Below are 55,213 nucleotides of genomic sequence, written 5' to 3'. Positions count from 1 at the left end.
AGTAGCGGTTCGGCTCATAGGGGCCGTGGTTTTGCAGGCTGACGGCAAAGAAGAACACCGGCTCGTCGCTGGCGTCCGCCTCGCTGATGATCTCGTCGGTCATCGCTGCGTCCGATGCCAGCGGCCCGCGCTTTTGCATTGGCGGCAGCGTCTCTTCCGACTTGAAGTCGTTGAAACCGAAATCAGCATAGACCGCGCCACGGTTCCAGAACCAGTTCGTGCCGGGGTGGATGGCGCGCGCCCGGTAACCCTGGCTCTTGAGGAAAGTTGCCAGCGAAGGCGTCGGCGTGCGCACGTACTGCTGATAGGGGATGCTTCCGGCAGGCAGGAACGCATTCGAGAAGCCGGTCAACGCCTCGAACTCGATGTTGGCGGTCATGCCGCCGAATTCCGGCGAGAACATAGAGCCCGAGCGCAGTGCCCGTACGTTGGGGATCGGATCTGGCTTGATGCTGACTCCGGGCAGCTTGGTCGGATCCCAGAAGGATTCGCTCATGACGATGATGATGTCGGGCTTCTCGGCCGGTACCGAGGCGCTTACATCAGGCCTGCCGATCGCGGCAATTGCCTTGTCGGAATAACCCGGTGGCGCCGAGACATGCGCCATCGGCACGTTGAGGGCAAAGGCCAGCGCAAAACCGTTGGAGGCATAGTTCTCCTTCTGGTCCCACATGATCGGTATGATCTGCAGCCGATCCCTGGTCCAGGAGAAGGTGGCGTAATCCATGATCGAAACGAAGAAGGCGAGCAGCGGCACTGCCAGCGTCAGCCGGGCAAGGCGCCCCTTGCGGCTGAGCGCCGGTACCTTGCGGCGCCACAGCCGCCAGCCGTAGACGAGCAGCGACAGGCCGGCGACGATGCCGACGACCATGGCGAGCGCGGTCATCGGCCGGTCGCGCACCAGCAGCGGCAACAGCGCGAAGATCTGGCGGGCATAGAGGAAATCGGTCGGATAGAGCGGATCGCCGAGATAGTGAGACTTCTGGTGACCGACGAAAGCAAGGGAAAGCGTCAGCGGCGCGACAATCATCAGGCTCTGGTGGCTGCGCCCAAGCACCGCATCGAGGCCAACCAGGATCAGCGCAAACACGACAATGGTAGTCCAGCCCGGCTTGAGCGGCTGCAGGAAGAAGGAGACCGTGCCGGCAAAGTCGCCGCGCACGATCAGTTCGATGGAAAACACCAGGATGGCAGCGATGGCCAGGCTGACCAGACCATAGCGCACGACCGGCCATCTCCTGCCCGGCAGGTAGCCGGTGGAGGGGTCGTCTTCCAGGAACTGTGGCGCGGCCTTACCGGCGCGTTTTGAACTCTTTGCCACTTTTGATTTCCCCACCCAGCGACAACACGTCACTCGATTGTCATGGATTTGTCACGCAATGCTAGCGCCTGTAAGCAAAATAAGAAGAGCCAGCAAACGAATCGTGAGCGGTTTTCATCAGGTGTGATCGCCAAAAAGCTTTTCGGAACAGGCACTCGGCGGGTGACACTGCCGTCAGGAAGGGTTGAAGTGGCTTGACTTGGCAGCCTGCCTTGCGTCACAGGCGAGCAAAACTCGTCTACCAGGCAAGCAAAACCAACCCTTGGGAGCTCTCGCATGGCCGTTGCATTCACCTTTCCTGGACAAGGCAGCCAGGCTGTCGGCATGGGCAAGGATCTCGCCGACGCCTTTCCGGAGGCGCGCAGGATTTTCCAGGAGGTCGATGACGCGCTCGGCGAAAACCTGACGAAACTGATCTGGGAAGGACCGGAAGAGACGTTGACGCTGACCGCCAATGCGCAACCGGCGCTGATGGCGGTGTCGCTGGCCGCGATCCGGGCGCTGGAATCGCGTGGTTTGTCGCTGAAAGGCAAAGTCGCCTATGTCGCCGGCCATTCGCTGGGCGAATATTCGGCGCTCGCGGCGGCAGGCTTCGTTTCGGTTGCCGATGCCGCCCGGCTCTTGCGCATCCGTGGCAACGCCATGCAGGCGGCGGTGCCGGCCGGCGAGGGCGCTATGGCGGCGATCATCGGACTGGAGCAGGCCGATGTCGAAGCTGCCTGCGCCGAGGCCGCCCAAGCGTCCGGGAAGGGCTCTGTCTGCCAGGTGGCGAACGACAATGGCGGTGGCCAGTTGGTCATTTCCGGTGCAAGAGCCGCGGTGGAACTGGCGGCAAAACTGTGCACTGAAAAGGGAGCCAAGCGCGCGCTGATGCTGCAGGTGTCTGCGCCCTTCCACTCCGCGCTGATGACGCCCGCGGCCGAAATCATGCGCGAGGCACTGGCCAGCGTGACGATGGCCGCGCCGGTGGTGCCCATCGTCTCCAACGTCACCGTCACCCCGACCAATGACCCCGACGAGATCGCGCGGCGTCTGGTCGAGCAGGTGGTCGCCCGCGTGCGCTGGCGCGAGACGGTGGAATGGCTTGGGGCAAACGGTGTCACCACGCTTTATGAGATCGGCTCTGGCAAGGTGCTTTCAGGATTGGCGCGGCGCATCAACCGCGACATCGCCACCGCGTCGGTCGGCTCCGCGGCCGAGGTCGAGGCAGTGCTGGCCGCGTTGAGTTGACCAACGCACACCAGGCTTGAAATCCTGACGTCATGACGATACACGAATACATGTATTCACATGGAGAGTGGTATGCCGACCTCGATCCGACTTGCTCCCGAAATCGAAGAACGCTTGGATTTCCTCGCGACCAAGACCGGCCGGAGCAAAGCTTACTATCTACGTGAGCTTATCGAACGCGGTCTTGAGGACATAGAGGACTATTATCTCGCGGCGGAGGTCCTGGAACGGATCAGACGCGGTGACGAGGATGTCATGAAGCCAGAGGACTTCTGGCGTGGCCTGGACGCTTGAATATGCCCGCTCGGCGCGCAAATTCGTCGAAAAGCTGGATCCGCAGACACGAAACCGAATTCGCGACTTCATCGAGAACAGTATCGCCGCTCTCGACAATCCACGGAAGGCTGGCAAACCGCTGAAGGGTCCGCTTGCGACCTTTTGGAGGTATCGGGTTGGGGATTATCGAATTATCTGTGATGTGCAGGACAGCCGGCTCGTAATTCTGGTGGTGACGATAGGCCATCGCGGCGACGTTTACAGATAGCCAATTCGCGGGCTGTCCGATTGAGAAGAGGATTGAGACATGTTCGAATTGACTGATCGCAAGGCGCTCGTAACCGGTGCATCCGGGGGCATCGGCGAGGCCATCGCCAGGGTGCTGCATGCGCAAGGCGCGATCGTCGGCCTGCATGGCACCCGCGTCGAGAAACTCGAAGCGCTGGCTACCGAGCTTGGCGACCGGGTCAAGCTGTTCCCAGCCAATTTGTCGAACCGTGACGAGGTCAAGGCGCTCGGCCAGAAAGCCGAGGCCGATCTGGAAGGCGTCGACATCCTCGTCAACAACGCCGGCATCACCAAGGACGGGCTGTTCGTGCGCATGTCGGACGCCGACTGGGACACTGTGCTCGAGGTCAATCTGACCGCCGTGTTCAGGCTGACCCGCGAACTCACCCATCCAATGATGCGCCGCCGTCATGGGCGCATCATCAACATCACCTCGGTCGTCGGCGTCACCGGCAATCCCGGCCAGACCAACTACTGCGCCTCCAAGGCCGGCATGATCGGCTTTTCCAAATCACTGGCGCAGGAGATCGCCACCCGCAACATCACCGTCAACTGCGTCGCCCCGGGCTTCATCGAATCGGCGATGACCGGCAAGCTCAACGACAAGCAGAAAGAGGCGATCATGGCGGCGATCCCGACGCGCCGCATGGGCACCAGCGCTGAAGTCGCGTTCGCCGTCGCCTATCTCGCCTCCAACGAAGCCGCCTACGTCACGGGCCAGACCATCCATGTAAATGGTGGCATGGCGATGATCTGACCGGACTGTGGCTTCCCCGCGCATCCGCTTTGTTCGGGATGAGTCTTCGAACAATGACTAGGCGGAGAGGCTCAGCTTGAATTTTCCTGCGCTTCTCGTCCTGCCGCGCCGGGCAATCATATGATTTGTCAGCACGGTTTCTTCGATGGGCTTCGACATGAAGAACCCTTGAGCGCGGTGGCATTGTTCGGCGATCAGAAAATCTAGCTGCGCTTCGTTTTCCACCCCCTCGGCAACGACTGTCAGGCTGAGCGAATTGGCCAGCGCTATGATCCCTCGCACGACATTCTGCTTTTTCGGGGACGACGCCAAATCGCTCAAGAAGGACCGGTCGATCTTCAACTGATCCAGGTTGAAATCGGCGAGATAGCCGAAACTCGCATAGCCGGAGCCAAAATCGTCGAGTGCCAAACTGACTCCGATGTTTCGAATTTCGGTCAGGATATGCAAAGCGCTTCGGCTGTTCTGGACAAACACCCCTTCAGTGATTTCCAGCTGCAGACGTGACGCCGGCAGTCCCGTTTGTCGCAACACTTCAACCAGGTGGGTGAAGTAGACGTCGTTCTGAAGACTCTTGCCTGAAACATTTGCCGAGCAGACAAAGTCCTCCGGGCAAATAGGCAGCCACTGTGCTGCCTGCCGGCAAGCCTTGCTCAAGACCAATTTGTCGAGTTCCAGTATCAGGTCACTTCGTTCGGCTGTTGGAATAAACGATATCGGTGGCCGAATCGCCCCTGAGATCGGGTCGCGCCAGCGGACCAGGGCCTCGGCACCGGTCATGCGGCCGGTTGCCAACTCGAATTGCGGTTGCCAGACCAGGAAAAATTCGTCGCAATTAAGCGCTCGCTTGATTGCGGCTTCTTCGCCAAGTTGCACATCGATTTGGCTGAGGATTGCAGGAGAAAATGTCACGAGATCAGCTCGCCCCTGGGCTTTTGCGGCGTAGAGAGCGCTGTCCGCATTGCGCATCAAGGTTGAAATGTCCGCACCATGCTCCGGAAAACTGGCCATGCCGATGCTTGCGCCAACTCGAACTTGATGGCCTTCCAATTCGGCAAACCCATTCAATTGCTCCCGAAGACGATTGCCGAGAGCTTTTTCGGCCGAATGCGCCACTCCAACCTCGATGATGGCGAACTCATCTCCACCCAGTCGAACAGCAAATACATCGCCGGGGTGTTCGATCAACTGCAGGATTTCGGCGACGGCTTTCAGCAGGAGATCGCCAACGTGATGGCCGAACGTATCGTTCACATTCTTGAAATGATCGAGGTCGATCAGGTAAAGATGGAGTTGCTTGCCAGCTAGCTTTGCCTGATCCAGCAAATCGTCTCTATTGGCCGACATCCAGGCACGGTTCTTCAGGCCAGTAGTCGCATCACGCCAAGCCAGAAATTCCAGTTTCTTTATGGTCTCACGGCGGCCGATAAGCAACACGGCCGTTCCGATTGCAAGTAGTGACAAGATCGCCAATGCGAAGGCTATCTGATAATTAAATCTATTCAGGCTGATTTCCGAGCCGTAGAGATCGGCGTTTACCTGTTCGCCAAATTTATAATACTCATCATTCATTCGGGCTACGATCTGATCGAGTTCAAGCCCCATTTCCTTCAATCTGTCTGCATCGAGAGGTAGCCCGGCCGCGATCAGCGCATCAATCCGCGTTACCGAGTCGTTGACGCGCGGCACTATCGCCGCATAGGCAGGAATTTCGCGACTCGTTCCACTGCCGTCGACCCGTTCGAAGCGGACATAGACCAGATCGTTTGCCGCCAATAGCTGGTCGAGGCTTGCTGCGGACGTGGGCGCGGCTTGAGCGAGCGAAACCATATCCCGCAAGTGCGTCACGTCGCGTATGGCGATGTGGAATTCGCGGATGGCGAAAAACCCGAACCGGGGCAGCGAGGACTCTATCTTGCTGATGCTGAGAAACAACACCGTGATCAAGATGCCCGAACAGGCCACTGCCGCAGCGATGGCTGTCCCGTATGTAACCGGAACTCGCCAGCCCGTCTTTCCAAACCTTGCCATCAAGGTCACGCGGGCTCTAGTTGCCGGATTCGATCGCCTTGATCAGCCAGACCCATCGTGGTTTGCGAATCGGCGTATCGAAGCTAGGATAGTCATTGAGGGGGTATACGAGCCGGGTGGGACCCTGGGTGCGTCGGGTCAGTAACTTTCCGTCCTGTCGCGTGGCAAGCAGGAGAGGACCGTCGGTCCAGTCCTCTCTTGGAATTATCTGCACATAATCGTCGACGGCTCGCAGAACAACAGAATCCTTGCCCTCCAATCCAATCAACTTGAGTACATCGCTGAACAGGACGCCTTCAAACGTAAGCTGGCCGCTTTCGAAAGGGCTTGGGGTGGTGATCCTATAGAGGCCGAGCTTCTCCAGCTGCCTCAACGTGATCGGAGTCGATTCACCGTTCTTCTGGATATTGAAAGCAACTGTGTCCGGCGGTTCTGGGAGCTTTATGGATTCCAATGCCCGCGCAGGCAGAATGCCAAGAACGAAAACCGCCAGTATGACTAGGCAGCGCTTGATCGTCAGGCGTCTCTTGTTGAGCAAGGATGACATGCGTCCACTCCTTTTCTTATTATCGCAAGCCGGCGCCACCGTCGCCGAGGCGCCATTTCTTGACGGAATCATTAAGGCTACCATGGCCGAGTAACTTTTTAGTTAGCGGCCTATCTCCAATGTTGATTTTCGTCTGGGTGGTCGGCATGCCCAGGAAGCCCGTTTTGATATGCGACGGATGGGATGGAGCAGGGTCGCGTCGGAACCCGTTCAAAGTCATCGGAGAAGGCCCATTTCGGCTTGGACCTCAGCCGATTTTCGTGTAATGCGGCCCGCAACCCGGCGGTTCGGGCAAAAACCGGTCCGTAGCCGTTGCGTTTCCGGCAGGACCATCTTTCAGCTTGATTAGCGGCATTCTGCCCGCTAACGAAGACAGACAAACAAAAGACGAGGATGCCCAAATGAGTGACACCGCAGAGCGCGTCAAGAAGATCGTCATCGAGCACCTTGGCGTCGATGCCGACAAAGTGACGGATCAGGCGAGCTTCATCGATGATCTGGGCGCCGACAGCCTTGACACGGTCGAACTCGTCATGGCGTTCGAAGAAGAATTCGGCGTCGAGATTCCCGACGACGCAGCCGAGACCATCCTGACCGTCGGCGATGCGGTGAAATACATCGACAAGGCTTCGGCCTGACACTTTCCGCAGTCATCACCGGGGAGGACCTGCGATGAGGCGTGTCGTCGTCACGGGCCTTGGATTGCTGTCGCCGTTCGGCATGGGCTTCGAGCACGGCTGGAAGGAATTGCTGACCGGCCGCAGCGCTGCCAAGCGCATCACCGAGTTCGAGGTGGAAGATCTTGCCTGCAAGATCGCCCACGTCATTCCGCGTGGCGACGGCAGCAATGCCACCTTCAATCCCGAGGCCGTGCTCGAGCCGAAGGAATTGCGCAAGATCGGCGACTTCATCCTGTACGGGATTGCCGCCGCCGACGAAGCGCTGAAGGATTCTGGCTGGAAGCCGAAGACGCACGCCGAGCAATGCGCCACCGGCGTCCTGATCGGCTCCGGCATTGGCGGCATCGAGGGCATCGCAGAGAACGCGATGATCCTCAAGGAACGCGGCCCCCGCCGCATCAGCCCTTTCTTCATCCCGGGCCAGATCATCAATCTTGTCTCCGGGCAGGTTTCGATCCGTCACGGGCTGAAAGGCCCTAACCATGCCGTGGTCACGGCCTGCTCCACCGGCGCCCACGCCATTGGCGATGCCGCACGGTTGATCATGTGGGGCGATGCCGACGTGATGCTCGCAGGCGGCGCCGAAGCGCCGGTGACGCGGCTGTCGATCGCCGGCTTCGCCGCGTGCCGGGCGCTGTCGACGGAACGCAATGATTCGCCGGAAACGGCGTCGCGCCCCTATGATCGCGACCGTGACGGCTTCGTCATGGGCGAGGGGGCTGGCGTTGTCGTGCTCGAGGAGCTCGATCATGCCAAGGCGCGCGGCGCCAAGATCTATGCCGAGGTCACGGGCTATGGTCTCACGGGCGACGCGCATCACATCACCGCGCCCGCCGAGGATGGCGATGGTGCCTTCCGTTGCATGACGGCGGCGTTGAACCGGGCCAAGCTGGCCCCTGCCGATGTCGATTACATCAACGCGCACGGCACCTCGACCATGGCCGACACGATTGAGCTCGGCGCTGTCGAGCGGCTCGTCGGCAATGCTGCGTCGAAGATTTCGATGTCGTCGACCAAGTCTTCGATCGGCCATCTGCTTGGGGCGGCGGGTGCCGCCGAAGCGATCTTTTCGATCCTTGCCATCAGAGACAATGTCGCCCCGCCGACTATCAACCTCGACAATCCGGAACGCGAAACCGCGATCGACCTGGTGCCGAACAAGCCGCGGGCCCGCCAGATCGACGTGGCACTGTCCAATTCCTTCGGCTTTGGCGGAACCAACGCGTCGCTGGTCTTCCAGCGCTACAATGGCTGATCGTCCGGCTGGCGGGCGCCGCTTTGGCGTGCCGTCAATTTTGCCATATTCGCCCCTACTCTACCGCTGGGGATTCGTTGGGCGATCAAACGGTAGGGCGAAATGAACACAAATCCGGCAAGCAACGGAGAATTGGGGCAGCGGCCCGCGACATCCAGTCCGATCGTGCCGAAAACGGCCAGCGAGGCGTTGCGGCCGGAGGCCGGCACGCCGCCGCCGAAGCGCTCGCGAGCATCACGCAGCCAACTCGTCGTGTTCATGAACTTCGTCATTTCCTCGGTGATGCTGATGGTTCTGGCGGCCGGCGTCGCGGTCTATTTCGGCAAGCAGGAATTCACCGAACCCGGCCCCTCGGCCAATGGCGACACCTTCCTCGTCAAGCCGAACACCGGTGTCCAGGACATCGCCGACCAACTCGAACGCCGCGGACTGGTCAGCGACGCTCGAATCTTCCGCCTTGGCGTGCGCGCCTTCGGCAATGATTCCGCGCTGAAGGCCGGCGAGTACGAGATCAAGCCCAGGGCCTCCATGCGCGACATCATGGAGCTTTTGAAGAGCGGCAAGTCGGTGATGTATTCGCTAACCGTTCCAGAGGGGCTGACGGTCGAGCAGGCGCTGCAACGCATCGCGGACGAGACTGCCTTGAGTGGCGATATGCCGGCGACCATTCCTTCGGAGGGCAGCCTCGCCACCGACACGCTGCGATTCACGCGCGGCGCGACACGCCAGCAGATGATCGATAAGCTGCTGGCCGATCAAAAGAAGCTGGTTGATGATGTCTGGCAGCGGCGCGCGCCGGACCTGCCGCTGGCCAACGTCGAAGAGTTTGTCACGCTGGCGTCGATCGTCGAGAAGGAAACGGGCAAGAGTGACGAGCGTTCACGGGTTGCCGCCGTCTTCCTGAACCGGCTTGCCAAGGGCATGCGCCTGCAATCCGATCCAACCATCATCTACGGTCTGTTCGGCGGCAAGGGCAAGCCGGCGGACCGGCCGATCTACCAGTCGGACATCCAGAAGCAGACGCCCTACAACACCTATTTGATCAGCGGCTTGCCGCCGACGCCGATCGCCAATCCAGGTCGCGCGGCGCTGGAGGCGGTAGCCAATCCCTCGAAAACGGACGACCTCTATTTCGTCGCCGATGGTAACGGTGGGCACGTCTTTGCCGCGACGCTGGAAGAGCACAATGAGAATGTCGCCCGCTATCGCGCCTTGCAGAAGAAGCAGGCAGATGAGGCTGCCAAGACCATCAACACCAGTGGCGCCGGGGACGGCAATGTCGACAAGCCCGCTGACGCTGGGGCCGCTGGGCCGGCTGACGGTGGCGACGACAACGGCGGTGACGCGGGCGCTGCCCAGTAGAATAAAGAAGGGCCTTGCCCACCAGGCGATGCCCTGACATTTGCAAAAGCGCCGCGCGTCCTATTTCGACACGCCTGCGGCGCAGTCATTTTCAAGCCGCACTTGCTCCTCGCCGTAAAGCCGGTTTCGGGGTGTGCGCCAGGGACGTGTGGGCGATATGAATTTGCAGAGCATGACCGGTTTTGCACGTGCCGTCGCCGAGCATGAAGGCACCTCGATTGCCTGGGAGGTCAAGTCCGTCAACGGCAAGAGCGTCGAGATACGGCTGCGATTGCCGCCAGGCTTCGAGCGGCTGGAACCAGCCGTCAGGCAGACACTTCAGAAGCGTTTTGCACGCGGCAATTTCCAGGCGACGCTGACCATCGGTCGTGCCGCCGGCGCGCTGGCGCAACCGGTCGTCAATGAAGCCTTCCTGAAGGATCTGGCAGGGCTCGCCAAGCGGCTGCAGGAGCAATTCGGCCTTGCTCCCGCGACATCAGACGGATTGCTTTCGCTGCGCGGCGTCCTCGACATTCCCGAAACCGTCGAAACCGAAGAGGCGAAGGCTGTGCTCGATGCAGCAATCATGGCCGCGCTCGAGGTGGCCCTGAAAGGGCTCGAACAGGCACGACAAAGCGAGGGTGCCGCGCTGGCTTTTCTGTTGTCGGGCCATATCGACATAATCGAGGTGCTGACGCTGCGGGCCGAGGCGGATCCGTCGCGCGAGACGGCGGTGATCCGCGAACGCATTGCCGAGCAGGTCAGGCTGCTGATGGACGCTTCCGCCAATCTGGACGCGACCCGGCTGTACATGGAGGCGGCGTTCCTCGCCACCAAAGCCGATATTCGCGAAGAGATCGACCGGCTGAAGACGCATATCGCATCAGGTCGGGCACTGCTCGAAGGCGGCGGCGCAATCGGCCGCAAGCTCGATTTTCTGGCACAGGAATTTAACCGCGAATCGAATACGCTATGTTCGAAGTCGAATGCCGCTGCCGTTACCGCGATCGGGTTGGAGCTGAAGGCGGTGGTCGACCAGTTTCGTGAACAGATCCAGAATCTGGAGTAGCCGATGGTTGCCAAGGATTTGGGGTCCCGCATTCGCCGCCGGGGCCTGATGCTCGTCCTGTCGTCGCCGTCTGGCGCCGGCAAGTCGACGATCGCGCGCAATCTTCTGGAAAGCGATTCCAGTCTCGAACTGTCGGTCTCCGTCACCACCAGACCGCGCCGCGGCAGCGAGATCGAGGGCGTCCACTATCATTTCCGGACGATGCGCGAGTTCGAGCGGCTGCGCGATTCCGAGGCGCTGCTGGAATGGGCCGAGGTTCACGGCAATTGCTACGCGACCCCGCGTGAGCCAGCCGAACTGGCGCTGTCTGAAGGACGCGACATGCTGTTCGACATCGACTGGCAAGGTGCCCAGCAACTCAAGGAGAAGATGCGCGCCGACATTGTCTCGATCTTCATCCTGCCGCCATCGATGAAGGAATTGAAGGCGCGGCTGAAGCGCCGCGCCGAAGACCAGGAGGCGGTGATCGAGACGCGGTTGAAAAACGCCCGCAACGAGATCGAGCACTGGAAGGAATATGATTTCGTCATCGTCAATGACGACCTCGACCGCGCCTTCGCCGAAGTGCGCGGCATCGTCGTCGCCGAGCGGCTAAGGCGCGATCGCCGGCCAGGCCTGTTCGACTTCGTCTCGGGACTGTTGGACGAGAAGACGGGCTGACCGGCTTCAGGGCGCTATGCCATCGACCAGGATCAGGTTGCGGCTGAGCGCTGCATCGCGCACGTCCAGTGCCGACGCGTACTCGGCGGAGGCGTACCAACGCCTGGCCCGTTCCATGTCGGGAAATTCGACGACGATCAGCGGTCCGGGATGCCACATGCCTTCCAGTGTCTCTACCCGTCCGCCACGCACCAGATAGCGCCCGCCATGCTGGGCGATAGAGGTCGCCGCGCGGGATCGGTAGGTCTCGATGGCCTCTTCGTCGCGGATCGTGACATCGGAAATGACATAGGCGGGCATTTTGGTCCTCCGGCGTGTCCGCCAGATTATCTATGCCTCGAGCAAAACGCTTCCAGACCCGCCGGCACTACACCGCGTTGGTCAGCCGCACGAATTCCTCGACGCTGAGCGTCTCGGCACGGCGTGTCGGATCGATGCCGGCACGGGTGAGCAGCGCCTCGCCCCCCAAGCTTTTCACGCTCTGCCGCAGCATCTTGCGGCGTTGGCCGAAGGCGGCTTCGGTGACGCGGCCGAGTTTTTTCACCTCGGCGGCCAGCGGAGCCAGGCGCGGCACCAGATGCACCACCGAGGAGGTGACCTTCGGCGGCGGCGTGAATGCCTGTGGCGGCACGTCGAAGGCGATCCTCGCCTCCGTCCGCCAGCCGGCAAGAACCCCGAGCCGGCCATAGCTGTCGCTGCCGGCGGGCGCGACGATGCGTTCGGCGACCTCACGCTGGAACATCAACGTCATCGAGGTGTAGAAGGGCGGCCAATCGCTGACGGTCAACCAGCGCACCAGCAGCTCGGTGCCGATATTGTAGGGCAGGTTGGCCACAATCTTTACCGGGCCACCGCCCCCGGCCGCGCGACTGGCTAGTGCCGCGAAATCGGTCTTCAGCGCATCGCCGGACACAATCTCAAGCCGGTCGGGATAATGGTCGGCCACTTCGGCAAGCGCTGCCAGGCAGCGTTCGTCACGCTCGATGGCAATGACGTGGCGCGCTCCGTTGGAGAGCAAGGCGCGGGTCAACCCGCCAGGACCGGGACCGACCTCGATCACGGTTGCATCGGACAAGTCGCCGGCGGTGCGTGCGATCTTGCCCGTGAGGTTCAGGTCGAGCAGGAAATTCTGGCCGAGCGCCTTCCTTGCCTGCAGCCCATGACGCTCGATCACCTCGCGCAGCGGCGGCAGCCCGTCGACGCTCATGCCTTCGATCTCATGCGGCAACCGGTCCCGTGTTCGTGTCGGCCAATTGCCGGGCAAGCTTCAATGCCGCCATCAGGCTGTCGGGCCGCGCCACGCCCTTGCCGGCGATGTCGAAGGCGGTGCCGTGGTCGGGCGAGGTGCGGATGAAGGGCAGGCCGAGCGTGACATTGACCGCCTCGTCGAAGGCCAGCGCCTTGGCCGGGATCAGGGCCTGGTCGTGATACATGCAAAGGGCGACGTCGTAGCCGGCCCGTGCCCGGGCATGGAACAACGTATCGGCGGGCAGGGGACCGAAAGCATCGATGCCCTCGGCACGCAGGATTTCGATTGCCGGACGCACGATCTGCTCGTCCTCGAGGCCCATGGCGCCGCCTTCACCGGCATGCGGATTGAGCCCGGCAACGGCCAGCCGTGGCTTTGCGATGCCGAAGCGGCGAGCGAGGTCGGCAGCGGTGATGCGCGCGGTGGCGACGATCAGTTCGGTGGTCAGCGCCTTAGGTACTTCGGCCAGCGCAATGTGGATGGTAACGGGGACGGTGCGCAGGTCAGGGCCTGCCAGCATCATCACCGGCATCGCTTCGACGCCGCTGTGCCGGGCTGCCAGATGCGCCAGATATTCGGTGTGGCCGGGGAAGCGGAAGCCGGCATCGTAGAGCGGCTTCTTGGCGATGGGGCAGGTGACGACAGCCAAAGCTTCGCCGGCAAGGCAGTCGGCGACGGCACGGTCGATGGCCTCGATGGTTGCGGCGGCATTGGCCGGGTCCGGCCGGCCAGGGCTGTCGATACTGTGGGCAGTCAGCGGCACGATCGGCAGGGCGCGGGCAAAGACTTGCGCCGCTTGTGATGGTGTCGTTTCGTCGATCGGCAGCGAAATGCCGAGGAGGCGCGCCCGCGACGCGATCAGCGCCGGATCTGCCAGCAGATAGAAGGGAGGCAGGGCTGCAGCTTCGCGTGCCATGAAAGCAGCGATGGCGATCTCCGGCCCGATGCCGGACGGATCGCCGGCGCTCAACGCGAGCGCAATCATTGGGCTGCCCACGTCAGCGCTTGACGATGCGGGCTTTCGCCTTCAGCTCGTCGACATATTTCTTGCTGAGTTCGTCGGCGTTCTTGTCGCCAGAGCCTTCGTTCTCAAACACCATCTGGGCGACCTTGTCGTCTGACACTTCGCGCGACGAGCAGATACCGATGAATTCGACGCCGCGTTCGGTCGCGCGTGTGACGGTGGCGCCACCGACCTTGGTAGCCTTGATCTGCTCGGCCCAGTCCGGCGGCAGTTGCGGCGCCAGCACCCGGCCCAGATCGCGAACCGTAACGTCGATCAGACCCTTGGCGAATTCGCGCGTCGTGTTGCAGCCGCTGAAGCGGGCACGCATTGCGTCGGCCTCGCGCTTGCGCTTGGCCAGCGTTGCGCTGCGTTCGGCCGCCGGCACCACGAAGATGACCTGCTGCAGCATGTACTCGGTAGCGCTCGGCTTGGCGCCGCCTTTTTCGAGCATCTTCCTGACAAGGTCCTGTTCGCTGACGGCACCGGTACCATCGCCGGAACGGTAGCGCGCGCTCAAGGCCTGGTTCCAGGCCATTTGGGCGCGGATGAATTCCTTGAAGTGGCTCTTGCCGACGCCTGACTTCTCCATGACGCCGTCGAGCTGGCTGAGCTGCATCTTGTTGCTCGAAGCAAAGCGTTGATATGCCGCCTCGACCTGCGCGTCGCTGATGCGGATACCAAGCCGCTTTGCTTCGGCCATGCGCAGCGTCTGGTCGATCATTTCCTGGCCGGCGTCGCCCTTCTTGCGCTGCAGCTTCAGAAAAGCGGCGCGATGGGCGATGTCGCCGGTGGTGACCGGAATGTCGTTGACGACGTATTTGATCTCGCTGGCGAAAGCAGGTAGCGTCATCACGGTGAGCGACAGGGACGTCGCTGCCACCAGCAACGCGAAACCTGCTGAAAAGAGGTATTTCCTCATCGTTGGTATCCCAATTCTATCCCAGCCTCCGCCCAATTTCAGCTTTTCCAGATGCGCGAAATCCGTGCCAGCCCTATGCGGCGAAACGATGTCGCCGCGTGTTACTGGATCGTGTCGACGCCGTTGGTCGACGAGCCGAAATCGCCCAGGGTGCGGAATGACAGATTGAAGCCGATGCTCTGCGAGACTTCCCTGGTGTTCAGGTCTCGCGACTGCGAGTAGGTCATCAGATAGGTGAAGCAGGAATCGTTGTAGGCGAAGCCGACACCATCCCTGACCAACAGGTTTTCCTGCAGATCGTAGGTTCCGGTGCCGAAGACGCGCCAGTTCTCGGCAAGATGCGTCGATGCGCCAAGCGTGACCTCGTGACGATCGGTCGTGAAACCGTACAGGGGCTGGGCCTGGATGAAGGCGTATTTGGCGCTCAGTGACACGGGCAGGCCGGAATAGGCGGCTTTCACCTCGGTGCGGCGGTTCTCGAAGGTCTGTTCGTCGAAACGGCCGCTGATCGAGGCAGCGAATCCGTTGGGACTGCTGATGCCGAACAGACCGACATAGTCGGACTTGGTCGTGTCGAGGCCGGAATTGGCGCCGACATTGACCAGATCCGGCGCGGCGAAGGAGTTCTCGCCGCCGATCTGATAGGATTGGCCGAAAATGGCATTGGTGCCCCAGCCATTATTGTAGGAGCCGGAATAGCGGAAGCCGACATTGGCGCGCGAACCGCCTTCGACGCGGTCATAACCGGAGAACTTGTCGCGTTCGAACAAGGTTGTCGCGTCGAAGACCATGCTTTGGGCGTCTTCGTTGGGAACGGCGAGACCGCCTACATACTGTTCGTTCGGGCGCACGAAGACCTGCGCCATCGGCTCGATCACGTGACTGGACCCGCTGGCCATGGAAAACAGCACCGGCCAGCGCATCTCGAGGCCTGCGGTTGCCATGAAGCGGGCAAACGACGAGCGCATGTCGTCCTGCTGGCCCAAATTTGTTGCCATGTTGTTGATGGCGTCGAGCGATGCCGACGACGCTTTGAGGTAGTCCACGTCGCCCTGCAGCGCCAGCAACGGCGTCAGCACCAGTCCGTCATCGGTGACGAAGCTCCGCTTCCACTCGGCTTCGGCGGTGAGGCGTCCGGATTCGCCTTCAATACCGGGCACGCGCTGCGTGGGGACGAAGAAGGTCTTGTCGAGATCGTCGCGGCTGATGACCCGTGTGTTGGCATTGAGCGACAGCTGGCCGCCGGCCATCGACACGTCGGGAATGTAGGCGTAGTCGAGCGACGGCAGCACCCAGGGCTGCTGGCCGCTTCGCGCCGCGGCATTGCTGCTAAGCGTATCCTCCTGCACATCGAAATGCATGGCGCGCACGTCGAAATAGTTGCGGCCGTTGAGACCCGTCAAGTAGACCGACGACTGGTGGACGGAGGCATTGTACTTGTCGATGTTATAGGTATGCGAGAAGTTCTTGTCGGTCTGCAGCAGCACGTCCCAGCCGAAATTCCAGCGCTGATTGATAGCGAACTGGCCCTGCGTGCCCATCATGCCACGGAATTTGTTGGGATCGCCCGCCGCACCCGTATCGACATTGTGCCCGGCGGTGCTGGGGAAGGCAGCCGTGTCGAGGAAGGCGTTGGGATCCTGCTGATGGATTCCGGCGATCTTCAAGCTGTACTGGCCATTGTTGAAGCGCTGGCGCCACTCAGCCTCACCGAGGAAGCCTTGCTTGGTGTAGCCGGTGCCTGTGACGGTCAGGTCATAGGTCGGCGACAATGCAAAGTAATAGGGAATCTTTACGCCGACGCCGAGATCGTTTTTGTAGACGATGCCGGGTATCAGGAAGCCGCTCTTGCGCTTCACCGTCGGGTCGGCAATCTCGAATGCAGGCAGATAGGCGAGCGGAAAGCCGAAGAACTCGAAATTCGCGTTCTCGAAGCGAACCGTCTTCTTCTCGCCGTTCCAGATGATCTTCCGCGCCTTGACCCGCCAGGTCGGCGCTTTGTCGGGCTTGTCCTCGCACGGTTCGCAGGCGGTGTAGACGCCATTGTGGAACGTGGTCAGGACGCCGCCCATGCGCTCGGCACTTTCGGCGGCGAAATACGCCTTGTCGATGGTTTCGACGCGCAACGCGTTGACGAAGCCGTCGGCGAAGTCATCGGTGATGTCGATATGTTCCGAATTGATCTTGGTGCCGTCGCTGTTGACGACCTCGACATTGCCGCTCGCGACCATCCGCTTGGTGTTGCGGTTGTATTCGACCCGCTGGGCGACAAGGCGATTGCCACCGTAGTCGATCTGCACGCCACCGACGGCGGTCACCGTCTGATTGTCGTTGTTGTAGACCAGCGTATCGGCCGCCAGCAACATCTGCGAGCCGGACGGAACCGTTGTCGCCATGTCGCCAACATCCTGCGCGAAGGCCGGCATCGGGACGGCGCAGGTAAGCAGGCACGCCAAGGCGGTCGCCGCATAGAGGCGCGCCAACCGGGCCTGCCTGTTGCTGGGCAAAAACGCCTCTCTCACTAGCCGTCTTCCTTGTATAACAGGAAAGTCACCCCGAAGAACATAGCCACCACGACGGGCACCCAGGCGGCTACGACAGTCGGCACGAATCCCGCCACGCCGAATGCCTTTACCAGCACCGAAACGACATAAAGCAGAAAGCCAGCGATGATGCCACCCAGAATCATCGTCGCCGACTGCCCCATCCTAGCAAATCGCATTGAAACCGTTGCCGCAATCAGCGTCATGGCGACGAGAAGGAACGGCAACGCCACCAGAGAATCAAACTGCATGGCAAAGGCATTTGCCTTGAGCCCGAAGGAACGGGCAATTTCGATCTTTCCCGGCAGATCATAGAACGGGATGGTTTCGGGCCGCGCCAGCCGTTCCTGCACGAATTCGGGCTTCAGATTGGTCGGCACGCGATCGCTTGCCGATGCCTGGATCGTGCCGTTCTGCAATGTCTTGACGTCCTGCAATTCCCAATAGCCGTCGCGCAGGAAGGCGCGGGCGGCGTCCTTGCGCTCGACGATGTTGCCTTGCGGGTCGAGAACGAAAAAGACGACATCCGCCATCTCCAGGCCCTGGTTCAAGATGGCTCGCGCGCCGATGATAGTGTCCCCCGAACCGGTTTTCTGCCGGATCCAGGGTGCGGCATCGGCCGAAACCTTGTTCGATTTTCCGGAACGCAGCTGGGTTTCGATCTGCTCGGACCAGGAGAATGCATGCGCGGCGAGCGGATTGATGACGCCAACCGACAGGACGCCGAACAGCAAGGCTCCGATGCAGCATGGCAAGAGGAATTGCCAGGCGGAAACGCCTGCGGAACGCGCGATGACCAATTCGTAGCGCCGGTTGAGCGACACCAGCGTCGCCATCGCCGAGAAGAGACCGACGAACGGCACGGTCTGCAGCATGATCATCGGCATTCGGAGGCCTGAGATAGCCACTGCCGTCCCGTAGGTGAAGCCGGGCAGGCCGGTGGTGCGGCCGGAGAGCTCGGTGAAATCGATCAGGAACACCAGCGCCAGAAGCCCGATGAAGAACCAGATAGTGATCGTCACATAGCGGAAGAAGAAATAGCGGCCCAGCGTCCAGCCCATCAGCCGACCCCTTGCCCTGAAGTGCCGCGCCCGGACAGCCGCAGTTTGAGAGCGTTCCAGCTGTCACCCATGCGGGAAGCGAAGTTTGTCATCCAGTCCGCCCAGGCCACCGGCAGCTCCATGGTCCGGTTGGAGACGATGAACCAGATCGCCACCGCGGAAGCCACGACCGGTATGCCATAAACCATATAGGCATATTGCGGGATATCGTCGGCCTTGCTGGCGGCAAAAAAGCCCAGCCAGCGCACGAACAGCGATATCCCGATGGCTGTAATCAGCGGATTGACGCGCGCCTCGCGGTGCGAACGCGCATCTCCGGCGACCGCGAGCGCGATGAGCGCGAAGACCATGGAATACATCCATTCCGAAAATCGCTGGTTGACCTCAGCCAAGTATTCATAGGGGTTCTGCTGATAACTTTTGTCGTTGGCGCTTGGGTTGAGCAGATACTGGGTCGTCTGGTCCTTCGGCAAGAGCGTCACCGTCGAAGCTGACGCCATGAACGCCGACATGTCGAAGGCATAGGAGGTGAACCGGATGACTGAGAGATCGCCGGTCAGCGTTTTGCGATGGATGACACCGTCATTCATCATCAGCACCTTTTCGCCGCCGCGTTCGACGATGCTGCCGGTCTTGGCGTAGTAGACGAGGTTCACGCCTTCTTCGCGTGAATCGGCGACGAAGATGCCGCCCAGTCGATTGTCGGGAAGTCGCTCGCCGACCTGGAGGAACAGCCCGTCTTCGATCTTGCGGAAGGTGCCTTCCTGGATGATCAGCGACAACAGATCCGCGCGCGACGATGCCACCAGGGCCCGGTTTTTCTGCCGTGCATAGGGGTCGATGCCGTTGTCGACCGCAAAGGAAAAGACGGCTGCCGCGAGCGCCAAAAGCATGATTGGCCGCACGATCGTCCAGCGCGAGGCGCCTGCGGCGTTGACGACGGCGAGCTCGGAATCCGAATTCATGACGCTGAGCGTCTGTGCGACCGCCACCACCAGCGCGAAAGGCACCACGACCGGGATGATGGACGGAAGAATGAGGGCGGCGACCTCGAAGAAGGTCAGGGCCGACTGGCCGCTGTCGGTGACCAGGTCGATCTTTGCCAGCACTTGCGTCGTCCACACGATGGCCAGCGTCCAGACAAGCGCGGCCATGAAGACCACGAAAGTGCGGCGCATGATGTAGCGTTCAACGACCTTCATGAAGGCTTTTCTCGATCTTTTCGAACGGCATCATGCCACCACACAAAGGTAGCCGTCCGGCAGCGCCTGCACAACTGGCTCCATCAGAGGGTCGATCCGGTTCCCGTCCCAAGTCACCCGCCCCGGCGGGCCGGAGTGTCGGCGGGAATGGATAAGAAAGGGAGAACATCGATGGTTAACAACAGGTTGCGGCGAAAAGCGGTGCCGTGCCGCGAAGAATCACCATCGATTCCGTAGGTCATATGGGATGCGAATTCGGCAAAGTCTTGCCAAATGCCAGAAAACGACCAAATGTCGCGCATCGTCTCGAACCCTTCCCCAAAAGCTGCGCATTCCCTGAAAGCAGGACATTATGAGCCAAAGACCGTCGATCGCCTTCGCCAAATTCTCCTCACCTCAGACCGCGTCGAGCAAAAAAGGCACAGCCTTCGTGCTCTCGGCGGATGAGGGCGGTCTGAGCGATGCAGCGAAGGCTTGCGATCCCGGCAAGACGCTGGAGCGGGCTTTTCCGGTGGCCGAGTTCACAGGCAAGTTCGCCAGCGTGGTGGAAGTTCTGGCGCCGCAGGGGGCCTCGCTCGACAGGCTGGTGGCGATAGGCGCCGGCAAGGTGTCGGGACTGGACGATTATGCGTGGCTGAAGCTTGGCGGCACCATTGCCGCGTCGCTGCGCAAGGCGGCCGAGGTGGCAGTGGTGCTCGATCTCGCCGGCGCGTCGCCAAGTGGCAAGGATGCGGCAAGCCTTGCGGCGGGCATTCTCCTGCGCAGCTATTCCTTCGACAAATACAAGACCAGGAAGGACAAGGACGACGGCAAGGCCGAGCCGAAAAAGCCGGTCAAGGTGATCATCCACACCGCCGATCCGGCTGCGGCAAAAAAAGCCTTCACCGATGCCGAGGCGGTGATCGACGGCGTCCTGCTGGCGCGCGACCTCGTCAACGAACCCGCAAACGTGCTCGGGCCGGTCGAGTTCGCCGCTCGCGCCACGGAACTCGAGGCGCTCGGCGTCAAGGTTGAGATCCTGGCCGAGAAAGAGATGAAGAAGCTCGGCATGGGCGCGCTGCTCGGCGTCGCGCAGGGCTCGCCGCGCGGCGCTCGCATGGCGGTCATGCAGTGGAACGGCGGCAAGCCAAAGGACAATCCGATTGCCTTCATCGGCAAGGGCGTCACCTTCGACACCGGCGGCAATTCGATAAAGCCGGCGTCCGGCATGGAGGACATGAAGGGCGATATGGGCGGTGCCGCCGCTGTTACCGGCCTGATGCATGCGCTGGCCGCGCGCAAGGCGAAGGCCAACGTGGTCTGCGTCATAGGCCTGGTCGAAAACTCCGTCGACGGCCATGCTCAGCGTCCCGGCGACATCGTCACCTCGATGTCGGGCCAGACCATCGAGGTGCTCAACACCGACGCGGAGGGCCGCCTCGTGTTGGCCGATGCGATGTGGTACTGCAACGACCGCTTTCAGCCGAAATTCATGGTCAACCTGGCGACGCTGACCGGCGCCGTCATGGTCGCGCTCGGCCAGCACTATGCCGGGCTGTTTTCCAACAATGACCAACTGTCCGAAAGGCTGACGGCCGCGGGGCACGCTACACAGGAGCGGCTGTGGCGCATGCCGCTCGGCGCCGAATACGACAAGCTGATCGATTCCAAGAACGCCGACATGAAGAACATCGGCGGCCGCTATGGCGGCGCCATCATCGCTGCGCAGTTCCTGCAGCGCTTCGTCAAGGACACCCCATGGGCGCATCTCGACATTGCCGGCACGGCGATGGGCTCGCCGTCGAACGAGATCAACCAGTCTTGGGGGTCTGGCTTCGGCGTCCGGTTGCTGGATCGGTTGGTGCGCGACAATTATGAGCAGTGATCCGATTCAATCACTATAGAACGAAGCGATGGCCGACGTCCTGTTCTACCACCTGACCGAATCGACGCTGGAGGATGCGCTGCCGGGCCTCCTGGAGCGCAGCGTCGATCGTGGCTGGCGCGCCGTGGTGCAGACCGGCACCGAGGAACGCCGTGATGCGCTCGACCAGCATCTTTGGACCTTCCGCGACGATTCGTTCCTCGCCCACGCGACCGATCGTGAGGCATATCCCGGCGAACAGCCGATCCTGCTGACCACCGGAGACGGCAATCCCAACCAGGCCAAGATAAGGTTCCTCGTTGACGGCGCGGTGCCGCCTGACCTTGGTGGCTACGAGCGCGCGGTGTTCTTGTTCGACGGCCACGATGCCGCCCAGGTCGAAGCGGCGCGGGCACACTGGAAGGTGATGAAGGACGCCGGCCATGCCGTCACTTACTGGCAACAGACGCCAGACCGTCGCTGGGAGCGCAAGGCTTGATGCATGTCGCCCAAAGGTTTTGGGAGAGCGGCAGGCATAAAAATAGCGACCTAACCTAAGCAGGTCGCCTGAACCGTTCAGCCGATCTGCTTTAGACCTGTGGCTCGACGCAGAAGACAGTATCTACTGCTTTGCCTTGATCAGGTTCATTTTCTTGGTGACGTAGTCGCCGTATTTCAATTTCATCGATTCGTCCGACCGGTTGCGATGCGAACTCCTGAAAACATACCACTCGCCATCAGGTGATTTACGCTTGTAGATTACCTTGCCTGCCTGGCGATGCTCGAAGCAGGTCATCGAGCCCTTCACACCCCAGGAGCCATGCCATTGCGCACGGTAGCACAACTTGCCGCCGCCGGGGATGAACCACATGCCGTCGCCATAGCCCGGATTGCCTTTGTCGTAGGTCCAGGCGTCGAATTGCCGTTGCTTGACGGCAAAGAACCCGGCCCCCTTCTTGGCCCACAGCCACGAATGGTTCTGGTAGATCCGGTAGACGCCATCGTCAGGAATAACGGTGGCCTTTTGCGCCTGCTCGGCGATTGTCGTCGCCGCGTCGGCTGTCGAAGGGATATGGAAGGCAAGAACCACAACGGAGCAGGCGAATGCCGCTCCGCGACAATTTCCCAGTATTCGTTTCATCAAACTCCCCCACGGACTGATTTATGCCATGCCTCAACCATCTTCCCGAACCGCTGGTTCTGGAAGGAGATGGATCGGCATGATGCGCTTACGGCAGGACGTGCTGCGTCACTCTCCAGTCCGGCAGCCCGTAGCCATCCAACCACGGCCACACTTCCTTCTGGTTGAAGTAGACGACCGAAGTCAGCGCCGGGAACTCCGCATAGGATTTACGGGTATCTTCCTGCCACTTCGAGACATAGTCCTGCTTTCCGACATAGCCGAGTTCCGCCACCACGACCGGTTTGTTGAACCTTGCCACGCGGTCATAGCCGGGCTTCAGCATCTCGGCGAACGTACGGTCATGACCGGCCTCGTTAATGTCCTTCTTCTGCAGACCGAACACCGACAGGCCGATGACATCGACATAATCATCGCCAGGGTAATATTTTTCCAAGCCCTCTTCGCCTTTGGGCGACCACATATACTTGGCGGCGGGGGCAGCCTTGCGGCAAAGATCGACTTCGCGCTTGTAAGCGGAGATCCAATCCTTGGGAGCCCAGTTGGCCCAGGTGAAGCGGCCGTTCGTGTCCTCCATTTCCTGCGCCCAGCGAATGGTCACCGGGCTCTTCATTTGTCCCACAAGGTCGCAGATAGCCTGCATGTTGGCGTCATATTTGCCGCCCAATATGCCGTCGCGCAATTCGGGTGGGGTGATGCGCCAGTCCTTCGACCAGGTCCACGGCTCAATCGTGATAAGCAGCGAACGGCCGCGTTGCAGCGCATACGTATCGGCCAGTGGCAGCGTCGCCAGATCGACGTCCTCCCAGGGCAGGAACAGCTCTTCGATGCTGGCGCTCTTGTCGGCGCTGAAGTCGCCATAGGGATCATAGGATCCGAATGCCGAAGCGGCGCTGCTCGTCTGAACGGGGTCTGTCCCGGCGACGGAGCCGGCGCCTCCTGCAGTGGGGAATGCGGCGCTCCCGCCCAATGCAAGCGCGATTGCAAGTGCATTTGCTGCAGAACGTTTCATGCCTGACCTCCATAGCTTTAACTTCCCGCGGAAGTTAAAGCTTCGCCCATGCGTATCGATGATTGATCGACACGACTGTCCAAAACCAATCGGTCCAATTGGCTGAATCTGCGGGATTTCGGAGCGACCATTGGCGGGCGTGCGAGCCTTCGCACCGAGCCACCCAAAAAATATCTCTCGCTGCACCAACACCGAGGAGCTACAGAGAGAAGTTCGCCGCGATACTCACAAATTCGCGTCAATATCCCGATATATCATCCCTAGCTAATTTAAGAGCCGGTCAGGGCCAAGAGTCAAGCACAATTAATGGTTGCTTAACCATGTCATTGGCACTGCGGGTGACGCCGCCCTCTGGCCGGATCCTTCCGAACGGCCTTGATCCTGTCGGTGGATTTCCAACGCCGAAGAGTTTGCCGGCCCATCCGCTACAAGCCGCTCGATGGCGGCTATTCCTCTCCCAAGGCCTTCCAAGCGTAGCTCACCAGATCTCAGGAAAAATACTTAACGAATATCTAATTTAGTTGACACTAAGAAAGTGTGGGCCGATTCTGTTGCCCGGGTTTTGCGAGCTTCAGCCACTTGTCGGCGGAAGCCCAAAGTGGCGGCGGGTAACTGTATGGGTGCTTCCGTACAAGCTGGCATCATCGGCCGTGCGACCAGACGGGCAGCGCATCGCTCTAAGACGGCTCTGGCCGCCACTGCGCGCAAAGGGCCTTTTTTGGTGCCCGTGCTGTCGGTCACTCAGCAATGGACCCTGAGACTGGCGCTGGCTTTCTGGTTCGTCACGCTCGGATTTTTCTGGATCTGGTGGCTAAAGCCCGAGCATGTCGAGCATGCTGGGCCATACGCATTCGCGACACTCGTTCTGGTGTGGCTCACGCTCATGCCTTTGTACTTTCTCCTGAACGTGCATGCGTCGAAAAAGCCGTCCAAGCTTCACACGATCCCGAAGCGCTCGCGGGTCGCCATGGTCGTGACCAAGGCGCCATCCGAACCCTTTGCCGTGGTTGCCCGCACGTTGGAGGCAATGCTTGCGCAGGACTATCCACATGACACTTGGCTGGCGGATGAGGATCCTTCCGAGGAGACGGAGCGCTGGTGCAAGGCTCGCGGCGTGCTGATTTCGACGCGGCGCGGCAGGGAAGACTATCACCGTACGACATGGCCGCGCCGCACCCGCTGCAAGGAAGGCAACCTGGCGTTCTTCTACGACCATTATGGCTATGAGTATTACGATTTCGTCGCTCAGATGGACGCCGACCATGTGCCGACGCCGACCTATCTCAGGGAAGTCCTCTATCCCTTCGCCGATCCCGCGGTCGGTTATGTGTCGGCGCCGAGCATCTGCGACAACAATGCCGCCGAAAGTTGGGCGGCGCGCGGCAGGCTGTTTCCGGAAGGGATGTTTCACGGACCTCTGCAGTCCGGGCATACGGGCGGGGGAGCTCCGCTCTGCATTGGCTCGCACTATGCCGTGCGGACCAAGGCGCTGAAGCAGGCTGGCGGTCTCGGTCCGGAACTGGCGGAGGATCACTCCACTTCGATGCTGATCAATGCGGCCGGATGGCGCGGGGTGCACGCGCTCGACGCCATCGCCCATGGCGACGGCCCACAGACCTTCGCCGACCTCGTTACCCAGGAGTTCCAGTGGTCGCGCAGCCTGATGACGATCCTGCTCGAATATTCGCCGAGCTATCTCCCTAAGCTGTCACCGCGGATGCGGTTCCAGTTCCTCTTTTGCCAACTCTGGTATCCGCTGTTCGCCGTCTTTGCGTTGCTGATGTACGTCATGCCGATCTATGCGCTGTCGACCGGACGCAACTTTGCCAATGTCATGTATGTCGACTTCCTCTTCTATTATCTGCCGAACGCCGTCGCTCTGGTTGGCTTGGTTATGATGCTGAAGGCGTTCGGCCTCTCGCGCCCGATGACGGCCAAGACGATCAGTTGGGAAGGCACGCTGTTCCTCTTCTTCGCGCGCTGGCCCTGGGTGCTCGCCGGCACGCTGTCGTCGATCCGCGACTATCTGACCAAATCGTTCGTCGATTTTCGGGTCACGCCAAAGGGCAGCGGCCCAAAAAGCCTTCTGCCGGCCCGCGCCCTCGCTCCCTATGTGGCGCTGGCGATCGGCGCGGCGCTGCCCGTGCTGCTCGTGGATCACCCCTTCGACGCCACCGGCTTCTACTGGTTCGCCGCCTTCAACGCCTTCCTCTATGGGCTTCTGGTGGTGGTCATCGTCGCAAGACACGTCATCGAGAACAGGATCCCGTTGCGTGCCAATGCCGCGAAATTCGCCTTGCAGGCGTCGCTTGCCACGCTGGCGCTCGCCGTTCCGGCCGTGGGCTTCTACGATCGCGGTCTGGAAGGCGTCTATGGCCTGCAGCAGGGCGCCGGCGGCCTCCGCATCGTACGCATCGCCTATGTGGTTTCCGGCGCCGGCCAGGGCAACATCGGTGCCCGCAATTTTTACTTCGATCCCGGCTGGGTATCACCGCGCTGACGCCGTGAGGCGTACGCGCGCAAACAGTTCCCTGAACTGCATTTGGCTTGATAGCAGGCCGGCGACCGCAGCAGCGGCGGCGCGCTCAAAAGATCAAATTTTAATAGAATCTTATTGAGCGCCGAAAGACCGCGCTCATCATGTCGTTTGCCCGAATCTTAATAAGCGTCCTCTAATATGTGGCCACGATGTGGGTGGCGCTAGGCTGCTCACGTGGCGCGGAGAGATAATAATAAGAGAGATAAGATCTCCGCGCTCCAACGACTTGTATTTGTGGCAGGGGATGCGATGAAAAATTTTATGGTAAACGGGGCAAGGATCGGCAAGAAATACGCCTGTGCATTTGCCACTGTTGCATTGATCTCGATGGCGTCCGGTTGCCAGAGTATGGATGCGAACAAGACCAGCTCGATCGGCGCCAAGCCCGTGGTTTATACGCTCGGCAAGAAGCAGCACTCCGTCGAGAACAAGCCGCTGCATCTGATCAATCGCAAACCGCTGACACGGATGACGACCGTGACGCGTACGAGGCAGGAGATCTATGCGGCCCTCGTGCGGCCGCAGCGGGTCGGCGGGCCGGCGCCGGTGAAGGTTTCCTATAGTCCAGGCAATGGCGGCCCGTTCCTGGGTCATTCGCCCTGGATTTGCAGCCCGAGCGGCTTCGGCCAACGCGCCAGTTGCCGTTCGCGTTACTGATTTAGTTTAGAACATCAGACGCAAAAGCGGCGGCGCGGTTTGAGTGAAGAGCCGGCCGCTCTGGTCTTCGCCGGGGGGCGAGAGTCAAGGGCAAGAGGTTGGCGCAGGCGTTGCGCCTTACCTCTTGCCCTTCGATCATCATTCTGGCGACACGGTTCGGCAAACCAGTCCTTGCTCGATCCGCACCTTCCTGGCGGCAAGCCGGCTGCGCCTTGCCACCTTCAGTGCCGGATTGCACCAGGCGTTCATGTTGCCGACGACTTCGTCGATCCGCAAGCCGCCGGCAGACATGCCCGCCGCTCCGGTCACCACGATCGGCATGGAACCTCTAGGGTGTTCCAATCGGGTCACGATGACCGGCCAGGGCGGTGCCAACCGTCATTGTTGTCGGAAGCCGGCTGCGGCCGCGCGACATAGGCCGATGCTCCGTTCGCCTCGTGATAGACGCGTGCCAGCATCTCGGCCAGCACGCCCGACGTCACCATCTGCACCCCCGCGATAAGCAGGAAGAAGCCGGTGAACAGCATCGGGCGTGTTCCGATGTCCTGCGCGAAAAACAACTTCAGGCAAAGCAGGTAGGCAAGGATCAACGATCCCAGCGCGCCAAGCACGATGCCGATGCCGCCGAAGAAATGTCCGGGACGTGTGCGATAGCGCATGAAGAAATACATGAACACCAGATCGAGAACGACCCTGAAGGTGCGCGAAATGCCATATTTGGACTCGCCGTGGATGCGGGCATGATGCGTCACCACCTCCTGTGCGATGCGTCTGGGGGTCGTCACCGTGGCCAGCCAAGCCGGGATGAAGCGGTGCATCTCGCCATAGAGCTTGACGCTGCGGATGACATTGCCGCGATAGACCTTGAGGCTGCAGCCATAGTCCTTGAGACGAACGCCGGTGACACGCGCGATCAGTGCGTTGGCGATACGCGAGGGGAGTCTGCGCATGAAAAAGCCTTCCTGGCGGTCCTTGCGCCAGCCGACCACCAGGTCGAGATCCTCGCTCAGCAGGCGGTAAACCATGCGCGGAATGTCGAAGGGATCATTTTGCAGGTCGCCGTCGATCGTGGCGATGACGTCGCCGCGTGCTGCGTCGATGCCGGCCTGCATCGCGGCGGTCTGCTTGTAGTTGCGCACCAGCTCGACCGCGTGAACATGCGGGCCGTAATGCGCTGCCAGGCGCCTGATCTCGCTCACCGTCGCGTCGGTGCTGCCGTCATCGACCAGCACGACCTCCCACGGCCGGCCGTAGCCTTCCATCGCCTGGTGAATTCGTGCCAGCAGTGGCTCGACGTTCTCGGCCTCGTTGTACATGGGTACGACGATGGACAGCGTATGGTCCGGCATCACTGCGCCGTCAGGCAGTCCCGAAGCAGGGATGGGCAATATGTTCATTGTGATGGCTTCCTTGCAGGTCCGACAGCCGGGTTCCCCGGCAGCGTCGATTTCGAGGGAAACAGCCAGGCGATCGCGCCCGTGACGATAGCCGAGCAGAAGATGAATAGGTGCAGCGCCAGCGCCGCCTGCAGGCCGCTCTTCATCGCGATTCCGGAGGTGAGCAGCGCCGCCGCCGCACCCGCCTCATAGGTACCGAAGCCGGCGACGCCTTGCACTGGCAGTATGGCGGCGCCTTCGGCTCCGACGACGCCGGGAAAGGCGGTGGTGAACGATGTCCCCAATATCAGCGCCAGCAGCCATCCCTGCACGGTGAGCTTCAGCGACCAGTTGGCGATTGTCCACCACCAGCCGTAGCGGGAGCGACCGGTCGCCTCGGTGAAGGTGTCGCGAAGTAGGCCGAGCTTGGCAACGATCCTGCTGCGCCCAGCCCAGTCATGCGGAGCGCTCGCCCAGCGCGGCAGGTACCAGGCGGCGGCGATCAGGGCGGTCACGCCGGCGATCCTTATCGCCGGATGCAGACCCGGCCAAACCGCCAGGGCCAGCACGCCGACGACGAAAGCGTCCTGCAGCCTGAACCACAGCAGCGAGGCGCTGGCGCGCATGATCGGTACGCCGAAGACCTGGCGCAGCAGCAGCGGGAAGGCCGTCTCGCCGCCACGGAAGGGGATGACGTTGATCATCGCATTGTGGATCAGGATAATGCGCAGGCAGGCGCCGAAACGGCCATTCACCTCGTCGCGGAACTCGTCGCAGACGCGCAGCGCACGCAAGACATAGGTGACGAAAAACGCGATCGTCGCCACAGCGAACGTGCCGGGCGTAATGCGCTCGAAGGCGTCGCCGACCATGCGCCAGCGCGAGTCGCTGGCCAGCCAGGCCAGCAGGGCCAGCGTCACGACTATCGAGATTGCTCTTTTCAACCAATTCTCCGCCGGTTTTCTCCGCCGAGTTCCAGCGGCAGCGTCGGTGCGCCCGAATATCCCTGGCGTCATCAGGGATCGCTTCGCCTGGTCCGCCGCGTTGCCTTCCGCAGGCGAATGCGGGGCCGCTGAACCGTCGGACCATTTCTTGTCGATGGTCTACAGCCCCGGACCGTCGCAGCTCTCATGGACGGGTGATCCTATAGACCAGCAAATCATCCGAATCCACAAGCTTGGTTCCGGTCTTGTCCAGATAGTCGATGACCCCGTCATGATGCTCGACGAACAACCGATCCTGCTTGTCGGCGGCGTTCTTGGCCGTGCCGAACAGGTCCGCGCCCTGCGCGCGCAACTCCTCGAGCTGCGCGATCGCAGTGGCATCGTCCGCGACGAATTTCGACCATTCGACATCGCCTCCGCCAGGCGGGTACACCCAGCCGCGCGCCCTGCTGTAATAGACTGCGACGGGATCGCCGGCCTCGGGCGCGATAGCGACGACGAGGTCGCCCGGGCGCGCCAACCGCGCCAATTCCTCGCCGAGCAGTTTGCCGTTCATGGCGATCGGCGCCTTCATCGTCCTGACGAGGGGAAAGGTCGACCATACAAGTGTGACGACCGCGATGCAGATCGAGCGCAGCACAACCGCCGGCAACAGGGCGGTTCCCGATGCAAGCGTCGCCAGGAGAAGCGCGCCGCGGCCGCAGAACATCGCGAACGGCACATGGAAGATGTGGTAATTCCAGGGATTGCTGGTGATCTCGCGCGCCGCCGCCAGATAGACGACCATGGCCGCGGCCAGCCAAACATAGGGAATGGCCGAAAGAGCGCGTTGCTTCGGGTCTTTGGTGGGTCTGGGCGGCATCCAGAAGCCGGCCGCGATCAGCACCATGAACGGATAGCCGTAGAACCACCAGACTGAGGTGTTCCACACGGACTTGAAGTAGAAGCTGTTCCTGAAGAATGTCCAGAAGCCGGAATCCCAGATATAGCCGCTACCCGCGACATGAAACGGCGGATAGCTATGGCCGAGATAGATGGCCCAGCTGAAATAGGCGCCGATAATAGCCAGGCTCAAAAGCCCCGACAGCAAGACCCTGGTCGCCGGCTTCCATTTCTTCTCCAGCAACCAGCAAACCATCAGGTAGAAGATGACGGCGCCGGCGGCGAGGCCCGGCGGCTTTGACAGCACGCCGAGCGAGAAGCTGACCGTGGCGAGCGGCAACAGCCGGCCGTTGCCGCCGGCCCAGTATTTCGCGAAAAGCCAGACGCCGAGCGTCACCAGGGCCAGCATCGAGGGATCGGGAAGAAACGAACTGTCGATCATGATCGCCGCCGGCATCAGCGCATAGGCAAGGGCTGCCGCATGGGCGTGCGTCTCGCCCCAGCATAGCGCCGTTAATCTGTGCAGCGAAAACACCGTCACCAGGCCGAAGAAGGCCGCAATCATCCGGCCGAACCAGTCGTGCCAGCCGAAGAGTTGATAGAGCAGGGCGGTGAGATAGCTGACGATCTGGAATTCGCGGCCTTGGTAACTTGGCCCGGGCCCTGTCCAGCTGACCTCCGGGAAGAAGATATTCCAGCTACGCTGCTGGAAATTGTCTGCCATCATTGCTGTGCTCGTCTCGCGCCAGCTGAAGGCATCGACCAGCGGCAAGGTTATGTCGTGGAACCTGAATACGACCGCAATGAACAGGATCCCCAGCAAGATCGCCGTGTTGGGGACCAGATAGTTGCGAGCAGCCGTGTCCCGGCCGGTCGACTGCGGCAGGTATTGCCGAACCTCAGCCTGATTCAATTCCGGGTCGTCTGTCATTTGAAACCGCGTCCCCTCTGACGTCCGCGGGTTTGCTCTTTGCGTGCGATTGTCAAAGATGCGGAAGTATACGACGCAATCCTTAATTTGACGACGGCGGTCTATGCGTGTCTCGAATAAGTGCTGTCCTTTGGCCTCGCGAACGTTGACATCGCGGTTCTCGCGGCTGTTAAATAGTTTGCATGGCTGTCGCGCCGATAGCGCTGCCCTTGGTCAAGCAGTCATGCGAATGTCAACGGTGCAGATAGCTCCGACCAGATCGCCGCCAGGTGTCGACCGTCGGCGGCACAAGGACCGTCGTCGGTTCGCAAGTTGCACGCAACTTCTGTTTTTCCTAGCCGTCTTCGGCCAGGCGGCCCTTTCTGGAACGGCTTACGCAGCCAAGGACAGTGCAGCTGCGCAAGCGAATAGCGCAACTGTTCCAACTCCTTACGAACTGCAGCTTATGTATGCCGGCCGCACATGGGTATGGAAGAACGGAGCGGCCTATTTCGCTCAGGGCGACCGACACCTCAAGGCCTGGACGTCCGGGCAGGACACGGCATCAGTCGCGGAGGGCAGATGGCTGGTGACCAGCGGCGGCAAGATGTGCATGGAACTCGCCTGGCGGTCGAAGAGCTACGCCGGCAAGCAGCATCGCACCTGCTACAGCCACCGAATCCAGGGCGGGAACGTCGAGAAACGCAAGGACCCGGATGGGGAATGGTACAGTTTCAAGCGATCTCCCGAGGATATTTCCGACGAACACCGGAAGTTCGAAACAGGCGACACAAAGGGCGCGCAGTTCGAAGAGGCCCGGAAGCTGGTCGATTCCAAGAATTAGGCCGTGTTCAGCCGCACTGAGGCACAAGCGGACTCGCGCCAGAGGGCGCCCGGTCTTGGTTTCTGGTGGTACCGTTCGGCATGGCCGGCATGAGCCATGACACAGCCGATGATTTTCGCAATCCGCTCCCGACCCATCGTGATGGGTTGAACAATCTCCAAATCCATCCCTGTTCTGAGAGCAGGCTGCACTTTGCCGGGCGCCTGTCCAGGAAGCGGCGAATCGCTTATGGTCAAGCATCAAGCCGTTCGGCACGTGCGGTCGGCGCCCCTACCGCTGCATGATAGCATTCAATTCTATGTGACAGAACGACAAGATGGTGGGCCTACCACACGGGTTTGATGAAATTTAATAATTAGTGATGTCTAATGTTCACGCGTGATGTGCGAATGGTCACTCATCCGGCGTGAAAGCGGCGAAGGCATGGTATGTCGCAACGCGCCCTTGGATTATACTTGGTAGCAAGGGATAAATGATGGACAGCGACGCAAAGGGTGCATTTCGCCCAAGTAATACTTTCGTATCTATTGCCGCGGCGGTGGGAATGAGTCTTCTGGTTGCAGGTTGTCAGGGTATGGACGCGACTGAGACCGATTCGATCCTTATCCAGCCTGTGGTCCACGCAGCCCGCAGCCAGGCTGTACAGCCGGTCCAAGTTGGATTCTTTGTGCGCTCGCTCAGAGTTGAGCCTCCGATCCTGACGACAAGCACAATACGGACGACTGAAAGAACCTACGCTTTTGCATCGCCGCAGCGGCTCGAAGTCCGCACACCGGCGCCGGTGAAGGTCTCCTTCACTCCGGGCGGTGGTGGCACGTTCCTGGGCGGTTCGCCTTATATCTGCAGCCCTAGCGGATTTGGCCAACGCGCGAGCTGCCGCCCCCGCTATCTCTGATCTGTCGAGCAGCGGCTGACGCTGCCGCCTCCTTCATCGGTTTTGTGTCCAGCCCAAAAAATGGGGCAGCCGTTCTGATGATCGTGTCGATGTCGGAGAGCTCCGGCACAAAGCCAAGACGTTCGCGTGCGCTTCCGGGGTCGGCGTAAAGCTCCGCCGGATCTCCCGGCCGCCGATTCCTGAAGACGGCCGGAACAGATCTTGACGTCATCCGGCCGACCGCCTGGACAATCTCCTTGATGGATATGCCCCGCCCAGTGCCGAGGTTGACGGCCAGGCTTGGTCCGCCACCCTCGATATGCATGAGCGCTTTCAGATGGGCACGGGCCAGATCGCTGACGTGGATATAGTCGCGTACGCAGGTGCCGTCCGACGTGTCGTAGTCAGTGCCGAAAACCTCGATCTCGTCGATGAGTCCTGATGCAGCCATTAGCACCCTGGGAACCAGATGCGTTTCCGGCGAGTGCCACTCACCAAGTTCGCCATCGGGATCGGCGCCACAAGCGTTGAAATAGCGCAGGATCGCGAATTTCATTCCGTATGCGGAGGCATAGTCGCCGATGATCTGTTCTCCCATCAGCTTGGTGCGCCCGTATGGGTTGATCGGATTTTGCGCGGACGTCTCGCGAAGGGGCAACGCTTCCGGCACGCCGTAGGTCGCGCAACTGCTGGAGAAGATGATGTTCTCGATTGAGTTCGCACGCGCCGCATCGAGCACCGCGACGGTGCCTGTCACATTGGTCGAATAGTATTCGGCCGGCTGGTGAACGGATTCTCCGATATAGGCCAGCGCCGCAAAGTGGATGACCGCCGTCGGCCGATACGTCTTCATCGCCGCCTGCAGCGCGGTCTGGCTGCGGATGTCGCCGACGACAAGCGGACCCCAGGCAACGGATTTCTCGTTGCCGCGGCTTAGATTGTCGAAAACCACCGGCAGATAGCCGGCGGAGGCCAACAGCTTGCAGGTGTGGCTGCCAATGAACCCGGCTCCGCCAGTCACCAGAATTGCCGGCCGGGTCATGAAGCCGTGGCTCCTTTGGCCAGTTGGCCTCCGTAAAGCAGGGTGTCAAAATACTCGACGGTACGCGCGAGCCCCTGGCGCAGCCCGACTTTCGGCTCCCAGCCGAGATTGGCCCTGGCAAAGGAAATGTCCGGCTTGCGCTGCCTGGGATCGTCGATCGGTAGTGGCCGATGCACGATCTTCGATCGGGAGTTGGTGTAATCGATGACCAGTGTCGCCAGTTCCATGATCGTGAATTCGCTGGGGTTGCCGAGGTTGACTGGATGCGCGGGTGCATTCGGCGCATTCATCAGCCGGACAAAGCCCTCGATCAGATCGTCGGCATAGCAGAACGAACGCGTCTGCAGGCCATGGCCATAGACGGTCAGGTCTTTGCCCTGCAGCGCCTGGACGATGAAGTTCGAAACCACGCGCCCGTCATCGGGCTGCATGCGGCGGCCATAGGTGTTGAAAATGCGGGCGACGCGGATATTGAGGCCATACGTTCTCGAATAGTCGAAGAACAAGGTTTCGGCCGAGCGCTTGCCTTCGTCGTAACAGGACCGCGGTCCGTGCGTATTGACGTTGCCGAAGTAACTCTCGGGCTGTGGATGCACAAAAGGGTCGCCATAGATTTCGGAGGTCGAGGCCTGGAATATCTTGGCATTGTTCTGGAGCGCGAGCTCCAGGAGGTTCAGCGAACCGAGCACGCTTGTCTTGAAGGTATGGATCGGGTCGGCCTGGTAGTGCGGCGGAGAGGCTGGGCAAGCGAGATTGTAGATCTCATCGAACCGAAGACCCGAAGGCAGTGCATTGACGATATCGTGCTCGATGCACATGAATCTCGGATTGCGCAGAAGGGCATTGAGATTGTTTTTTTTGCCGGTATGGAAATTGTCCAGGGCGACAACGTCGTATCCGTCCCGCAGAAGGCGTTCGCACAGATGCGAACCTAAAAATCCAGCACCTCCGGCGACCAGGGCGCGGCTTCGGTTTTGGTTGGCGCCCCTTTGGCAGTCGGATTCCAGTTTAAGGACCTTGATAAGCTTACTCATGGTTTCCTCTTACCCACAGCACACGCTATTGCCTGGCCGGACAAAGCATTGCCCGGCCACGTCCATGAGAACGTGGCAAACCCTCCGCATCTGCGGAGTCGCCATCGCTGATGTGCGTTAACTGTTCTTTGGGGTTCGCGAAGCTGGTTCCGCTACACGATCTATGTGTTGCCGCTCAGCGTTCTCTGTGCCCCGAAATCGCGATCACACGTCTGGTGCCATCATCGTCGATTGCTCGCCCAAATTGCACATCCCAACATATCAAAAATATACCTGTGGAAATCATAGTCAACTAAATTAGCAATTCCTTAATCATATCTGTTTGCGAATGGTTCATACGGCCGGGTGCCGGCTTCTCGAGCCCGAGTCATAGGCGCCCAAGGCCGATCCTCATTATGAATCAGTGTATTGGCTCGCTCGTGGAAAAAATGCGGTCGGACGCGGCATCTCGTTTCAAGGCAGAATGAGAGCTTGGCAGCGAGGAATTCCAACAAAGAAGAGGTGAAGCAATTTGAGGCGGGCGCCCGGGCCAGTGGTCGCCATCTTGCCAGAAAGCGTACACGCGCATTCATTTCGTAGAAGGAATGCCGGTCATTATCGCCATTGCGTTTGAGCGCATAGGTAGAAGCTTGCCTGCCTTGCTGTGCCGCCGCCGATCTGGTTGCTGCCCCGAGTGATCCCGCTCCAGCGGCCCGAAAGCTGCAACACCTGGCCATCGCCTTTTGGCCGTCGGGGCGCTATTGGCAAGGTCACGATAGCCTGTGGTGAAGTGAATGCGCTTTGTGTTTGTCCTGATCCTGCTCGCCGGCACCGGCATCGGTGTCATCTATCCCTGGGCAACGGGCAATTTCTCCGGCCATGAGATCGGCACCTGGCGGGTCTATGAGCAGGGCCGCTTCAAGCCCCTGACGGTGCCGCTCGGCAGTCGCGACACGCCAGTGCGGGTGCTGGTCGACCTGACCGCAAGAGCCGAGCGCATCGTCTCGCAGCAGCGCACCGTGCTGACGCTGACAGCAGCCAGCAGTGGTCGCACGGTGCTCGCCTCGACCCTCCAGTTCAACCATTCCGACAATCCGCGCCAGGCCAGTCCCCAGCTGCCGGACAAGATCTTTCGCGACGAGGCCGGAGTGATCGAGAACGTCAACCCAGGTCCTTATGTCTTCACCGTCGGACAGGGTGATGCCGACGACATACCGATGCGAGCGGTCGATCTGATCCTGCGCTCGGGTGTCAGCGAGATCGACAGCCGTGCGCGGCCGGTCGGCTTCTCGCTGATGGCGGTCGGCTTGATCGGTTTTTTGTTGACTTTGCGTACTCATGGCGGCCGGTCGGAAAATCCGAACTCGCAGCCACCGCCTCGCTGGGGCAGGGGCTGATGCATGTAGCTCACAAGTGTGCAGCGGTTTTGGGACAACGACATGCATAACGGCACCGAACCATGAACTACCGCCACGCCTATCACGCCGGAAATTTCGCCGACGTCGTCAAGCATGTCGTGCTGACGCGATTGCTCGAGTATCTGAAGCAGAAGGACAAGGCGTTTCGGGTCATCGACACCCATGCCGGCATCGGCCGCTACGACCTGTCCTCGGTCGAAGCGCAGAAGACCGGTGAGTGGCAGGGCGGCATCGGCAGGCTGATCGATGCCCAGCTTGCAGCGCCGGTAGCAGCACTGCTTGCGCCTTATCTGGAGACGGTGCGGTCGCTCAACCCGGAGGGTGGCATCCAGAAATATCCGGGCTCGCCGCTGATCGCGCGTCATCTCATGCGCAAGCAGGACCGGCTGACGGCGATCGAGCTGCACCCCAAGGATGTGGCGAAGCTGAGGACGCTTTTTGCCGGCGATTTCCAGGCCCGGATAATCGAGCTCGATGGCTGGCTCGCGCTCGGCGCGCATCTGCCGCCGAAGGAAAAGCGCGGCCTGGTTCTCATCGATCCGCCCTTCGAGGAAACGGGTGAGTTCGAGCGCCTCGTCGACGGGCTCATAAGGGCGCACAAGCGGTGGCCCGGCGGCATCTATGCGCTGTGGTATCCGATCAAGGACCGCAAGGCGATAATTGCCTTCAGGAAGGCGCTCAAGCAATCCGGCATCCCGAAGCTGCTCGACATAGAATTCGAGATCAGGCCGGCCTCTTCGGAGCCCAGCCTAGACGGCAGCGGCCTGCTGGTGGTCAACCCGCCTTTCACGCTGGAGGGCGAACTGCGGATGCTGCTGCCGGCCTTGCACCGGCTGCTTGCGGTAGGGAGGCCGGCGCACTGGTCGCTGGAATGGCTGGCAGGCGAGCAGGGTTGACGGCGAAGGGCTTCGGATATCGCCGTTCGGCGCCAGGCGCAAAAATGCCCTCGTTCCGGAAAGGCAAGGAAAGCGGAGCTCTTTTACGCCCGGGGCTCGCGCTCTCTCGGGCCGGCTATCAACGGGCTGCGTGATTCCGATCCACGCAAGTCCGGCTCTGGCCAGCGCAGTTTCAACCTGGGAAACCATTGTTTGCACAACCGCTTGACCGCTGCCAAGCGAATCCGCACAGTGCGCGCAATCGACCTTGAGAGGCTGTCATGACTCGCTTCGCCAAATCCGCACTCGCCGCCCTGATTTCGCTCTGCGCCCCGCTTGCCGCGCCTCTCGGCGTCACCCAGGCCGTGCAGGCGGCCGATCTCACGGTCTATTCCGATGAGGACAGCGGCGTCTGTGGCGAGGCCTGGGTGCTGAACAAGATCACCAGCCGCTTCTCCTACCAGGTGCACCACGTGCCGCATCTGCCGGTCGTTCAGATCACTGATTTCCAGCGCATCCACCAGCACCGCTATCTGCCAGCCAACGACACGTGGCCTATCGGCCGCCGCTACTGCGGCGCCACCGTCAGTCTCTCCGATGGCCGTGACCGCACGATCTGGTACTTGATCGAGGAAGGCCAGGGCTTCGCCTCGATCGGCGATAACGTCGAATTCTGCGTCTCGGGCTTCGACCGCTGGATGGTCTACAACGGCCGCTGCCGCGTCCTGCGCTAAGCCCGCTTTCCCGTTTCGATCCTTTTTCGCGCCTGTGGCTTGATCGGCTGCGGGCAAGCGCGCCCACGCACCCGCGTCGACGGGATCATCGCCGAGGCCGATGTGGCCAAGATGGCGAGGTATCGCCAGTTACCCAGCGAGGACCTGTTGCGCATGCCGAAGATCGTGCGCCGGGTGAACCGCGCGATCGCCGCGCTATTTCCTGCGCGACGCCGCCTGGGCATGATCGAGGATTTTGCGTAGGAAAGCGGCGTGGCTGCGGAACGCGCGCCGTCCGCTCGTCGTCGCCCTGACGCGCGTCTGCGGCCGGCGTCCGACGAACAGCTTTTCGATATCGACATAGCCGGCCCTGGCCAGCGTATCGAGATGCGCGCCGAGATTGCCGTCGGTGACGTCCAGGATGGCCTTCAATTGGCTGAAGTCCAGCGCTTCCCGCCTTTCGAGCACGTTCAGGGTGGCCATGATCCTGAGCCGAGTGCTCTGGTGGATGATTTCGTCGGCACTCATCAGTCAGCTCCAATGCGGCGACGCCGGAGACCACCAACGGTGCGGCCGCCAGGAGGCGCCGTCGCGCCAATCTCGAACAGCGACACCGCCCCTTGCGCCTGTGTGATCAACATTGAAGCACTCGCATAGCTCGCGCAGAATACTCCGTGACGTAGAGTTATCTGTCAACTGACCTAAGAGCGAACGCCGGTATCATGCTTGACAAGGTGACGCGTCGATTGGCCGTCATGATGCGTGTAGATCGCCAGCTTGCACGAGATGATCGCGCCGTTGAAGCTGCAGGTCATCGTAACCGTGGCCGGAGATCGGCGCGCAAAGCTGGAGGCTGATCTTCACAGCTCCACGGTTGCAGCGTGTGGAGAGTGTCAGCCGTACACTTTGGGCAATGGTTGAAGATCAGCAGCGGATTTCTACGATGATCAGCACGATCATGTGCCAACCGTAACCAAAATTTAAGCTGCGAAAATCAGTCTATTGCTTCGCTGGCTAGCAAGCCGCGAGTCAGATATGCATGAGCGCGCCGGGTCATTACGGCCTTCGGCACAACGGAAGGGGCATCGCATGGCTAAGCAGTCATCCAAAGCACCGGCGTCCAAGGCACCGGCAAAGAAAGCACCCGTAAAAGCAGCGACGGCGAAGGTCGCAACTGCAGTGAAGAAAGCAGCACCTGCTGCCAAGCCGAAGGCAGCCGCGCCCAAGGCAAAGGCAGCGCCGGCCAAGAAGCCGGCGGCAAAGGCAGCGGCAAAACCTGCAGTGAAGAAGGCAGCTCCTGCCAAGGCAGCGGCTAAGCCGGCTGCGAAGGCGGCGCCGGCCAAGAAGCCGGCTGCAAAGGCCGCGGCAAAACCCGCTGTAAAGAAGGCAGCGCCTGCCAAGAAGCCGGCTGCGAAGGCAGCACCTGCCAAGAAACCGGCAGCCAAGGCTGCGCCGGCAAAGAAGGCGGCGGCAGCGAAATCTTCAGCGCCGGTGAAGAAAGCGGCACCCGCGGCCAAGCCGAAGGCAGCACCCGCGAAGTCCGGCAAGAAGTAATCGCGTCTCCCTCGCCGGGGGCAGTATCGAGACAGTCAAGGGTGGGTGCCGACAGGCGCCCCGCTCGTTGCTTCGGCACTCGGAAGGCGAGAACAGAGGCGGACGGAGGATTCTTTTCGCAGCTCCCAGGACTTCGCCGTAGGGCGGAGTCCGGTGGAGCTTTTTCTGTGTCAACGATGCGGATCAAAGGTTGCCGTGAGGCTTTTCGGTCTTGCCGCCGGCCGCCGGGTTTTCCGCTTTGGGTCATTGCTCGATCGCGCCTGATCGGTCAACACTGCCCGCCGCAAAACAGGAAACCGATTCATGCCGAAGCTGCTCTACGCGTCGTCTTCTCCCTACAGTTCCAAGGTGCGAATGGCAGCAGCCTATGCCGGCATCGCCGTCGATCTGGTGCCGATCAAGACTGAGGAGAAGCCAGCCGACTTGATGATCGCCAACCCGCTCGGCAAGATTCCGGTTCTGGTGCTCGATGACGGCCGCTCCATCCATGACAGCCGCGCCATCATCCAGCACCTCAACCGTTTGTCGAAGAGCGCGCTTTTTCCGCGCAATCCCGACAAGCGGCTCGAGGCGGAAGTGCTGGAGGCATTGGCGGACGGCATTTGCGACTGTGCGCTGTCGATGGTCTATGAGCGGCGCACGCGGCCTGACGAGATGGTCTACCAGCCCTGGCTCGACCGCCAATGGGGAAAGATCACGGCAGCACTCGATTTGCTCAACGCCAACCCGCCGAAGCTGCCGAAGAAAATCACTGCCGGCCAAATGGCGCTGCGCGCCTGTCTTGGCTATCTCTCTTTGCGCTTCGCCGGAAAATGGGAAAAGGGCCGCGCCCGGCTGACGCGCTGGGCAGCGCGTTTCGACGAGAAATTTCCAGAACTGAAGCCCTGCATTCCCGGGTGATCGCCTTGATCACCCCGGGTGATCCGCTTGATCACCCCGGGGTGACCGCCTCGATCAGCCGCGTGACCATCCGAACAAAAAAAGCCGGGCGCGAGGCCCGGCTTTTTCGTGTCGTGGCTTGAACGACTTAGAACTTCATACCAACGCCGAAGGTGACGCGGTTGTCGGTGGCCTTGACATTGCCAATGCCGCCGCCGAAGTCCTTGCTTCCGAAGTCGGTGTAACGATATTCGACGCGGCCGAACACATTGTCGGTCAGCTTGATGTCTGTACCGAGGCCGGCGGTCCAGCCGAGCATGGTTGCGGTGTCGCTGGTGCCAAGCACGGTGTCTTCCACCTTCAGGCTTCTGCCGGCGAGGCCGCCGGTGCCATAGAGCAGGATTTCCGGGGTCACAGCGTAGCCGAGACGGGCACGCAGCGAGCCTTCGAAGCCGGCCTTGGAGTCGATGCCGTTATCGTCACCCTTCACGCCGTTGTAGCCGAGTTCGGCTTCAGCACCGTAAACGAAGTTCTCCTGCTGCCACTGGTAGCCGCCGAAGACGCTGCCGACGAAACCCTTGGTATCGGTCTCAACGCCGAAATCCTTTTCCTTCGTACGGCCGCTGAAGCCATAGCCGACGTTGAGACCGGCATAGGGGCCGGCCCACGAAGCGACCGGAAGTTCGGCGACCGGCGCGGGTGCCGGCGGCTCTTCCTGGACGACGTCCGCGGCATAGGCAGTTCCGCTGAGGGCGAAGAGCCCGAGCGCCACGGCCAGCGGCCGTGCGAATTTGAAATTGGCTTGCATTGTTCTTTACTCCTTAAGCCACAGGACACAGGCTTGTTTCTCACGATCGCCATCTACCCGTCCGGGGGGTGAAACGGATCTGGCGTTCGCCGGTTCCAAATGTCGTGTCAAAATGCGGCTGAACCGAACCTGAACTTGGGTCATTCCCCGGCACGAATGAGGCAGAAACTTGACGTTGCATCTTCGCAACAGCGAAATGGCAGGAGCCATCCCGTGCTGCGCTGCACACCGCTTGGTGCAAGGAGTCCAGCGCCCTATATTCCGGTCGGGCGGCTCCGAGTCCGAGCGAGTCGAGACGCCGAAAAGGCCGTTTCGCCACAATGCTGCCCAAGGTGCGAACGCCATTTAACGCATGCCGGGCCATATTTCGCCGGCACCGTTTTTCGGGCCGAAATTGAGGATTGACACGATATGAGCAAAGCCACGGCCACGGCGCTGGTGACGGGTGGGGCAAAACGGATTGGTAGGGCAATCGTCGAGGATCTCGCCGCCCACGGGTTTGCCGTCGCCATCCATTGTAACCGCTCGCGTACCGAGGCCGATGCGTTGGCTGCCGGAATCAATGACGGGGGCGGCCGCGCCGCCGTGATCGCCGCCGACCTGACCGATACGGATGTCGTCGGCGACCTCGTCGGCCGGGCGCAAGCAGCGCTCGGGCCGATCTCGCTGCTGGTCAACAATGCGTCGCTGTTCGTCGACGATTCGGTTCTGGATTTCGACTGGCGGGCCTGGGATCGGCACTTTGCAGTGCATGTGAAGGCACCCGCGCTGCTGGCGCAGAACTTCGCCCGGGCGTTGCCTGAGGGGCAGGAGGGGCTGATCGTCAACATCATCGACCAGCGCGTCTGGCGGCCGACGCCGCGCTATTTCTCCTATGCCCTGTCCAAGTCGACGCTGTGGGCGGCAACGCAGATGATGGCACAGGCGCTCGGTCCCCGCATCCGTGTCAACGCCATCGGTCCGGGGCCGACCTTGAAGAACACACGCCAGGACGACGGCGATTTTGCCGCGCAAGTCGATGGCTTGATCCTCAAGCGCGGCCCGGAATTGCCGGAATTCGGCGCCACGATCCGTTATCTCTGGGCCGCGCGCTCAGTCACCGGCCAGATGATCGCGCTCGATGGCGGCCAGCATCTTGCATGGCAGACGCCCGATGTGACAGGCATGATGGAATGAGTCCTTTGGATCACAAGAACAAGCCGCGCGGCGGCGCCGATGATCTGCCCCCCGATATCGACCTCGAGGACGAGGCGGTCGAGGAGATCGTCGAACCTGCGGGTCCCGATGTCGCCTTCACCGCCATCGACTGGACACCTCATGCGGGCGACGCCGAAGGCATGGTCGGCGCCGAGGTGATCCAGACGCTGGTCAAGCGGCTGCCCAACGCGCCCGGCGTCTACCGCATGATGAATGCCGCCGGCGACGTGCTCTATGTCGGCAAGGCGCGCAGCCTGAAGAAGCGTGTCACCAGCTACGCGCAAGGCCGCTTCCACACCACCCGCATCGGCCGCATGGTGCGCGAGACATCGACGATGGAGTTCGTCGTCACCCGCACCGAAATCGAAGCACTGCTGCTCGAAGCCAATCTTATCAAGCGCTTGCGGCCGCGATTCAACGTGTTGATGCGCGACGACAAGTCGTTTCCTTATATCCTGTTGACCGGTGACCATATCTCGCCCGGCATCTACAAACATCGCGGCGCGCGTTCGCGCAAAGGCGACTATTTCGGCCCCTTCGCCTCCGCCGGCGCCGTCGGTCGCACGATCAACTCTCTGCAGCGCGCCTTTTTGCTGCGCAGCTGCACCAACTCTTTCTATGAGAACCGCACGCGGCCGTGCCTGCTTTATCAGATCAAGCGCTGCGCCGGCCCCTGCACCGGAGAGATCTCGCACCAGGACTATGCGAAGCTTGTCGCCGAAGCGAAGGACTTCCTGTCCGGCCGCAGCCAGAAGGTGAAGACGGAAATCTCGGCCGCCATGCAGCAAGCGTCTGAAGCTCTCGATTTCGAGCGCGCCGCGATCTACCGGGATCGACTGGCCGCCCTGTCGCATGTGCAGAGCCACCAGGGCATCAATCCGGCGACCGTCGATGAGGCCGATGTCTTCGCCATCCATCAGGAAGGCGGCCAGGTCTGCATCCAGGTGTTCTTCTTCCGCACCGGACAGAATTGGGGCAACCGCGCCTATTTCCCCAAGGCCGATCCGGCGCTGGAAGGATCGGAGGTGCTGGGCTCTTTCCTGGCGCAGTTTTATGACGACAAGCCGACGCCGCGGAACATTCTTCTGTCGCATCATGTCCAGGACCTGGAATTGCTGGCCGAAGCGCTATCCACCCGCGCCGGTCGCAAGGTCGCGATCTCTGTGCCGCAGCGCGGCGAGAAGAAGGATCTGACCGACAACGCGCTGCAGAATGCCCGCGAGGCGCTTGGCAGGCGGCTGGCCGAAACCTCCACACAGGGACGCCTGCTTGCCGGTTTCGCCGAAACCTTCGGCCTGGCCAAGCCGCCGGTGCGCATCGAAGTCTACGACAATTCGCACATCATGGGCACCAATGCGGTCGGTGCCATGGTGGTCGCCGGGCCGGAAGGTTTTGTTAAGAACCAATACAGAAAATTCAACATCCGCTCGACCGACATCACTCCCGGCGACGATTTCGGCATGATGCGCGAGGTGATGGAGCGGCGGTTTTCGCGGCTGCTCAAGGAGCATGGCGATGTTGCCGTTGCCGGCGATGCGGGCGGGGCGGGCGACGATATCGAGGATGATATCTCCGGCAGCTTCCCGGCCTGGCCAGATGTCATCCTGATCGACGGCGGCCAGGGCCAGATGACGGCGGTGCGCAAGATCCTTTCGGATCTTGGCATCGAAGATCGCGTGGTGGCGATCGGCATCGCCAAGGGCCAGGATCGCGACGCCGGCCGCGAGCGCTTCTTCGTCAGGGGCAGGGACTCATTTTCGCTGCCGGTCCGCGACCCCGTCCTTTATTTTGTCCAGCGCTTGCGCGACGAGGTCCATCGTTTCGCCATCGGTTCGCACCGCGCGCGCCGCAAGAAGGAGATGGTCAAGAGCCCGCTCGACGAGATCAGCGGCATCGGTCCCGGCCGCAAGCGCGCCCTGCTGCTGGCCTTCGGCACCGCCAAGGCGGTCAGTCGCGCCGCGATCGAGGATCTGCGCAAAGTCGACGGCATTTCCGAGCGGGTGGCGAAACTGGTCTACAATCATTTCCACGAGAGCTGACGGCCAGGGTCCCATTTTTGTCTGGCCAATCGATTGTCGCCTGTTGACCCCCTGCATTGGCATCTGATTTGAGTAGGCAGGCAGAAAGAGTTTTCCCAGATATGGCCCAGCGCGCTTTCAACCTGCCCAATATACTTACCTACGCCCGCATTATCGCGGTGCCGCTGGTGGTGCTGTGCTTTTTTCTTGAAGGGCATCTGAAGTCGAGCGACTTCGCCCGCTGGTCGGCGCTGGTCATCTTTCTGCTCGCCTCTATCACCGATTATCTGGATGGCTACCTGGCGCGCGCCTGGCAGCAGACCTCCAATATCGGCAAGATGCTTGACCCGATCGCGGACAAACTGTTGGTCGCCACCTGCCTGCTGCTGCTGGCCGCCGACACCGATCGCCATGCGGGCATTGCCGGTTGGTCGCTGTGGGCAGCGATCATCATCCTGTGCCGCGAAATCCTCGTCTCGGGCCTGCGCGAGTATCTGGCGGCGCTCAAGGTCTCGGTGCCAGTGACGCAGCTGGCAAAATGGAAGACCGCCATCCAGATGGTCGCTATCGCCTTCCTGCTGGCCGGGCCGGCCGGCGACAAGATCTTCCCGCTGACCACCCAGACCGGGCTGGTGCTGCTGTGGATCGCGGCCTTGGTTACGCTTTACACTGGCTACGACTATTTCCGCGCCGGCCTCAAACACATCATGGACGAGTGAGATGACGACCCGGCTGATTTATTTTGCATGGGTGCGCGAACGCATAGGCCTGCCCGAGGAAGACGTCGACCTGCCTGCTGGCATCGAGACGGTCGCTGACCTCTTGCGCTGGCTGAAATCGCGCGGCGAGGGCTACGAGCAGGCGCTGCAATATCCCGACGTGATCCGCGTCGCCATCAACCAGGAACATGTGGAGCACCGCGAGAAGATATCAGGCGCGCGCGAGATTGCGCTGTTTCCGCCGATGACCGGGGGCTGAGATGACCGGCGCGGTCGTACCTGTCGTGCGCATTCAGTCGCAGGATTTTGACGTCGCCGCCGAGATCGCCAGACTGACGCAAGGCCGCGCCGATATCGGCGCCGTCGTCACTTTCTCCGGTCTTTGCCGCGACGAGCAGGGCACACTCTCGGCGCTCGAGCTCGAGCACTATCCCGGCATGGCGGAAGCCGAGATCAGCCGCATTGCCGCTGAAGCGGTCCAGCGGTGGCCGCTGCAGGGTCTCACCGCGATCCATCGCCATGGCAAGATCGCGCCCGGCGACAACATCGTGCTGGTGGTGGCCGCCTCGGCGCATCGCCAGGCGGCATTCGAGGCGGCGAATTTTCTCATGGACTATTTGAAATCGCGTGCGCCGTTCTGGAAGAAAGAGCATCGCGCCGATGGTTCCGAGGGTGGCTGGGTCGAGGCCAAGGAAGCCGACGCCAGCGCCGCACAACGCTGGAAACCGTCCGAATAAATCCCGCCGCAGCCATGTATTGACCGCAATCCTTTGGCCAATTGACCGCAAGGGGAGATGGTCATGCTGGACAGGATCGCGGAGTTCTTCGTCTTCGGCTTCGTGCCTCTGGTCGTCGGCATGTTGGCCGTGCCGGGACCGTCTGTTGCCGCTGGAAAGACCGTGAGAGGCGAGGTGATCTATCGCGAACGCATCGCCTTGCTGCCCAGTGCCGTACTTTCCGTACAACTTGCCGACGTGTCGCGGGCCGATGCGCCGACCGACGCGCCGCAGACCATCATGCTGAAGATGGTCACGCCGAGCGCCGAGCCAACGGGTTCCGTCTTGGACCAGCTCTGGCTGGTCGACTATGTCGACGGCATGGGCGCCAGCACCGCGCCGCAGGCGACGTTCAGCGTCAGCGAGGCAGGCAAGGCAGGCGGCAAGGGCCCCTGCAACACCTATTTCGCCACCGCCAAGATCGATGGCCGGACGATCGCGATCAGCGATATCGGCTCGACCTACAAGGCCTGTGCGCCCGAGGTGATGGCTGAGGAAAAGGCGCTGTTCGATGCGTTGGCCAAGGCTGCGTCATACAATGTCGCTGCTGGCAAGCTCATCATTGCCGACAAGGATGGCCGCGAGATCCTGCGCTTCAGCGCCGCAAGCTAGCGCAAATCGCATTGCCAAAACTTTTTCGGAATAATTTGCGCAAGAGAAGCGTTTCTCTCCCAGACATGGCGGGCAAGGCAAAGGGGATATTTCGAATATCCCTTGGTTGAAGCCGCCAGACCTGCTGCGGCTCGTTCTGGCTTAACTCAAAGGAGTCCAGAGATGAAAACGCACACGCTTATCCTTGCTGCCGCAGGCGTATCGCTCCTTGCCTTTACCGGCCTTGCGTCGGCGGACGATCATTTGGTCAATGCCCTTGAGCATGGTCTCAGCGCCGATGGCCAGCCGTTCCACACCAACAAGGCCGGCCACAGCGGCGATCTCGCGCCTGGGCAGGGTAGTCCATTTGCGGGTGCCGATACCCAGACACCGGCCACCGATACGGAGGCAGCGAACGCCCATGCGAACGTGAAGGATCGCCAGCCGAAGTGACGAGAACCCGCCGTGGCGGCGGCGGGCCCCTCAAGCCATCGTTTGTTCGAATACGGCGCCATAGGGCGGCACCTCGACCAGGTTGGCAAGCCTGAGTCCACCCTCCTCGGCGGCCGCCACAGTCTGTTCCGGAGACAGCCTCAATTTCGGTCCTCGGTCCGGCTCCATGTCTCATCCAAGTACATGCAGTTCGCACGCAGGGCTGACTGACTGTTCGGCCATGAAAAAAGGCCGGCGAAACGCCAGCCTTTTTACGTGATCACGCTTTGGACTGTCGGCTCAGCCGACGATCTCGGTATCCGAGAACCAGTACTTGATCTCTTCCGCCGCGGTCTCCGGCGCATCGGAGCCGTGCACCGAGTTTTCGCCGATCGACAGCGCATGCACCTTGCGGATCGTGCCTTCGGCGGCATTGGCCGGGTTGGTGGCGCCCATCACTTCGCGGTTCCGGGCAATGGCGTTTTCGCCTTCCAGCACCTGCACGACGGTCGGTGCCGACGACATGAATTCAACCAATTCGCCGAAGAACGGGCGGTCCTTATGCACGGCGTAAAAGCCTTCCGCCTCACGGCGGCTCATCCAGACCCGGCGCGAGGCGATGACGCGTAGGCCGGCCTCTTCCAGCATCTTGGTGATGGCGCCGGTGAGATTGCGCCGGGTTGCGTCCGGCTTGATCATGGAAAATGTGCGTTCGAGCGCCATGGGTCGTCCTTGTCTGAGAATGGAATTGAGGGTGGCGGGCTCTATACAAGCCGTCCGGCCCATTGCCAAGGGGCGAGACCGACAGTGTCGTAAGCAGACGAGTTGTCTGGATTAGGTAGCAGACGAGTTGTCCGGTTTCATCGCGAGCCACTGGAGGTTGGGGGTGAGGCCAAAGCGGGGCGCCGATGGCAGGCCGGAGGCGAGATCGGATGGCTGCACAGCAACGCTTTGCTTGCTATAGTCACCTGTCGGCGCCGCGCTGAAGTCGGCCCGCATGGAGATAACATGACCATGGCAGACGATCGTCAGGAACGCATTCGCAACCGCGCGCATCAGATCTGGCTGCAAGAGGGACAGCCGGCTGGACACCATGACCGCCATTGGCATCAGGCGGCGGCCGATGTCGCCCAGGAGGATGCCGCCGGAGCGGCGACGGCCAAAAAGCCAACCACGAAGGCAGCTGGCGCCGCCAAGGCAAAGGCCGCCCCCAAGGAAGCAAAGGCTGCCACCAAGGCCAGCAAGCCAAAGAAGGCGTCGGCCAAGTAAAGCTCTCCTCGCTACCGAGCTTTTCTGCCGGACATCGGCGGCCTTCGTGCTGTCTTGCAGCAGGCGTTCGGCGTCACGCTGCCGCGGCCACCTTTCGTCCCAGCCCGCCATGCAGGTCGAGGCAGCGGGCGAACCATTGCGCCACCACGTCGCCGTCGTCGAGCAGTTGGTAGGGCGAGGCTATGCGCGCCCATTGCAGCGCGCCGAAGACGATATAGTCTGCAAACAGCGGCGATGCACCGCCGATGAAAGGCTGATAGCCGAGCATTGAACGCAAGGGTTCCAGCGAGGCCCTGAAGTTGCCGAGCCCGGCCTCCCGGGTTGCCATCACATCTTCCAGCCGCTTGCCAAGACGCTGCTCCCGGCTCTGGCGGAAATAGGCGGCGTTCTCCGCGTCCTGCATGGCATGCAGGTCGATGATCGCCGCGGTGGTCACATAGGGGTGAATGGTCAGTTGCGACCAGCGTTCGATGAAGCGCGCCATCGCCTTGCCACCTTCGCCGCCAAACAGCGTCGGCCGGTCCGGATAGGCTTCATCGAGATAGAGAGCGATTGCGAAGGAATCCGAAACGACCGTCTCGCCGTCGCGGATCACCGGAACGGTTTTCGAAACGCCGCCCTCGACAGCGGGCACCTCGAGAAAGCGCGTCGGCGCGGTTGCTGTGTCGAGCCCCTTGTGGGCAAGCGCCATCGCCACCTTCCAGCAATGCGGGCTGAACGGACGTGCGGTGTCGCGTCCGACGAGGTCATAGAGCAGAATGGTCATTGGCGGCGGCCCTCTCGCGGGTTAGGTAGGCCTCCTTATCGACGCGAGCCGAGGGGAAACCATGAGACAGCATTTCATGATGTTTGCGGCCTATAATCAATGGGCCAACAACCGCATCTATGATGCCGCCGCGGAACTCGACGAAGAGGAATTCAACCGCAATGTCGGCGCCTTCTTCGGCTCGATGATGGGCACCCTCAACCACCTGCTGACAGCCGACCGCATCTGGATGAAGCGCTTCACCGGCGAAGGCGACGCGCCGACAACGCTGGACGCCATCCTGCATCGGGGCTTGCCCGGTCTGCGGATGGCGCGTGAAGCCGAGGACAGGAGGATCATCGATTGGGTCGGCGGCCTCAATGACAAGGCTTTGACGGGCCGCTTCACCTACATGACAGTCTCGGACATGCGCACGGTTTCGCAAAGACTGGCGCCGGCGCTGGACCATGTCTTCAATCATCAGACTCACCATCGCGGCCAAGCGCATGCAATTCTGACCATCCTGGGACGGCCAAGCCTGGGGTTGGACCTGATGCTCTTCCAGCGAAGTGAGGAAGGCAGGGCTTTCGCCTGATCCTGGCGATGTTTGGCGGTTGTGAGTCCGAAGCCTGAGGGCCCTCGCTTGCTATCGCTGCATTTTGTGCTGCAGCATCGTCCTTACGTCAGGCCACTAACCAGTGGCTCTCAACGGACTCTTGCTGGTCGGATCTCATCGGCAGACAACGAAATGGTGTCAGACAGCCATCGCGGCCTCGCCGCTGGTTTCGCTGTCGAGCTGGCGCTGCGTCAGAGCCGCTTCCGCCATCACCCATTGCTTGAAAAGCACAACCTTGCGTGTGGCAAGGCGTTGTGGGGGAGAGACAAAATACCAGCCGGCCGTGTTCGGATGATGGACGGCAAACGGAGCCACAAGCCTCTCGGCACGGATATCGCTGGCCATATAGGCACGGTTGGCCACCGCAAAACCCATCCCGGAATTCGCTGCCTCGTAGGACATCATGCACGAGTCGAAATAGATGCTTTTGGCCTTGCTGAGTACGAAGCTGGCGCCGGCGAAACCAAGCCAGGATTGCCAGTTCTGGGTGCAGGTATCGGAATGCAGCAGCGTGAAGTGCCTGAGATCGTCCGGTGTCACCTTCGACAACTGCTTGTCGCCGAGAACTTCGTGGAACAGCTTGCGGCTGCACACCGGTGTCAGGTCTTCCCGAAACAGCAGATCCGATTGCAGCCCGTGAAAATGATCGTCGCCATAGCGGATTTCAAGATCGAACTCGGAGGTCGTGAACTCATGCGTCGCATAGGAGGTCGAGACCCGCATCACGATATCGGGATATTGCTGCTGGAACAGCGGCAGGCGCGGAAACAGCCAGCGTGCCGCAAAGGTCGGCAGCACTGATATCTTCAACACATGTTCCTGGGATTGCCCTGTCGCTTCCATGCTGGCAGCGACGATTCGCTCCAGCGCCTCGCGAACGCGCGAGACATAGGTCTCGCCCTCCGGCGTCAGCGACACAGCATTGCCGCCGCGCTGGAAGATCTTGAATCGCAGCTGATCCTCCAGGCTTTTGACGCGCTGGCTGACCGCTGAAGCGGTGATAAACTGTTCTTCGCCGGCGCGCGTGAAATTTCCGTGCCTCGCAGCACTTTCCACGATTTTCAGCGAATTGAGGTTGACCTGACTGAGCAGACGCACGGTTTCGACCTTAAGCTGAGCTTACACTAGCACCAGCATTCCTAATTTTACAGGGGGTGCTAATTTAATCGACTGCTAACTAAGTGATTACCCTCACTTGGAGAAGTACAATGAACGCCCATACCATACCCGAATTGCGCTATGCGATGAGCCGCGAGGCCATCATCGGTCACGAAACCGCCTGGAAAGTGTCGAATTTCGGCGTCGCGCAATATCTGCATGGTTACGATCCGGCACTGCTTGCCGCGATCGAGGAGGCTGCTCTGAAGCTCAAGGCCAGCCATGCCGTGCACAAGCACCTCGATCTGACCTTCATCACCGGGGCAGACCGTTTCATCCCCGAGATCAAGGAACTGCTGCATGACAAGCTGCGCCTGGAGCGGCTGTCGGACATGATGGGCACCAAGCTGGAGCCCTATCCGCTGTCGATCGTCGGCTCGACGGTTACTTTCATGAATCCAAAGGACGGCGCCGTGGAATGGCATTGCGATGGCGTTCCTGTCACCGAACTCATTCCACTGTCGATCAGCAATCCGCTGGTCGGCGGCCATCTCGAAATCTACTGCGACGACTCCGAAACCGGCCGCGCTATCCTCGAATCCGGCCGCGAGATTCCCCGCAACCGCGTCATGCGCATCGATCACAAGATGAACTACGCGACGCTGGGGCAGTTCCTGGGCGTCCTGCATCGCACCGCCCCGATCCGGTTCGGCGAACGCGTCACGCTGGTGCTCAACCAGCGCTCGGTGGCCAAACCCTATGTCGACGACAACCGCATGTTCTATCTCGCCGCCGACAACGACCACGACCGTGAGTGGGTCGGCGAACTGGCCGAAGATGTCTGGACCAACCAGCTGCCGGCCTATCGCCGGTTCGAGGCAGAGCATCCAGTGCCTGCCGCCGTCGACGCGCCGGTTCCGGGTGGAGCCAGGGAATCATGGTGATTAGCCATGATTCTGAAAAATGGGAACCGGTTTTCGGGCAGGACCATGGTTGAGCATAGTGCTCGATGCCGATTGTTCAGGCATGGATCGGGCTCGATATCCGCGCTGGTTTTCGCCGCCGGCGCGGTGGCGTTATGGTCGACCAACGCGCTGGTCGGCAAATCCCTGCTGGCCAGCCACCCAGTGTCGCAGGTGCAGTTCCTGCAGTTTGCAGGCGCCGCAATCGTCTTTGCTGCCATCCGGTTGATGAGCCGGGAAAACGCCGCGCCGGTCGCGGCCGGAGCCGCACCCATGGCTCTCGCGGTCGGCTTCATCGGCCTGGTCGGCACCATGGTGCTGCAATACATAGCCTTCTCGTCGATGCCGGTGATCGAGGCCAATCTGCTGGCCTACACCTGGCCGTTGATGGTCGCGGCGGCGGTCATCATTTTGGAAAATCCGCGGCGCCCGGCTCTGCTTGGCGTTGCCGCGGTGGTGGGTTTTATTGGCGTTGCTTTGGTGATTTCGGGAGGGCTCAACCAATCCTGGCTCCAGGGCGATCTCGTCGGCTATCTCACCGCATTCGGATCCGCACTGTGCATGGCATTCTATTCGATCATGGTGGGCCGGGTTGCCACCTCACCGGATCGTCTGTTGCTGCCATCGGCGCTGATCGGCGTCGCCATGACGTTTCTGTGGTGTGTTCGAGACGGTTTCACCTGGCCCTTCGGTACGGACCTGGCCCTCGGCCTCTATCTGGGCGCCGGCCCGATGGGGTTGGGCTACTATTTCTGGTCTCGCGCCCTGAAGCTCGAAGGTAGCGGCAAGGTCGCGGTCGTCGCTTATCTCACGCCGGTCGCTTCGACCCTGCTGCTAACGCTGTCCGGTGAACGGCTGACGATGACGGCCATTGTCGGAGCCGTCCTGGTCATCGGCAGCTGCGTCACGGTCGGCGTGGAACGATCGGAGGCCGAAAACCATGTTTGACGAAAATGAACGCCTGGCCGTTCGGGAAGCGCTTTGGCTGATCAAGGAATTCGGCGCGGAGGCGCCGCTCTATGCCGCGATGAAGGCCGAAAAGGCGATAGAACAGAAGGATTTCAGGCGTTGCGCACTCTGGAGGCGTATTTTAGAGATATTGGCCGATGGCCCCGCCGTGAAATCTGCTGGTTCGAAGTATTAGATTTTCTAAGTTGCGTGACGTCGATTTCGGATGAAAGCTACTTTTGCCGATTCTTTGCTCCTTGTTGAGATTGGCGGTCCGTTGGGGGACGCGGTTAAAGAGATACATCGACGTAAGTCTTCGCTGGGGTGGAGGATTTTGTCGCAAATAGGATGAAAGAATTGTCAAATATCGATGATAAGACCGTTATCGAGCTAACGGCCGATATTGTCTCGGCCTATGTAGGCAACAATCCACTTCCGGCTTCTGGCTTGCCTGAGTTGATTGCTAGCGTCAGTGCTTCGGTTCGCAAGCTCGCCGGTGCAGTTGTCACGGAAACGCCAAATCTTGTTCCGGCAGTGAATCCGAAGAAGTCGGTGTTTCCTGACTACATCATCTGTCTTGAGGACGGGAAGAAGTTCAAGTCTCTCAAGCGGCATCTACGGACCGACCACGGCCTGAGCCCGGACGACTACCGCGCCAAATGGGGTCTGCCGCCGGACTATCCGATGGTTGCGCCAAACTACTCGGCGACGCGGTCGGCGCTGGCAAAGTCGACGGGACTTGGCCGCAAGCCGGCAGCAGCGCCGGCCGCAGCGGCCAAGGCGACGAAGCGCAAGGCGACTGTCTGAATCCTGCCTGGCCGGTAGGCGAGTCGTGATCGACTGCTTCGACGACGCCCTTGCGGGCGTCGTTTCCAGGCCGTGTGCGGCCAACTGGCCCGCAAGGCCTTGCGAAGCGTTGGTGTCCGGTGCAAAAGCGCGGCCATGCTGATCATCAACGACCTTTCGCTCCGGATGGCCGGACGCCTGCTTCTTGACCATGCCTCGCTGACCTTGCCGGCCGGCACCAAGGCCGGCCTTGTCGGCCGCAACGGCACCGGCAAGACGACGCTGTTCAAAGCTATCACCGGGGATTTTCCCTCGGAGACAGGCTCGATCGGTCTGCCGAAGAGCACCCGCATCGGCCAGGTGGCGCAGGAAGCTCCGGGTACCGAGGACGCGCTGATCGAGATCGTGCTCAAGGCCGATCTCGAACGTTCGGCGCTGCTCGAAGAGGAAAAGACGGCAACCGATCCCCACCGTATCGCCGACATCCACATGCGGCTGGCTGACATCGACGCGCATTCCGCCGAATCACGCGCCGCCACCATTCTTGCCGGCCTTGGCTTCGATGACGCCGCGCAGCGGCGACCGGCCTCGTCCTTTTCCGGCGGCTGGCGCATGCGCGTGGCACTCGCCGCCGTGCTGTTTGCCGAGCCCGACCTTCTGCTGCTCGACGAGCCGACCAACTATCTCGACCTCGAAGGCACGCTGTGGCTGGAAAACTATGTGTCGAAATATCCGCACACAGTGCTCTTGATCTCGCACGATCGCGACCTGCTCAACCGCGCCGTCAACTCGATCGTTCACCTCGACCAGAAGAAGCTGACCTTCTGGCGCGGTGGCTACGACCAGTTCGAGCGCCAGTACACCGAGCAGAAGGAGTTGCAGGAGAAGGGCCGCGTCAAGCAGGAGGCCGCCCGCAAGCACATGGAATCCTTCGTTGAACGCTTCCGCGCCAAGGCCTCCAAGGCGAGGCAGGCACAGTCGCGCATCAAGGCACTGGAGAAGATGAAGCCGATCGCGGCAATCGTGAACGATTCGGTGCGGCCATTCTCATTCCCCGAACCGGTGAAGACGGTGGCCTCACCGATCGTGGCGCTCAACAACGTCAATGTCGGCTACACCGAGGGGCAGCCGATCCTGAAAAAGATGACGTTGCGCATCGACGCCGACGATCGCATCGCGCTGCTCGGCGCCAATGGCAACGGCAAGTCGACGTTCGCCAAATTGCTGTCCGGCCGGCTGAAGCAAGAGAGCGGCACCATGACGGTGGCGCCCGGGCTGAAGGTGGCGATCTTTGCCCAGCATCAACTCGACGATCTCAGGCCGGAAGAGAACGCCTATGAGCATGTCCGCCGGCTGATGCCGGAGGCCCCGGAATCGAAGGTGCGCGGTCGTGTCGCGCAGTTCGGCCTCACCACCGAGAAGATGAACACCGCCGCCAAGGATCTATCCGGCGGCGAGAAGGCGCGGCTGTTGATGGGGCTGTCGGCCTTCGAGGGTCCGAACCTGTTCATCCTCGACGAACCGACCAACCATCTCGACATCGACAGCCGCGAATCGCTGATCCATGCGCTGAACGAGTTTCCCGGCGCCGTCATCCTGATCTCGCACGACCGGCATCTGCTGGAAGCGACCGCAGACCGGCTGTGGCTGGTCAAGGACGGCGCGGTCAACCCGTATGATGGCGACCTGGAAGACTACAAGACGCTGGTCACCGGCGTATCAGGCGACCGCCGCGGCAAGCGCGAGGCCGACAAGGCGTCAAAAGCCGATCGCCGCCGCGATGCGGCAGCGCGCCGCGCCGCTTTTGAGCCGCTGGCGAAGGAGATCCGCGCCACCGAAGCGCTGATGGACCGCATCCGAAAGCGCATCGACGGCATCGAGGACGAGCTGTCGAATCCGGCTGTCTACGAGAAGGATCCGTCGACAGCGACCCGACTGGCCAAGGAGCGCTCGCAACTCGCCCAGACGCTGGCCGGCCATGAGGAGAAATGGCTGACCATGTCGGCCGACTATGAGGAAGGTACGGCGGAGTAGGGGGCGTAATCTCCCCACCTGTGGGGGAGATGCCCGGCAGGGCAGAGGGGGGCGCTGGCCCGCCAACCTATCGGCCTTTTGCCCCAGCACCGCGCCGGTGTTGATCAGAGCAGGATCGTACCAAAAGTTGGCGATCCTTCGCGCCCCCCTCTGTCCTGCCGGACATCTCCCCCTCGTGGGCAGGGGAATCGCACATGAGTACAAAGGGACTCTTGTGTGGTGTGCGGAAATCGATTCTGAAAGGACCTCTGGATGATCGGAGG

At 61.2% G+C, this 55,213-nt stretch carries 58 protein-coding genes (1 of these 58 cut by a window edge); 33 read left to right on the top strand and 25 right to left on the bottom strand.

Features of this window, described 5'->3' with window-relative positions; all coding sequences use genetic code 11:
- On the bottom strand, positions 1–1,321 hold the 5' portion of the coding sequence (locus NKJ90_RS07020; protein WP_023761607.1) for an LTA synthase family protein. It extends 608 nt beyond the left edge of the window; only the first 1,321 of its 1,929 coding nucleotides appear in the window; its start codon is at positions 1,319–1,321; its stop codon lies off the left edge, out of view.
- Between the two features lie 276 nt (positions 1,322–1,597).
- Here NKJ90_RS07020 and fabD point away from each other — a divergent pair, with 276 nt between their 5' ends.
- From fabD to fabG, 4 genes are all read left to right on the top strand, one after another.
- Positions 1,598–2,551, top strand: coding sequence for an ACP S-malonyltransferase (gene fabD / locus NKJ90_RS07015; RefSeq protein ID WP_023761606.1), 954 nt, complete (start codon positions 1,598–1,600; stop codon positions 2,549–2,551).
- A gap of 72 nt (positions 2,552–2,623) precedes the next feature.
- On the top strand, positions 2,624–2,845 hold the full coding sequence (gene relB / locus NKJ90_RS07010) for a type II toxin-antitoxin system RelB family antitoxin (protein ID WP_031260840.1): 222 nt from the start codon (positions 2,624–2,626) through the stop codon (positions 2,843–2,845).
- Positions 2,829–3,095, top strand: a complete 267-nt coding sequence (locus NKJ90_RS07005; protein WP_023761604.1) for a type II toxin-antitoxin system RelE family toxin — start codon at positions 2,829–2,831, stop codon at positions 3,093–3,095. Before relB ends, NKJ90_RS07005 begins: the two co-directional genes overlap by 17 nt.
- A gap of 39 nt (positions 3,096–3,134) precedes the next feature.
- The gene (gene fabG, locus NKJ90_RS07000) at positions 3,135–3,872 is read left to right on the top strand and encodes a 3-oxoacyl-[acyl-carrier-protein] reductase (protein WP_023761603.1); all 738 of its coding nucleotides are present in this window, start codon (positions 3,135–3,137) and stop codon (positions 3,870–3,872) included.
- A gap of 57 nt (positions 3,873–3,929) precedes the next feature.
- Here the strand turns inward: fabG and NKJ90_RS06995 are convergent, their stop codons facing one another.
- Together NKJ90_RS06995 and NKJ90_RS06990 are read right to left on the bottom strand one after the other, a co-directional pair.
- A complete protein-coding gene (locus NKJ90_RS06995; RefSeq protein WP_084025614.1) occupies positions 3,930–5,903 on the bottom strand; it encodes a putative bifunctional diguanylate cyclase/phosphodiesterase in 1,974 nt (657 codons plus the stop codon).
- Between the two features lie 16 nt (positions 5,904–5,919).
- Positions 5,920–6,450: a putative pterin-binding protein gene (locus tag NKJ90_RS06990; protein ID WP_198032267.1), complete on the bottom strand. Its 531-nt coding sequence runs from the start codon at positions 6,448–6,450 to the stop codon at positions 5,920–5,922.
- 401 nt (positions 6,451–6,851) lie between these two features.
- Between NKJ90_RS06990 and NKJ90_RS06985 the strand changes: the two genes are divergently transcribed.
- The 5 genes from NKJ90_RS06985 to gmk all read left to right on the top strand — a co-directional run bounded on the left by NKJ90_RS06985 (position 6,852) and on the right by gmk (position 11,455).
- Positions 6,852–7,088, top strand: a complete 237-nt coding sequence (locus NKJ90_RS06985; RefSeq protein WP_023761599.1) for an acyl carrier protein — start codon at positions 6,852–6,854, stop codon at positions 7,086–7,088.
- Positions 7,089–7,122: 34 nt separating this feature from the next.
- A complete protein-coding gene (gene fabF / locus NKJ90_RS06980; protein ID WP_023761598.1) occupies positions 7,123–8,385 on the top strand; it encodes a beta-ketoacyl-ACP synthase II in 1,263 nt (420 codons plus the stop codon).
- A 102-nt stretch (positions 8,386–8,487) separates the two neighbouring features.
- On the top strand, positions 8,488–9,747 hold the full coding sequence (gene mltG / locus NKJ90_RS06975) for an endolytic transglycosylase MltG (RefSeq protein ID WP_023761597.1): 1,260 nt from the start codon (positions 8,488–8,490) through the stop codon (positions 9,745–9,747).
- 157 nt (positions 9,748–9,904) lie between these two features.
- Positions 9,905–10,795, top strand: coding sequence for a YicC/YloC family endoribonuclease (locus tag NKJ90_RS06970; RefSeq protein ID WP_023761596.1), 891 nt, complete (start codon positions 9,905–9,907; stop codon positions 10,793–10,795).
- A 3-nt stretch (positions 10,796–10,798) separates the two neighbouring features.
- Positions 10,799–11,455 (top strand): guanylate kinase, encoded by a 657-nt coding sequence (gmk, locus tag NKJ90_RS06965; protein ID WP_352485848.1) that lies wholly within the window; start codon positions 10,799–10,801, stop codon positions 11,453–11,455.
- 6 nt (positions 11,456–11,461) lie between these two features.
- Here gmk and NKJ90_RS06960 read toward each other — a convergent pair whose 3' ends face one another.
- The 8 genes from NKJ90_RS06960 to NKJ90_RS06925 all read right to left on the bottom strand — a co-directional run bounded on the left by NKJ90_RS06960 (position 11,462) and on the right by NKJ90_RS06925 (position 19,737).
- Positions 11,462–11,755, bottom strand: coding sequence for a DUF1330 domain-containing protein (locus NKJ90_RS06960; protein ID WP_023761594.1), 294 nt, complete (start codon positions 11,753–11,755; stop codon positions 11,462–11,464).
- 67 nt (positions 11,756–11,822) lie between these two features.
- Positions 11,823–12,662 (bottom strand): 16S rRNA (adenine(1518)-N(6)/adenine(1519)-N(6))-dimethyltransferase RsmA, encoded by an 840-nt coding sequence (gene rsmA / locus NKJ90_RS06955; protein WP_031260837.1) that lies wholly within the window; start codon positions 12,660–12,662, stop codon positions 11,823–11,825.
- 10 nt (positions 12,663–12,672) lie between these two features.
- On the bottom strand, positions 12,673–13,689 hold the full coding sequence (pdxA, locus tag NKJ90_RS06950; RefSeq protein WP_023761592.1) for a 4-hydroxythreonine-4-phosphate dehydrogenase PdxA: 1,017 nt from the start codon (positions 13,687–13,689) through the stop codon (positions 12,673–12,675).
- 13 nt (positions 13,690–13,702) lie between these two features.
- Entirely contained in the window at positions 13,703–14,629 is a 927-nt protein-coding gene (locus NKJ90_RS06945) for a peptidylprolyl isomerase (RefSeq protein ID WP_023761591.1), read from the bottom strand.
- Between the two features lie 101 nt (positions 14,630–14,730).
- Positions 14,731–17,151, bottom strand: a complete 2,421-nt coding sequence (locus NKJ90_RS06940) for an LPS-assembly protein LptD (RefSeq protein WP_352485847.1) — start codon at positions 17,149–17,151, stop codon at positions 14,731–14,733.
- Complete coding sequence (gene lptG / locus NKJ90_RS06935) at positions 17,151–18,236, bottom strand: LPS export ABC transporter permease LptG (protein ID WP_031260836.1); 1,086 nt, start codon at positions 18,234–18,236, stop codon at positions 17,151–17,153. The genes NKJ90_RS06940 and lptG overlap by 1 nt, the downstream gene beginning before the upstream one ends.
- Entirely contained in the window at positions 18,233–19,435 is a 1,203-nt protein-coding gene (lptF, locus tag NKJ90_RS06930; protein WP_023761587.1) for an LPS export ABC transporter permease LptF, read from the bottom strand. Before lptF ends, lptG begins: the two co-directional genes overlap by 4 nt.
- Positions 19,436–19,548: 113 nt before the next feature.
- Positions 19,549–19,737 carry a hypothetical protein gene (locus NKJ90_RS06925; RefSeq protein ID WP_156938602.1) on the bottom strand — a complete coding sequence of 63 codons (189 nt, stop codon included), beginning with the start codon at positions 19,735–19,737 and terminating at the stop codon, positions 19,549–19,551.
- Positions 19,738–19,787: 50 nt separating this feature from the next.
- Here NKJ90_RS06925 and NKJ90_RS06920 point away from each other — a divergent pair, with 50 nt between their 5' ends.
- Positions 19,788–21,299, top strand: a complete 1,512-nt coding sequence (locus tag NKJ90_RS06920; protein WP_023761586.1) for a leucyl aminopeptidase — start codon at positions 19,788–19,790, stop codon at positions 21,297–21,299.
- Between the two features lie 28 nt (positions 21,300–21,327).
- Positions 21,328–21,777: a DNA polymerase III subunit chi gene (locus NKJ90_RS06915; protein ID WP_023761585.1), complete on the top strand. Its 450-nt coding sequence runs from the start codon at positions 21,328–21,330 to the stop codon at positions 21,775–21,777.
- A 123-nt stretch (positions 21,778–21,900) separates the two neighbouring features.
- Here NKJ90_RS06915 and NKJ90_RS06910 read toward each other — a convergent pair whose 3' ends face one another.
- Positions 21,901–22,419, bottom strand: coding sequence for a DUF995 domain-containing protein (locus tag NKJ90_RS06910; RefSeq protein WP_031260835.1), 519 nt, complete (start codon positions 22,417–22,419; stop codon positions 21,901–21,903).
- Between the two features lie 88 nt (positions 22,420–22,507).
- A complete protein-coding gene (locus NKJ90_RS06905; RefSeq protein ID WP_023761583.1) occupies positions 22,508–23,431 on the bottom strand; it encodes a glycoside hydrolase family 26 protein in 924 nt (307 codons plus the stop codon).
- Between the two features lie 616 nt (positions 23,432–24,047).
- On the opposite strand from NKJ90_RS06905, the gene NKJ90_RS06900 reads away from it, so the two are divergent.
- Positions 24,048–25,931 (top strand): glycosyltransferase family 2 protein, encoded by a 1,884-nt coding sequence (locus tag NKJ90_RS06900; RefSeq protein WP_023761582.1) that lies wholly within the window; start codon positions 24,048–24,050, stop codon positions 25,929–25,931.
- Positions 25,932–26,204: 273 nt separating this feature from the next.
- Positions 26,205–26,627, top strand: a complete 423-nt coding sequence (locus tag NKJ90_RS06895) for a hypothetical protein (RefSeq protein ID WP_245266811.1) — start codon at positions 26,205–26,207, stop codon at positions 26,625–26,627.
- A 138-nt stretch (positions 26,628–26,765) separates the two neighbouring features.
- On the opposite strand, the gene NKJ90_RS06890 is transcribed toward NKJ90_RS06895, so the two are convergent.
- The 4 genes from NKJ90_RS06890 to NKJ90_RS06875 form a co-directional block, all read right to left on the bottom strand.
- On the bottom strand, positions 26,766–26,948 hold the full coding sequence (locus NKJ90_RS06890; protein ID WP_023761580.1) for a hypothetical protein: 183 nt from the start codon (positions 26,946–26,948) through the stop codon (positions 26,766–26,768).
- 26 nt (positions 26,949–26,974) lie between these two features.
- A complete protein-coding gene (locus NKJ90_RS06885) occupies positions 26,975–27,976 on the bottom strand; it encodes a glycosyltransferase family 2 protein (protein WP_023761579.1) in 1,002 nt (333 codons plus the stop codon).
- Positions 27,977–28,020: 44 nt separating this feature from the next.
- Positions 28,021–28,947 carry a lysylphosphatidylglycerol synthase transmembrane domain-containing protein gene (locus NKJ90_RS06880; RefSeq protein ID WP_031260818.1) on the bottom strand — a complete coding sequence of 309 codons (927 nt, stop codon included), beginning with the start codon at positions 28,945–28,947 and terminating at the stop codon, positions 28,021–28,023.
- Positions 28,948–29,131: 184 nt separating this feature from the next.
- Positions 29,132–30,760: an ArnT family glycosyltransferase gene (locus NKJ90_RS06875; protein WP_352485846.1), complete on the bottom strand. Its 1,629-nt coding sequence runs from the start codon at positions 30,758–30,760 to the stop codon at positions 29,132–29,134.
- Between the two features lie 325 nt (positions 30,761–31,085).
- Between NKJ90_RS06875 and NKJ90_RS06870 the strand changes: the two genes are divergently transcribed.
- Positions 31,086–31,583, top strand: a complete 498-nt coding sequence (locus NKJ90_RS06870) for a DUF995 domain-containing protein (protein WP_031260806.1) — start codon at positions 31,086–31,088, stop codon at positions 31,581–31,583.
- An 848-nt stretch (positions 31,584–32,431) separates the two neighbouring features.
- Here NKJ90_RS06870 and galE read toward each other — a convergent pair.
- Both galE and NKJ90_RS06860 read right to left on the bottom strand, forming a co-directional pair.
- A complete protein-coding gene (gene galE / locus NKJ90_RS06865; protein WP_023761575.1) occupies positions 32,432–33,499 on the bottom strand; it encodes a UDP-glucose 4-epimerase GalE in 1,068 nt (355 codons plus the stop codon).
- Positions 33,496–34,533: a UDP-glucuronic acid decarboxylase family protein gene (locus NKJ90_RS06860; RefSeq protein ID WP_023761574.1), complete on the bottom strand. Its 1,038-nt coding sequence runs from the start codon at positions 34,531–34,533 to the stop codon at positions 33,496–33,498. The genes galE and NKJ90_RS06860 overlap by 4 nt, the downstream gene beginning before the upstream one ends.
- Positions 34,534–35,306: 773 nt before the next feature.
- On the opposite strand from NKJ90_RS06860, the gene NKJ90_RS06855 reads away from it, so the two are divergent.
- The 3 genes from NKJ90_RS06855 to NKJ90_RS06845 all read left to right on the top strand — a co-directional run bounded on the left by NKJ90_RS06855 (position 35,307) and on the right by NKJ90_RS06845 (position 37,539).
- The gene (locus NKJ90_RS06855) at positions 35,307–35,909 is read left to right on the top strand and encodes a hypothetical protein (protein ID WP_023761573.1); all 603 of its coding nucleotides are present in this window, start codon (positions 35,307–35,309) and stop codon (positions 35,907–35,909) included.
- Positions 35,910–35,971: 62 nt separating this feature from the next.
- The gene (locus tag NKJ90_RS06850) at positions 35,972–36,826 is read left to right on the top strand and encodes a 23S rRNA (adenine(2030)-N(6))-methyltransferase RlmJ (RefSeq protein ID WP_023761572.1); all 855 of its coding nucleotides are present in this window, start codon (positions 35,972–35,974) and stop codon (positions 36,824–36,826) included.
- Positions 36,827–37,086: 260 nt separating this feature from the next.
- Positions 37,087–37,539, top strand: a complete 453-nt coding sequence (locus NKJ90_RS06845; protein WP_023761571.1) for a hypothetical protein — start codon at positions 37,087–37,089, stop codon at positions 37,537–37,539.
- Between the two features lie 195 nt (positions 37,540–37,734).
- Here NKJ90_RS06845 and NKJ90_RS06840 read toward each other — a convergent pair whose 3' ends face one another.
- On the bottom strand, positions 37,735–38,046 hold the full coding sequence (locus tag NKJ90_RS06840) for a transcriptional regulator (protein ID WP_023761570.1): 312 nt from the start codon (positions 38,044–38,046) through the stop codon (positions 37,735–37,737).
- Positions 38,047–38,607: 561 nt separating this feature from the next.
- Between NKJ90_RS06840 and NKJ90_RS06835 the strand changes: the two genes are divergently transcribed.
- Both NKJ90_RS06835 and NKJ90_RS06830 read left to right on the top strand, forming a co-directional pair.
- Positions 38,608–39,072, top strand: coding sequence for a hypothetical protein (locus NKJ90_RS06835; protein WP_023761568.1), 465 nt, complete (start codon positions 38,608–38,610; stop codon positions 39,070–39,072).
- 303 nt (positions 39,073–39,375) lie between these two features.
- Complete coding sequence (locus tag NKJ90_RS06830; RefSeq protein WP_023761567.1) at positions 39,376–39,972, top strand: glutathione S-transferase family protein; 597 nt, start codon at positions 39,376–39,378, stop codon at positions 39,970–39,972.
- Between the two features lie 127 nt (positions 39,973–40,099).
- On the opposite strand, the gene NKJ90_RS06825 is transcribed toward NKJ90_RS06830, so the two are convergent.
- Complete coding sequence (locus NKJ90_RS06825; RefSeq protein ID WP_023761565.1) at positions 40,100–40,759, bottom strand: outer membrane protein; 660 nt, start codon at positions 40,757–40,759, stop codon at positions 40,100–40,102.
- Between the two features lie 411 nt (positions 40,760–41,170).
- Here NKJ90_RS06825 and NKJ90_RS06820 point away from each other — a divergent pair, with 411 nt between their 5' ends.
- The 7 genes from NKJ90_RS06820 (at position 41,171) to NKJ90_RS06790 (ending at position 46,513) form a co-directional block, all read left to right on the top strand.
- Entirely contained in the window at positions 41,171–41,935 is a 765-nt protein-coding gene (locus tag NKJ90_RS06820; RefSeq protein WP_023761564.1) for an SDR family oxidoreductase, read from the top strand.
- On the top strand, positions 41,932–43,995 hold the full coding sequence (uvrC, locus tag NKJ90_RS06815) for an excinuclease ABC subunit UvrC (RefSeq protein ID WP_023761563.1): 2,064 nt from the start codon (positions 41,932–41,934) through the stop codon (positions 43,993–43,995). Before NKJ90_RS06820 ends, uvrC begins: the two co-directional genes overlap by 4 nt.
- A gap of 101 nt (positions 43,996–44,096) precedes the next feature.
- Positions 44,097–44,693: a CDP-diacylglycerol--glycerol-3-phosphate 3-phosphatidyltransferase gene (gene pgsA, locus NKJ90_RS06810; protein WP_023761562.1), complete on the top strand. Its 597-nt coding sequence runs from the start codon at positions 44,097–44,099 to the stop codon at positions 44,691–44,693.
- A gap of 1 nt (position 44,694) precedes the next feature.
- Complete coding sequence (gene moaD, locus NKJ90_RS06805) at positions 44,695–44,952, top strand: molybdopterin converting factor subunit 1 (protein WP_023761561.1); 258 nt, start codon at positions 44,695–44,697, stop codon at positions 44,950–44,952.
- Between the two features lies 1 nt (position 44,953).
- A complete protein-coding gene (locus NKJ90_RS06800; protein WP_023761560.1) occupies positions 44,954–45,430 on the top strand; it encodes a molybdenum cofactor biosynthesis protein MoaE in 477 nt (158 codons plus the stop codon).
- A 63-nt stretch (positions 45,431–45,493) separates the two neighbouring features.
- Positions 45,494–46,081, top strand: a complete 588-nt coding sequence (locus tag NKJ90_RS06795) for an META domain-containing protein (protein ID WP_031260805.1) — start codon at positions 45,494–45,496, stop codon at positions 46,079–46,081.
- A gap of 162 nt (positions 46,082–46,243) precedes the next feature.
- The gene (locus tag NKJ90_RS06790; RefSeq protein ID WP_023761558.1) at positions 46,244–46,513 is read left to right on the top strand and encodes a hypothetical protein; all 270 of its coding nucleotides are present in this window, start codon (positions 46,244–46,246) and stop codon (positions 46,511–46,513) included.
- Between the two features lie 30 nt (positions 46,514–46,543).
- On the opposite strand, the gene NKJ90_RS06785 is transcribed toward NKJ90_RS06790, so the two are convergent.
- Positions 46,544–46,681: a hypothetical protein gene (locus tag NKJ90_RS06785; protein ID WP_245266810.1), complete on the bottom strand. Its 138-nt coding sequence runs from the start codon at positions 46,679–46,681 to the stop codon at positions 46,544–46,546.
- A 111-nt stretch (positions 46,682–46,792) separates the two neighbouring features.
- Complete coding sequence (gene ndk / locus NKJ90_RS06780) at positions 46,793–47,215, bottom strand: nucleoside-diphosphate kinase (protein WP_023761556.1); 423 nt, start codon at positions 47,213–47,215, stop codon at positions 46,793–46,795.
- Between the two features lie 285 nt (positions 47,216–47,500).
- On the opposite strand from ndk, the gene NKJ90_RS06775 reads away from it, so the two are divergent.
- Complete coding sequence (locus tag NKJ90_RS06775) at positions 47,501–47,761, top strand: DUF2934 domain-containing protein (protein WP_023761554.1); 261 nt, start codon at positions 47,501–47,503, stop codon at positions 47,759–47,761.
- Between the two features lie 73 nt (positions 47,762–47,834).
- Here the strand turns inward: NKJ90_RS06775 and NKJ90_RS06770 are convergent, their stop codons facing one another.
- On the bottom strand, positions 47,835–48,527 hold the full coding sequence (locus NKJ90_RS06770) for a glutathione S-transferase family protein (RefSeq protein ID WP_023761553.1): 693 nt from the start codon (positions 48,525–48,527) through the stop codon (positions 47,835–47,837).
- A gap of 61 nt (positions 48,528–48,588) precedes the next feature.
- On the opposite strand from NKJ90_RS06770, the gene NKJ90_RS06765 reads away from it, so the two are divergent.
- Positions 48,589–49,101 (top strand): DinB family protein, encoded by a 513-nt coding sequence (locus tag NKJ90_RS06765; RefSeq protein ID WP_023761552.1) that lies wholly within the window; start codon positions 48,589–48,591, stop codon positions 49,099–49,101.
- 159 nt (positions 49,102–49,260) lie between these two features.
- Here the strand turns inward: NKJ90_RS06765 and NKJ90_RS06760 are convergent, their stop codons facing one another.
- Positions 49,261–50,220, bottom strand: coding sequence for a LysR substrate-binding domain-containing protein (locus NKJ90_RS06760; protein ID WP_023761551.1), 960 nt, complete (start codon positions 50,218–50,220; stop codon positions 49,261–49,263).
- A 110-nt stretch (positions 50,221–50,330) separates the two neighbouring features.
- Here NKJ90_RS06760 and NKJ90_RS06755 point away from each other — a divergent pair, with 110 nt between their 5' ends.
- From NKJ90_RS06755 to NKJ90_RS06735, 5 genes are all read left to right on the top strand, one after another.
- A complete protein-coding gene (locus NKJ90_RS06755) occupies positions 50,331–51,164 on the top strand; it encodes a hypothetical protein (protein WP_023761550.1) in 834 nt (277 codons plus the stop codon).
- Positions 51,165–51,209: 45 nt separating this feature from the next.
- Positions 51,210–52,130 carry an EamA family transporter gene (locus NKJ90_RS06750; protein ID WP_031260803.1) on the top strand — a complete coding sequence of 307 codons (921 nt, stop codon included), beginning with the start codon at positions 51,210–51,212 and terminating at the stop codon, positions 52,128–52,130.
- A complete protein-coding gene (locus NKJ90_RS06745) occupies positions 52,123–52,326 on the top strand; it encodes a hypothetical protein (protein ID WP_023761548.1) in 204 nt (67 codons plus the stop codon). The genes NKJ90_RS06750 and NKJ90_RS06745 overlap by 8 nt, the downstream gene beginning before the upstream one ends.
- A gap of 152 nt (positions 52,327–52,478) precedes the next feature.
- Positions 52,479–52,937, top strand: a complete 459-nt coding sequence (locus NKJ90_RS06740; RefSeq protein ID WP_023761547.1) for a Ros/MucR family transcriptional regulator — start codon at positions 52,479–52,481, stop codon at positions 52,935–52,937.
- Between the two features lie 135 nt (positions 52,938–53,072).
- The gene (locus NKJ90_RS06735; RefSeq protein ID WP_023761546.1) at positions 53,073–54,950 is read left to right on the top strand and encodes an ABC-F family ATP-binding cassette domain-containing protein; all 1,878 of its coding nucleotides are present in this window, start codon (positions 53,073–53,075) and stop codon (positions 54,948–54,950) included.
- The last annotated feature ends 263 nt before the right edge of the window (positions 54,951–55,213 follow it).

Source organism: Mesorhizobium sp. M0051 (genome assembly GCF_040323235.1).
Classification (GTDB): Bacteria; Pseudomonadota; Alphaproteobacteria; order Rhizobiales; family Rhizobiaceae; genus Mesorhizobium.
The sequence above is the reverse complement of the archived record's forward strand: the minus strand, read 5'-3'. Positions and strand labels throughout refer to the sequence as shown.

Excerpts from the sequence above, each read along its gene's own strand:
- NKJ90_RS06910 (WP_031260835.1), bottom strand. The coding sequence starts at position 22,419 with ATGAAACGAATACTGGGAAATTGTCGCGGAGCGGCATTCGCCTGCTCC.
- NKJ90_RS06855 (WP_023761573.1), top strand. The coding sequence starts at position 35,307 with ATGCGCTTTGTGTTTGTCCTGATCCTGCTCGCCGGCACCGGCATCGGT.
- NKJ90_RS06800 (WP_023761560.1), top strand. The coding sequence starts at position 44,954 with ATGACCGGCGCGGTCGTACCTGTCGTGCGCATTCAGTCGCAGGATTTT.
- NKJ90_RS06875 (WP_352485846.1), bottom strand. The coding sequence starts at position 30,760 with ATGACAGACGACCCGGAATTGAATCAGGCTGAGGTTCGGCAATACCTG.
- NKJ90_RS06735 (WP_023761546.1), top strand. The coding sequence starts at position 53,073 with ATGCTGATCATCAACGACCTTTCGCTCCGGATGGCCGGACGCCTGCTT.
- fabF (WP_023761598.1), top strand. The coding sequence starts at position 7,123 with ATGAGGCGTGTCGTCGTCACGGGCCTTGGATTGCTGTCGCCGTTCGGC.
- NKJ90_RS06770 (WP_023761553.1), bottom strand. The coding sequence starts at position 48,527 with ATGACCATTCTGCTCTATGACCTCGTCGGACGCGACACCGCACGTCCG.
- fabG (WP_023761603.1), top strand. The coding sequence starts at position 3,135 with ATGTTCGAATTGACTGATCGCAAGGCGCTCGTAACCGGTGCATCCGGG.
- NKJ90_RS06900 (WP_023761582.1), top strand. The coding sequence starts at position 24,048 with ATGGGTGCTTCCGTACAAGCTGGCATCATCGGCCGTGCGACCAGACGG.
- NKJ90_RS06790 (WP_023761558.1), top strand. The coding sequence starts at position 46,244 with ATGAAAACGCACACGCTTATCCTTGCTGCCGCAGGCGTATCGCTCCTT.
- NKJ90_RS06915 (WP_023761585.1), top strand. The coding sequence starts at position 21,328 with ATGGCCGACGTCCTGTTCTACCACCTGACCGAATCGACGCTGGAGGAT.
- NKJ90_RS06960 (WP_023761594.1), bottom strand. The coding sequence starts at position 11,755 with ATGCCCGCCTATGTCATTTCCGATGTCACGATCCGCGACGAAGAGGCC.
- NKJ90_RS06750 (WP_031260803.1), top strand. The coding sequence starts at position 51,210 with ATGGTTGAGCATAGTGCTCGATGCCGATTGTTCAGGCATGGATCGGGC.
- gmk (WP_352485848.1), top strand. The coding sequence starts at position 10,799 with ATGGTTGCCAAGGATTTGGGGTCCCGCATTCGCCGCCGGGGCCTGATG.
- NKJ90_RS06840 (WP_023761570.1), bottom strand. The coding sequence starts at position 38,046 with ATGAGTGCCGACGAAATCATCCACCAGAGCACTCGGCTCAGGATCATG.
- NKJ90_RS06850 (WP_023761572.1), top strand. The coding sequence starts at position 35,972 with ATGAACTACCGCCACGCCTATCACGCCGGAAATTTCGCCGACGTCGTC.
- NKJ90_RS06765 (WP_023761552.1), top strand. The coding sequence starts at position 48,589 with ATGAGACAGCATTTCATGATGTTTGCGGCCTATAATCAATGGGCCAAC.
- NKJ90_RS06785 (WP_245266810.1), bottom strand. The coding sequence starts at position 46,681 with ATGGAGCCGGACCGAGGACCGAAATTGAGGCTGTCTCCGGAACAGACT.
- ndk (WP_023761556.1), bottom strand. The coding sequence starts at position 47,215 with ATGGCGCTCGAACGCACATTTTCCATGATCAAGCCGGACGCAACCCGG.
- NKJ90_RS06755 (WP_023761550.1), top strand. The coding sequence starts at position 50,331 with ATGAACGCCCATACCATACCCGAATTGCGCTATGCGATGAGCCGCGAG.
- NKJ90_RS06905 (WP_023761583.1), bottom strand. The coding sequence starts at position 23,431 with ATGAAACGTTCTGCAGCAAATGCACTTGCAATCGCGCTTGCATTGGGC.
- pdxA (WP_023761592.1), bottom strand. The coding sequence starts at position 13,689 with ATGATTGCGCTCGCGTTGAGCGCCGGCGATCCGTCCGGCATCGGGCCG.
- moaD (WP_023761561.1), top strand. The coding sequence starts at position 44,695 with ATGACGACCCGGCTGATTTATTTTGCATGGGTGCGCGAACGCATAGGC.
- NKJ90_RS06820 (WP_023761564.1), top strand. The coding sequence starts at position 41,171 with ATGAGCAAAGCCACGGCCACGGCGCTGGTGACGGGTGGGGCAAAACGG.
- galE (WP_023761575.1), bottom strand. The coding sequence starts at position 33,499 with ATGACCCGGCCGGCAATTCTGGTGACTGGCGGAGCCGGGTTCATTGGC.
- NKJ90_RS06845 (WP_023761571.1), top strand. The coding sequence starts at position 37,087 with ATGACTCGCTTCGCCAAATCCGCACTCGCCGCCCTGATTTCGCTCTGC.
- mltG (WP_023761597.1), top strand. The coding sequence starts at position 8,488 with ATGAACACAAATCCGGCAAGCAACGGAGAATTGGGGCAGCGGCCCGCG.
- NKJ90_RS06835 (WP_023761568.1), top strand. The coding sequence starts at position 38,608 with ATGGCTAAGCAGTCATCCAAAGCACCGGCGTCCAAGGCACCGGCAAAG.
- NKJ90_RS06830 (WP_023761567.1), top strand. The coding sequence starts at position 39,376 with ATGCCGAAGCTGCTCTACGCGTCGTCTTCTCCCTACAGTTCCAAGGTG.
- relB (WP_031260840.1), top strand. The coding sequence starts at position 2,624 with ATGCCGACCTCGATCCGACTTGCTCCCGAAATCGAAGAACGCTTGGAT.
- NKJ90_RS06970 (WP_023761596.1), top strand. The coding sequence starts at position 9,905 with ATGAATTTGCAGAGCATGACCGGTTTTGCACGTGCCGTCGCCGAGCAT.
- NKJ90_RS06745 (WP_023761548.1), top strand. The coding sequence starts at position 52,123 with ATGTTTGACGAAAATGAACGCCTGGCCGTTCGGGAAGCGCTTTGGCTG.
- NKJ90_RS06995 (WP_084025614.1), bottom strand. The coding sequence starts at position 5,903 with ATGGCAAGGTTTGGAAAGACGGGCTGGCGAGTTCCGGTTACATACGGG.
- NKJ90_RS06885 (WP_023761579.1), bottom strand. The coding sequence starts at position 27,976 with ATGCCGGACCATACGCTGTCCATCGTCGTACCCATGTACAACGAGGCC.
- NKJ90_RS06925 (WP_156938602.1), bottom strand. The coding sequence starts at position 19,737 with ATGCGCGACATTTGGTCGTTTTCTGGCATTTGGCAAGACTTTGCCGAA.
- NKJ90_RS06990 (WP_198032267.1), bottom strand. The coding sequence starts at position 6,450 with ATGTCATCCTTGCTCAACAAGAGACGCCTGACGATCAAGCGCTGCCTA.
- NKJ90_RS06775 (WP_023761554.1), top strand. The coding sequence starts at position 47,501 with ATGACCATGGCAGACGATCGTCAGGAACGCATTCGCAACCGCGCGCAT.
- NKJ90_RS06920 (WP_023761586.1), top strand. The coding sequence starts at position 19,788 with ATGAGCCAAAGACCGTCGATCGCCTTCGCCAAATTCTCCTCACCTCAG.
- fabD (WP_023761606.1), top strand. The coding sequence starts at position 1,598 with ATGGCCGTTGCATTCACCTTTCCTGGACAAGGCAGCCAGGCTGTCGGC.
- pgsA (WP_023761562.1), top strand. The coding sequence starts at position 44,097 with ATGGCCCAGCGCGCTTTCAACCTGCCCAATATACTTACCTACGCCCGC.
- rsmA (WP_031260837.1), bottom strand. The coding sequence starts at position 12,662 with ATGAGCGTCGACGGGCTGCCGCCGCTGCGCGAGGTGATCGAGCGTCAT.
- lptF (WP_023761587.1), bottom strand. The coding sequence starts at position 19,435 with ATGAAGGTCGTTGAACGCTACATCATGCGCCGCACTTTCGTGGTCTTC.
- NKJ90_RS06795 (WP_031260805.1), top strand. The coding sequence starts at position 45,494 with ATGCTGGACAGGATCGCGGAGTTCTTCGTCTTCGGCTTCGTGCCTCTG.
- NKJ90_RS06945 (WP_023761591.1), bottom strand. The coding sequence starts at position 14,629 with ATGAGGAAATACCTCTTTTCAGCAGGTTTCGCGTTGCTGGTGGCAGCG.
- uvrC (WP_023761563.1), top strand. The coding sequence starts at position 41,932 with ATGAGTCCTTTGGATCACAAGAACAAGCCGCGCGGCGGCGCCGATGAT.
- NKJ90_RS06985 (WP_023761599.1), top strand. The coding sequence starts at position 6,852 with ATGAGTGACACCGCAGAGCGCGTCAAGAAGATCGTCATCGAGCACCTT.
- NKJ90_RS06740 (WP_023761547.1), top strand. The coding sequence starts at position 52,479 with ATGAAAGAATTGTCAAATATCGATGATAAGACCGTTATCGAGCTAACG.
- NKJ90_RS06825 (WP_023761565.1), bottom strand. The coding sequence starts at position 40,759 with ATGCAAGCCAATTTCAAATTCGCACGGCCGCTGGCCGTGGCGCTCGGG.
- NKJ90_RS06890 (WP_023761580.1), bottom strand. The coding sequence starts at position 26,948 with ATGCCGATCGTGGTGACCGGAGCGGCGGGCATGTCTGCCGGCGGCTTG.
- NKJ90_RS06860 (WP_023761574.1), bottom strand. The coding sequence starts at position 34,533 with ATGAGTAAGCTTATCAAGGTCCTTAAACTGGAATCCGACTGCCAAAGG.